Source organism: Pelomonas caseinilytica (assembly GCF_021353235.1).
Lineage (GTDB): Bacteria > Pseudomonadota > Gammaproteobacteria > Burkholderiales > Burkholderiaceae_C > Pelomonas > Pelomonas caseinilytica.
In genome coordinates, this window is record NZ_JAJTWT010000014.1 from 1 (window position 1) to 53,869 (window position 53,869).

Consider the following 53,869-nt stretch of genomic DNA (forward strand, 5'->3'; position numbering starts at 1 on the left):
ACGCTCCACGCTTCCTTCCCACACTCGGTCTCCCTCATGCAGTTGCGCTTCGCTTCGTTCGTCGTGATCAACTTACGACGGGACTTGCACCCGTAGGGGTGCGCCCATGCTGGGCGCACAACGAAGAAGGGAGCCGCGCGGGCTCCCTTCGGGCATGACGGCCGAAGCCGCGGTCAGAACCGGTAGCCGATGCCGAACTTGATGGACACCGGGTCCAGCGTCGTCTCGATGGTCTGGCCCGTGGACAGGGTGCCGGTCGTCTTGATGAAGGTCTTGGTGACCGACAGGCTGGCCGACCAGTCGTGGGTGATGTTGTAGGCGGCCCCCAGCTCCACGGTGGCACCCAGTCGGCTCTTCATCTTCAGCGTCGTGGGGTTGTTCACCGTGCCGCCGGTGATGCCCGAGAGCACGGCCGTGGCACGCGGCTTGTAGAAGTAGCCATAGGTCGGGCCGGCGCCGATGAAGGGGCGCAGCACGCTGTTCGCCTCGCCGAAGCGGTACTGGGCCAGCAGGGTCATGGGCAGCGACTTGACGGTGCCCAGCTTGCCCACGCCATCGATGGCGCCCGCGCCGACGATGTCGTGCTTGAAGGGCGCGGCGATGGGCAGGTCGATGCTGATGTTGTCAGACCAGTAGTAGGTGATGCCGCCGACGAAGGAGGTGGCCTTCTTCACATCGACCTTGGTGCCGGCCAGGCTGGGCGCGGTGAGGTCGCCGCTGTCGACCTGGGGCGTGATCTGGGCCGCGCCGCCGTAGACGACGATGCTGCCGGCCGACTGCGCGAAGGCACTGCCGCTGGCGAGGAGGACGGCCAGGCCGGATGCGACACCGAGGAGGAATTTGCTTTTCATGGGAGGTCTCCGAATGGGTGAGGCCGCGGCTTAGAGCCAGCCCTTGGTGGCCAGGGACTTGCCGATCAGTTGCTGCGTCAGCTGATGGCCGTAGGGCGTCGGATGGAAGCCGTCGGAGAAGCCATAGCTCTTCCACCAGTCGGCGCCGCCCGTGGCGCCTGCGGGCGGCGCGGCGGACAGGGCCGCGGCCGTGCAGGTCGGGAAGTCGTAGGTCGGCAGCCCGTCGCTGCCCACGCCCTTGATCGGGCAGGCCGGCGTCTTGATGTTGGTCAGCCCGAACTGGGCCGGCGTGGCGACCTGGTCCTGGAAGGCCTTGAAGAAGTCGATGACGATGACGCCGTCGTTGCCGGCCAGCTTGGCGGCCAGTTCGGTGTTGTAGGCCGTCATCCAGCCCTGGAACAGGGCCTGCGAATCGCTTCGTGCCTTGGCACCGGCGGCAGCGGCGTCCGCATCCGATGCCCCCTTGGCTTTGGCTCCAGCCACCGTCGCGGCCTGGACGCCGTCCAGCACCATCTGGAAGCGCGGCGTGAAGGTGATGTCGGGGATGTTCATGACGACCACGTGGGTCGCGCCCTTGTCGAGGACGTTGGTCTTGATCTGGCCGTAGAACTTGTCGGCCAGGGCCGTCATGTAGGTCGCGCCAATCTGGGCCGTGGTGGCAGCGCCGCCCTGCAGCGCCGTGCCGATCTGGGTGGGCGTCAGCAGCGTGCCGAGCAGGGCCGAGTAGCTGGCGGCCTGGTCCTTGGGGATGCTGAGGTAGGCCCCCACCAGGTCGGCCGAGTCGTTGCCGCCGCCGTCGATGATGACGAGGTCGCTGGCCGTGTAGCTGCCCGTCGCCGCATAGGCGGCCATCTGCACGCCCACGTTGAGCGGGTTGGTCGGCAGTACCTTGGGATGCGTGATGCGGCCCCCCCCGATCGCATAGCTCGTGCATCCGGCCTTGGGGCTGTTGACGAACGTGGTCTCGCTGGTCGCAGCGTAGTAGGAGCACAGCGTCTGGCCGTAGTTGGCCGCGACGCGCTCGGCGTAGATCAGGTTGTCGGAACTCTGGACGGTGAACTTGAAACCGAAGGTGCCACTGTCCTGGATGCTGTCGCCGAAGACCTTGACGGAGCTGATCTTGACGGCCGGGGTCGTGTCCGCCGAGGCGCCGCCGCCGCCGCAGCCGGCCACCAGCAGGCCGCCGAGGAGTGCCACCGACGCGGCGGCGATCCGGGTGAGTAAGGGTTTCATGTTGTCTCCTAGGCGACACCGCGGGCGCGGCGCTTGCAAATTGGGGAGCGCAACTCTAGCCGCAGCAATTTCGTACGGTCGTTCGTTTTTCCCCTTGGATCGCGTAAAGAAAGACAGCCGAAGGCTTCGGCGACGCGGGGCAAGTCTGTGGATGGCGCTGGGACAACCGGGCGGATATCCACAGGCGGGCGGCATCCGGCCGAGTTGTTCCCAATCGGCGGCCAAGTCGTCCGGGGGTCGGCACACAGGCTTTTGCCGCGGCCAAGCGCTTGGCACGCAAGGACTTTTGGGGTTTGTCCACAGCGCGCGGCGGGCACTACTACGACGACTACCTTCAAATCTTGAATACTGTCTTGAATACATAGCCCGCTACTTCCATGGACATCTCCGCCCTGCAGCAACGCCTGCGCCGCTTCGCCGAGGAGCGCGACTGGCAGCCCTACCAGACGCCCAAGAACCTCGCCATGGCGATGACGGTGGAGGCGGCCGAGCTGCTGGAGATCTTCCAGTGGCTGACGCCCGAGCAGTCGCTGAACCTCAGCGACGACCAACGCCGCCATCTCGGAGAGGAACTGTCCGACGTGCTGCTCTACCTGGTGCAGATCGCCGATCACGGCGGCGTGGACCTCGACGCTGCAGTCGAGCGCAAGCTGGCGATGAACGCCGTCAAGCACCCACCACTGAAGAGGTCTTGAGGGGGTTGCCGCAGCCATCGGCCCGCAACATGGCGGTCCCGTCGAGCGCAGGACCTGCCAGAAAAAAGTTCTGTCAAGTGGCCGTCTGACGGACTTGGGCAATGACAATCGCGCGCTTTCGTCCCCTGCCAAAGCTCCAAGAGTTCCATGTCCGTGATCCAGGTTCGCCCCGCCACCCTGCGCGATGCCAAGGCCATCGCCGAGATCCACGTCGCCGCCAGCCAGGATGCCTACAAGGCCCTGCTGCCCGCCGCGGCGCTGGATGCGATGTCGGTGCAGAAGCGCCAGGCCTTCTGGCGCGAAGCCATCGACCTGTGCGAGCCGCAGGTCCTGGTGGCCCATCTCGACAACAAGATCATGGGCTTCGTCGGTTTCGACCGTTCGCGCGACAAGGGCACGCCGGCCACGACCGGCGAGGTCTGGGCGATGTTCGCCGACCCCGTGCACTGGGACAAAGGCGTCGGCCTGGCCCTGTGGGATGCCGCGCGCGATGGTCTCCAGGAGGAAGGCTGCACCAAGGCCACGCTGTGGTGCTACCTGCGCAATGAGCGGGCGCTGCGCTTCTTCGAGCTGGCCGGCTTCAAGCGCGAACTCGGCAGTGCGCGGACCTCGGAAGTGGGCGGTGCCCGCGTCGAGGAGATCCGCCTGCATCGCTCGCTGGTCTGAACTGAAGCGGCCATGAAAGAAGCGCCCCGAGGGGCGCTTTGCTTTGGGTCCGATTGAGCGACGGCTGCGGTACCAGCCGTGGCGCCAAGGTACTCCTTGAACGAGGGGCTTCAGCCCTTGCGGCGGCGCGCGACGAAGCCGATGGCCAGCAGGCCGGACAGCATCAGCGCATAGGTCTGCGGCTCGGGCACCGCGGTGACCGTGAAGGCCGTCGTATTGGGCACCGTGGCAGCGTAGTTGCCGTTGGTGGTGTCCACGGTCCAGTTCGCCACGTCGCCGACCAGGGCCTTGTAGGCCGCGAAGTTCGGCTGGCCGCTGCGGGCGCCGTCGTACTGGCCGAAATCCGGCGTCGCGCTGGTCGTGTTCTTGTTCAGGCGGATGGCGTTCAGGCCTTCCGTCAGGCCGGTGCCGGCGATGCTGCCATCGACTGCGAAGCTGCCGTTGGTGATGGCGCTCAGGAAGGTCGTCGGTGCGGTGGCGCTGCCGAGGTAGGCGTACAGCGTCTCATTGCTGGCGGCGAGGCCGTAGTTGGTGCTGCCGCTGACGGCCTGGCGCGAGAGCGTGCCGACCGAGGACGACAGGCTGGTGGTGTCGATCTTGCTGAAGCGGATCACCGTGCCGGCGGCGACCGTGTCTGCACCGCTGACCCAGCGGTGATAGCTCTCGCCGGTGTTGAAGCCGGTGCTGCCGTTCCACTCGTTGTCGGTGAAGTAGACGGTGGTGTTGGGTGCGATGTCGGCGAAGGCGACCATCGCCCAGCCGTCCTCGTCGGCGTTGAAGGCGCTGAAGACGAGGTCGCCGGTGGTGAGGCCGGCGGCGGTGGCGGTGTGGGAGGCCAGGGCCGCGACGGCGGCGCTGGCGAGCAGGGCGAGGGATTTGTTCATGGTGGGCTCCGGAAACAGACCGGCGCACTGTCCAGCCCGGCGGTGAAGGCCACATGACAGGTTCCGGCCGACCCTCCCCTCGACTGCGGGGTCAGGCGGCGTAGCCGCCGGTGGCCAGGGCCCAGCCGTCGGTCGCGTCGTCGTGGCGCTGGATGTGCACGGGGCTGAGCTTCCTGGCGGCGGCGCGCTCGACGAGGTTCTCGGCCTGTTCGGGCGTCAGCTGCAGGGCGAAGCGCGTCCAGCGCTTCTGGACCAGGGGCTGCGCCCAGGCGTCTTCCAGGGCCCAGCGGATCTGGTGTGGCTGCTGCAGTTCAGCCGCGCCCAGCACGCGCGGGGCCAGGGCCAGCAGGAAGCGGTTGAAGTCGGTGCGCAGGGCGTCGGTGGGCAGCAGGGCCTCGAGGCGGGCGAGGCGGGCGCTCCAGCCCGGCGTGGCGAGCTGGCGGGTGACGAGGGCCTGGAGGGCCTGAACGGGGTTGAAGAGGCGCAGGCGGTTGGGCGGCAGCACGCGCAGCGGGATGCGGGCGGCCTCCTCATGGCTGAGCGGCGTCACGAAGCTGGTCAGGACGGCCAGGCGCTCCCAGTCGGCCTCGGCCAGGCCGCCGATGCGGGTGATGGGACCGGCCGCGCAGCTGGCGGCCATGTCGGCCAGGGCCTGGTAGCCGCGACTGCCCTTGGCGCGGTTGGCGCGGCGGCTCATGACGGCCAGGTTGCCGGCCGCGTAGCCGGCATCGTCGCGGACGCGGTCGATGCTGCGGCTGTCGTCGTCGAGCAGTTCGCGGGTGACGGGGCAGTGGTCGGTGTCGAGCTGGGCGAGATGGTGGGGCGTGAGCTGGATGTCCTCGAAGCTGCGGCCACGCGCCCAGGCATAGGTACGCAGGGCCAGCCAGCGCTCGACCTGGGAGCTGGCCGGCGTGCGCACGGCCCGGCCACGGGCGGCCTGCCAGCCGCGCTGCAGCGGCGACTGCGGGTAGAGGTGGGCGATGGGCGGCGTCAGGCCGTGCAGGGCGTAGTCGCGGCCCAGCGCGAGGCCGACGCGTTCATGGGCGCTGAGGCCGGCGGGGGCTTGGTCCATGTCGAGGTCGAACTGGACGAAGGCGGGGCGGGCGGCTTGGGCGGTGGCGTCGTGGGCGTGGAAGACGGCTTGCATGGTCGGGCTCCGTGAGAAGAGGAGAGGCACGCGACACAGTCTGCGAGCGCGGTAGCTCATGAGATGATCCACCCGCTAAACCACTGTGAATATTTTCAGCTGAACCATGGACCGCACCGAACGCTTCTACAAGATCGAGCACCTGATCCGTTCGCGCGGCTGCGTGTCCTTCGCCGAGCTGATCGAGGCGCTGGAGGTGTCGCCCGCCACGCTCAAGCGCGACCTGGCCTACCTGCGCGAACGGCTGGACGCGCCCATCGAGTACGACGCCGGCGCCAACGGCTACCGCTTCGGCCAGCAGTGGCGCGGCGGCAAGCACGAACTGCCGGGCGTGTGGTTCAACGAGGCGGAGCTGCATGCCCTGCTGACCATGCAGCAGATGCTGGCGGGCCTGGACGAGCAGGGCGTCGTCGGCCGCCACCTGCAGCCCATGTTCGACAAGATCACCGGCATGCTGGGCGTGGACGCCGCCGAGGCGGACGAACTGCGCCGCCGCGTCAGGCTCATCGGCACGGCGCGCCGCCGCGTGGCCAGCGACAGCTTCGAGACCGTGGGCAGTGCGGTCGTCAAACGCCGGCGCCTGGCCATCCGCTACCGCAAGAAGCGCGACGGCGCCGCCAGCGAGCGCGAGGTCTCGCCGCAGCGCCTCGTTCACCACCGCCATGCCTGGTACCTGGACGCCTGGTGCCATGCCAGCGACGCCTACCGCCGCTTTGCGCTGGACGGCATCGAGGCCGCGACGCTGCTGGACGCCGAGGCCAAGGCCGTGCCCCTGGCCGAGCTGGAAGCCGAGCTGGACCAGGGCTATGGCATCTTCGCTGGCGGCAGGCCACAGCAGGCTGAACTCGTCTTCAGTGCGGAGTCGGCGGCCTGGGTGTCGCGGGAGGAGTGGCATCCGGCCCAGCGCAGCGAGTTCCTGCCCGACGGCCGCTGGCGCCTGCACCTGCCCTACGTGGACGACACCGAGCTGCTGATGGACCTGCTGCGCCACGCCGGCCAGGTGGAGGTCGTCGCGCCGCCGGCGCTGCGCGAGGCCTACGCCCGGCGGCTGCGCCAGGCGGTCCAGGCCTTGTAGGACAAGGACGCGTCATTTGAGTTGGGTCATTTCGAAGCGCCGCCGATGGCGTTAGGCTCGGGCCGTGTTGATTCCCACCGAGGAGCTGGCAATGAGTGACACCACCCTGGCCAAGGAAAAGCTGGCCGCCGACTTCCGCGCCGTGATGGACGACATCGACGCGCTGATGACCGCCACGACGCAGAAGGCCGACGGCGAAGTCAAGGCTTTGCGGGCGCGCATCCAGGATCGTCTCGCCGGCGCCAAGGAGAAGATCGCCGACGCTCAGCACGAGGCCGTGCAGCGCGCCAAGGACGCCGCCGCCGCCACGGACGACTACGTGCACGCCAAGCCCTGGCAGGCCATCGGCGCCGCCGCCGCCATCGGCCTTGCCTTAGGCGTCCTGATCGGCCGCCGCTGAGCCGCCGATCTTGAGCGACACCAAGGAACCCGTCTCCGCGCCGCTGCGGCGCCTGGGCACGTCGCTGCTGACGCTCGGCCGCATCCGGCTCGAGCTGCTGGCCATCGAGGCCCAGGAGGAGAAGGAGCGCATCGCCAGCCTGCTGTTGTGGGCGGTTCTGGCCGCCCTGCTCGCCGGCTTCGGGCTGCTGATGGTGTTGGTGCTGGTGACCGTGGCGTTATGGGACAGCTACCGGCTGCTGGCCCTGGGCGGCGGTACCGTCGTCCTCGTCGCGGCGGCGATCGTGGCGGTGCTCAAGGTGAAGGCCTTGATCGCCCAGCCGGCCACCCTCTTCCAGTCCAGCATCGCGGAGCTGCGCGATGACGCCGACGCGCTGAGGCGGCGGGCCGGCCCATGATGCCGCGCATCCCGGCCGACCCCGGCCAGCGTGCCGAGCGCAAGGCCAACCTGCTGCTGGCCTCTGCCGTTCTGAGGGGCCAGGCCGTGCTGGCAGTTGACGACCTCGGCGACCGGGCCGACGGCCTGGCCCGCCGCGTGTTGACGCTGCGCGAGTGGCTCTCGCATCCGGCCGTGCTGGCCGCCCTCGGCGGCGGCGCGGCCTTCTTCGCGGGGGCGGGCCCCCGGCGCCGCGGCTTGCTTTGGCGCGGGCTGCGCTGGGCCTGGTTCGCCTGGCAGACCTGGGGCCGGCGGCGCTGAAGCCGCCTCAGGCGCCGGCGGCGTCCAGGCGCTTCATGCGCTCACTCTGCCAGTAGACGTCGTCGCCGCCCAGGCCGTCGAGGTTGGCGCGGTTGAGCACGCGGGCCAGCACGAAGAGCAGGTCAGACAGGCGGTTGAGGTACTGGCGCGGCGCGGCGCGCACCGTCTCGTGGGCGGCCAGGGTGACGACGGCGCGCTCGGCCCGCCGGGCGATGGTGCGGCAGACGTGGGCGATGGCCGCGCTGCGCGTGCCGGCCGGCAGGATGAATTCCTTGAGCCTCGGCAGGGCGGCGTTGTGGTGCTCCAGCGCCTCGTCCAGGCGCAGTACGGCCGCTTCCTTCAGCAACTCGCCGCCGGGCCAGGAGAGCTCGCCGCCGAGGTTGAAGAGTTCGTGCTGGATGACGATGACCAGCTCGCGGACGTCCTCTGGCAGGGGCTCGGCCAGCAGCAGGCCGAGGTGGGAGTTCAGTTCGTCGACGTCGCCCATGGCCTGCACGCGCAGGTGGTCCTTGGGGACGCGGCTGCCGTCGGAGAGGCCGGTGGTGCCGTCGTCGCCGGTGCGGGTGGCGATCTGGGAAAGGCGGTTGCCCATGATGGCGGTCTGCTCGGATGCAAAGCCGCCATTGTGCGCAGTTGCGCTCAGTGGCGGCGTCCGCTGCGGTGGAAGGCCGGACGATGGGGCGGCGGCGCGTCGTGCGGCTTGAAACCGGTACCCGCCGACCCGCGCGGTGGCGGCGGCATGCCGTCATCGGGCGGCGAGGCCCGGCGCAGCAGCTCGCGCCATCGCAGGGCCAGCCAGTCGAAACGCACCGCTCCGGCGAGGATGAGGACGGCGACGGCGATCAGCAGCAGCCAGCTCAAGGTGGGGTCCATGCAGGTCTCCCGGGTCAGCAAAGGGTGATGCTGTCACTTCGGCCGGGGCACTGCAAGACAATCCCGCGTCGCCCGTGGAGCTGTCCGTGAACGCGCCCTCATCCTTCGTCCCCGCGCCGGCCCTGCCGGCCGCCTTCCTCGACGAGCTGCGAGCCGGTTTTGCCGAGCGCTGCTCCACGGCCCAGGCCGTTCGCGAACAGCATGGCCGCGACGAATCCGTCTTCGACGTGCCGCCGCCGCAGGCGGTGGTGTTCGCCGAAAGCGAGGCCGAGGTCGCGCGCGTCGTCTCGCTGTGCGCCGCCCATCGCGTGCCTGTCATCCCCTATGGCGCGGGTTCCTCGCTGGAGGGGCACCTGCTGGCCGTGCGTGGCGGCGTCAGCCTCGACGTCTCGCGCATGGCCCGCATCCTGCGCATCGACGCCGAGGACCTGACGGCGACCGTTCAGCCCGGCGTCACGCGCAAGCAGCTCAACGAGGCGCTCAGGCACGAGGGCCTGTTCTTCCCCATCGACCCCGGCGCGGATGCGAGCCTGGGCGGCATGGCGGCCACGCGGGCCAGCGGCACGAACGCCGTGCGCTACGGCACCATGCGCGAGAACGTGCTGGGCCTGCGCTTCGTGAACGCGAACGGCGAGGTCGTGCGCACCGGCTCGCGGGCGAAGAAGAGCAGCGCCGGCTACGACCTGACGCGCCTGCTGGTGGGCAGCGAAGGCACGCTGGGCGTCATCACCGAGCTGACCGTCAAGGTCCATCCCCTGCCCGAGGCGGTGTCGGCGGCGGTCTGCTTCTTCCCGGGCATCGATGCTGCCGTGCGCACCGCCATGCAGGTCATCCAGCTCGGGGTGCCCATCGCCCGTTGCGAGCTGCTGGACGCCAACGCCATCAAGGCCGTCAATGCGCACGACAAGCTGGGGCTCAAGGAAGCGCCCATGCTGCTGATGGAATTCCACGGCAGCGAGGCCGGGGTGGCCGAGCAGGCCGCCGCCACCGTGCAGGCCGTGGCGGACGAGCATGGCGGCGAGGCCTTCGAATGGGCCACCACGCCCGAGGCCCGCACGCGGCTGTGGACGGCGCGCCACCATGCCTACCTGTCGGGCCTGCAGATGCGCCCCGGCTGCCGCGCGGTGACGACGGACACCTGCGTGCCCATCTCGCGCCTGGCCGAGAACATCAACGCCTCCATCGACGAGGTGGAGGCCGCCGGCCTGCCCTATTTCGTCGTCGGCCACGTGGGCGACGGCAACTTCCACATGGCCTACCTGCTCGACCCGGCGCGGCCCGATGAACTGGCCACCGCCGAGCGGCTGAGCGCGCAGATGGTGGCGCGGGCGATTCGCCTGGAAGGCACCTGCACCGGCGAGCACGGCATCGGGCTGCACAAGCAGGGCTTCCTGCGCGACGAGGCCGGCGACGAGGCGGTGGCCGTGATGCGGGCGCTGAAGGCGGCGATGGACCCGCTCGGCATCCTCAACCCCGGAAAAATCTTCACCGGCCCAGGCCCCGGCGATTGACCACAATCCGGCGCTTTCCACTGCTCACGAGGAGACGACACCCATGTTCAACCACATCATGGTCGGCAGCAACGACATCGAGCGCAGCAAGCGCTTCTACGACGCGGTGCTCGGCGTGCTCGGCGCCGCAGAAGGCTTCCGCAGCCCGGCGCCGACGGGCCACCAGCGCGTGTTCTACCGCCATGCGGGCAACAGCTTCGGCGTGACCCAGCCCATCAACGGCGAGGCGGCCTGCCATGCCAACGGCGGCACCATCGGCTTCAAGTGCGAGTCGGCCGAACAGGTCAAGGCCTTCCACGACGTGGCCGTGGCCCACGGTGGCCAGTCCATCGAAGAGCCGCCGGGCCTGCGCGACGGCGCCCTCGGCCCCATGCACCTGGCCTATGTGCGCGACCCCGACGGCAACAAGCTCTGCGCGGTGTACCGGCTGCCCAAGGCGGGATGAGATTCCCGGTACAGATTTCTGTACCATTTCTCCCATGAAGACCACGCTCGACCTCAACGACCAGCTGCTGGCCGACGCCAAGGCCCTGGCCGCGCAGCAGCGCACCAGCCTGACGCGGCTCATTGAGGAAGGCCTTCAATGGCGCCTGCGCGCCCAGCCGGCCAAGCCGGCGCGGCGGGGCCGCCTGCCCGTCTTCGACGGCCACACGGGTCTGGTGGAGGGTGTGGACCCCAAGAGCAACAAGGCGCTGCTGGAAGCCTTGGGCGATGACGCCTGACGTCAACGTGCTGGTGGCCGCCTTCCGTGCGGACCACCCCCATCACCGCATCGCGCGGGACTGGCTGGAAGGCGCTCTGGACGGTGCGCAGTCGGGTGCGGTCTTCACGGTGATGCCGATGGTGCTGGCAAGCCTGCTCCGCCTGGTGACCAGCCCGAAGATCTTCGTGACACCCACGCCGATGGCCGAGGCCGTGGCGTTCGTGGACGCCCTGCTGGCCCTGCCTGGCGTGCAGCTGGGCACCCTCGGCCCGGAGTGGCCGCGGCTGACGGCCCTGTGCACGGCCAAGGCGCTCAGCGGCAACGACGTGCCCGACGCCTGGCTGGCGGCGGCGGTGGAACAGGCAGGGGAACATCTCGTCAGCTTCGACCGGGATTTCCGCAAGCTCCTCCCGCGAGGGCGGTTCACGTTGCTGGAGGCGGGGCCGCGCTGAACACCCCGTTCTGCGGCGCACCATGAAAAACGCCGCCCGAAGGCGGCGTTTGCGAGCCGGGAGCGAGGGCCTCAGAACATCGCCTTGAGCTGCACGCCGTAGGTGCGCGGCTCGTTGATGAAGCCCGTGAGGTTGTTGAAGTCGATGGCGCCGGTCACGCGGATCTGGTTGGTCAGGTTGCGCACGAAGCCGGCGGCCTCGTACTTGCCGTTGCCCCAGATGTAGCCCACGCGCAGGCCGCCTTCGGTCACGGCCTTGCCGGTGAACTCGGTGGCCTCGTACAGGAAGAAGTTGACCTTGGAGCGGTAGGCCCAGTCGGTGTAGACGTAGACCTCGTCGCCGCTGGCCAGTGGGATGCTGTAGCGGGCGGTCAGGTTGGCCGTCCACTTGGGCGCGTTGGGCAGGGCGTTGCCGTCGACCATGGCGTTGCCGTTGACGATCGGGTCCAGCACCGTCGGGTAGACCTTGGGCTGTCCGAACGGCGCCGTGTTGAGCGAACCGCCCGGGGGCACGCCCAGGGCCGCGTCCTTGATCTTGGTGTTGTTCAGCGAGCCGCCGAAGGTGACCAGGAAGTCGGGCGTGATCAGGGCCTCGAGGTTGAGCTCGGCGCCGTTGCCGGTGGCCTTCTTGGCGTTGAGCAGGCGGGTGGCGTTGCTGCTGCCGCCCACGGCCGTGAGCTGCAGGTCCTTGACGGTGTAGGTGAACAGCGAGCCCGACAGGCGCAGCGTGCGCTTGAGCAGCTCGCTCTTGAAGCCGACCTCGTAGGAGTTGACGTTCTCGGGGCCGGCCTGCGACTGGCCGGCGAAGGCCGAGGCGTTCTGCATGGACGAGGCGCGGAAGCCGTTGGCGTAGCGGGCGTAGAGGTTGGTCGTCGCGTCGAGCTTGTAGGTGGCCGACAGGTCGCCGCTCCACTTGCCGTCGTCGGTGTGGGCGGTGGTGCCGGTGGAGGTGTTGAACCCGCCGCTGCCGGCGTGGGTGGTGGACAGGTCCTTCTTGTCCTTGGTGTAGCGCAGGCCGGCGCGCAGCTTGAGGTTGGGGCTGACGGCGTAGTTCAGCGAACCGAAGGCGGCCCAGGCCTTGTTGGTCTGCGCGGTGTAGATGTGGTCGACGTCGACGTGGGTGGTCGTGTCGTAGCTGATGTTGTCGATCGTGTACTTCTCGTCGAAGGCGTACACGCCGGCCTGCCAGCTGAGCGGCCCGGCGGTGTTGGACTCCAGGCGCACCTCCTGCGTGAGCTGGCGGTGGCCGTTCATGCCGCTGCCGGTCTCGGACTGGAAGGGGATGCCGGGCGCACCGGCGACGCCGCCGTCGATGTCGCCGCGCGACAGGGGCTTGACGTGCTCGTAGCCGGTGATGGAGTAGACGTTCACGCCGGGCAGGGACCACTTCAGGCGCAGGCTGCCGCCGGTCTGCTTGAGGGTCTGCTCGTTGACGCCGTTGAAGGCGACGGTGTCGGTGCTGAAGCCGTCGGCCAGGTCGTTGGTGCCGCGCTTGATGGCGTTGGCGCGGAAGAGGCGCGGGCTGCCGTTCAGGTCGCGGAAGTGCACGTTGGCCAGGGCGCTGAACTGCTGGTGCGGCTCGTACAGCACTTGGGCGCGCACGGCGCTGTCGCGGTAGCCCTCGGTCTTGGGCGTGGCGGCGTTCGCGGCGGTGTTGTCGACCCAGTCGCTGCGGCGCTGGCTCTGGGCCGAGATGCGGGCGGCCCAGTCGCCGCTCAACGGCAGGTTGGCCGCGCCTTCGACGTTGACGGTGCCGTAGTTGCCGACCGTGAGGCTCGCATAGCCGTCCTGCTTGTGGCTGGGCTTGACGGAGTCGAACTTGACGACGCCGGCCGGCGTGTTGCGGCCGAAGAGGGTGCCCTGCGGGCCGGCGACCACTTCGACGGCGGCGGTGTCGAAGATGGGGAAGCCCTTGAGGATGGGGTTCTCCTGGACCACGTCGTCGACGATGACGCTGACCGGCTGCGAGGCGTTGAGGCGGAAGTCGGTGTTGCCGTAGCCGCGCAGGTAGAAGCGCGGGAAGGCGCGACCGAAGCTCGATTCGATGTTCAGGCTGGGCACGCGGCCTGACAGGAAGCGCAGGTCCTGGCCGCCGGAGGCCAGCACGTCGAGCTTCTCGCCGCTGATCTTGGAGACGGCGTTGGGCACGTCCTGGATGTTCTCGGCACGGCGCTCGGCCGTGATGACGACGGTGTCGAGCTGGCTGCGGTCCTTGGGCGCTTCTTGGGCCAGGACGGGCAGGGCGGTGCTCAGGGCGAGGGCCAGGAGGCTGAGGCGCGGGGCGTTCATCAAACGACGACTCCAGAAATTGAAAACGGCCCCAACAGCAGGGCCGGCGGCGGGATTGTCCCGGCCGCGGCGGGGCGCGGCGACGGTCAGGGCCCCGGTTGTTGCGCGAGTCTGACGGGTTGGTAAGTTTGGCGACGGGCCAGTTCGGTGCCCCCGCACCAGCAGCGTGCTTCAGGGCGCACGAGAATCGGCCGCCATGAGACGTCGCACGCTGATCGGCCGGCTGGCCGCCCTCCCCGCGGTCACCACCTTGCCGGCGCAGGCCGCGCCGGATTTCGCGGCGCTGGAACGCCGCGTCGATGGACGCCTGGGCTTCTTCGCCCTGGACACCGGCCGTGGCCGCACGTTGGCGCACCGTGCCGACGAGCGCTTCGCCATGGCCTCGACCTTCAAGAGCCTGCTGGCCGCGCGCGTGGCGCATGGCGTGCAATCGGGGCGTTGGCGCTGGGAGGACGAAGTCATCCTGCAACCGGGCGACCGGGTGCCGCACGCGCCCGCCTTCGACCGCCTGCTCCCCCGGGGCCGGGCGACGCTGTCGCAGCTGGTTCAGGCCATCCTCGTGCTCAGCGACAACCCTTGCGCCAACGTCCTGCTGCGCCACTGCTGCGACGGCCCCGCGGGCCTGACCGCGTGGCTGCGCGCACAAGGCGACCGGGTCACCCGCCTGGACCGCTGGGAGACCGAGCTCAACGACAACGCCCCCGGCGACCCGCGGGACACCACCACGCCGCGCGCCTTCGCCGCGTCGCTGCGGCATCTGCTGCTGGGCGCCGGGCTGGATACCGCCGGGCAGGGGCGGTTGTGGTCGGACATGCAGGCCTCGCCCACCGGCTTGAAGCGGCTGCGCGCCGGTGTGCCCGCCGGGTGGCGCGTCGTCGCCAAGACGGGGACCGGCGGTCGCGGCGCGGTCAACGACGTGGGCCTGGTGTTCCTGCCGGACGGGCGTCAGCCCTGGGTGGTCGTCGCCCTGCAGTCGGACTCCACGGCCTCCACCGACGAACTCTCGGCCACGCTGGCCGACGCCATGCGCCTGCTGGTGGCCGCCTGGGGCTGAGCCGGCGCTTCGGCGCGCCAGACCCGCTCAGGTGTGGACCCAGCCGTGGGCGTCGGCCTCGCGCGGCGAAATGCCGGTGGCGGGCGGGCGGCGCGGGGTCGACGGCGCAGCCGGCCGGGCCGTCGCCACCGCCTGGCCCGGCGCCAGCTTGAAGACCGCCACTGCCTCCACCAGCTGCTGGGCCTGCAGGTTGAGGCTGGTGGCCGCCGCCGCCATCTCTTCGACGAGGGCGGCGTTCTGCTGCGTGGTCTGGTCCATCTGCGAGACCGCCTGGCCGATCTGGGCCACGCCGGAGTTCTGCTCGGTGCTGGCGGCGCTGATCTCGCCGACGATGTCGGTGACGCGGCGGATGGAGCCCACCACCTCGGTCATCGTGCTGCCGGCCCGGTCCACCAGGGCCGTGCCCTGCTCCACGCGCTCGACACTGGCGGTGATGAGGCTCTTGATCTCCCTGGCCGCCTCGGCGGCGCGGCCGGCGAGGTTGCGCACTTCGCCCGCCACCACCGCGAAGCCGCGGCCCTGTTCGCCTGCGCGTGCGGCCTCGACGGCGGCATTGAGGGCGAGGATGTTGGTCTGGAAGGCGATGCCGTCGATGACGCCGATGATGTCGGCGATGCGCCGCGAGGACTCGTGGATGCCCTTCATCGTGTCCACCACCTGGGAGACGACGCTGCCGCCGTCCGAGGCCACCTGGCTGGCGTTCTGCGCCAGTTGATTGGCCTGGCGGGCGTTGTCGGCGTTCTGCTGGACCGTCGAGCCCAGCTCCTCCATGGAGGCGGCCGTCCGCTGCAGCGCGCTGGCCTGCTCCTCGGTGCGCTGGCTGAGGTCGTGGTTGCCCTGGGCGATCTGCGAGCTGGCTGAGGCGACCGATTCCGCACCGGCCCGCACCACGCCCACGACCTGGGCCAGCCCCGACTGCATGGCGTGGATGGCGGCCATCAGGCTGGTGGTGTCGCCGTTCCTGACGACGATCTCGCTGTCCAGGTGGCCCTGGGCCACGGCCTGAGCCAGGCGGCGCGCTTCGGCCGGCTCGCCGCCGAGGGTGCCGAGCACGTCGCGCAGGAGCGCCAACGTCAGTGCCGCTGCCATCACCATGGCCACCAGCAGCAGGCCGACCATCGTCCAGCGGCTCGCGCCGTAGGACGAAGCGGCGGCCGAGGCGGCACCCACCGAGCCGCGGTCGTTGAGGTCGACCAGCTTGCCGAGCTGGTCGACCACGCCGTTGAAGGCCTGGCGCGATTCGCCGCGGAACAGGGCGCGGGACGCGGTGGCCTGTGCCTCGCCCGCCTGCGACGAGCGCAGCAGCCGATCCTGCACGGCCAGGTAGGCGTCGGCGGCCTTGCGGTAGTCCTCGTAGAGGGCCCGTTCCTGGGGTGAGGTGATGAGAGGCTGGTAGCTGGCTTCGAGCTTGGCCAGCGATGCCTTGGCGTTGGCGATGCGTGTCTCTGCGGCACCGCGCTCGGCATCGGTCGACGACATCAGGTGGTCGGCCTCACCGCGGCGCAGCTGGTTGGCCGTGGCCCGCATGTCGCCCAGCACCTTGACGCTGGGCAGCCAGCTGGTGGCGATCTCCTCCGTGTTGGCGTTGATGCGCGCCATGTTGTAGATGCCGACGCCGCCGACGATGAGGGTCAGCAGTACCAGGGACACGAAGGCGCCGGTCAGTTTCTGGGACAGCTTCATGGACGTTCCCCCTTGCGGTTGGTGGCGCGGCCGCCTCGTCCGGCCAGGACGGCCCGCGCAGTCGAGACCTAACTGAACAATCGGGCGACACATTGTCCCGACGCCGGACGGGACGGCGGGGCAATCCATGTTCCGGGCAGGGCCTTGGCGAGGCTTCGCCGCGCGGCGAAGCGTCGGGTGGCGGCGTCGACCCACACTGGACCTCCACCGCACACGAGAGGACCGCCATGCCCCGCATCACCTGTTTCATCCGCTACGAGACCGACCCTCGGCAGCGCGAGGCCTTTCGGGCCTATGCCGCGAACTGGGGCCGCATCATTCCCCGCCTGGGCGGCCGGCTGCTGGGCTACTGGCTGCCCTGGGAGGGCACGAGCCACGAGGCCTGGGGCCTGGTGGGTTTCGATTCGCTGGCCGACTACGAGGCCTACCGCGCCCGGCTGAAGGCCGACCCCGAGGCGCGGGCCAACTTCGAGTTCGCGCAGCGGGAACGCTTCATCCTGCGCGAATGGCGGACTTTCTGTGAGGATGTGCAGCCATGATCGCCGTCATCTTCGAAGTCCAGCCCACCGCCGAGGGACGTGCCGCCTACCTCGACCATGCCGCGGCATTGAGGCCGCTGCTGGAGGGCATGGACGGCTTCCTGTCGGTCGAGCGCTTCCAGAGCCTGTCCGACCCGCAGCGGCTGCTGTCGCTGTCCTACTGGCGCGACGAGGCGGCGGTGCGGGCCTGGCGCGAGGTGGAGAGGCACCGGCAGGCCCAGGCCGCCGGTCGCGGCGGCCTGTTCGCCGACTACCGGCTGCGCGTGGCCCATGTCGTGCGCGACTACGGCCTCGACGACCGCGAGCAGGTGCCCCGGTGACCCAGGCCGAGCCGCGCCTGGCCCGCGTCGCGGCGGCCATCGCCGATCCGACCCGCGCACGGGTGCTGGCGCGGCTGCTCGATGGCCGGCTGCACACGGCCGGGGAGTTGGCGGCGCATGCCGGCGTCGGCGCGGCGACGATGTCGGCCCACCTGAAGCTGCTGGTCGACGAGGGCCTGGCCCGGGTGAGGCCGCAGGGGCGGCATCGCTATTTCGGCCTGGCCGACGGCGACGTGGCGCATGCGCTGGAAGCCTTGCTGCGCCTGGCCGACAGCCGCGATGCCGCCGAACCGGCCGCGGACCTGCGCCGCTGGCGGCAGCCCGCCATGCAGGGCCTGCGGCACGCGCGCAGCTGCTACGGCCACCTGGCGGGCGAGCTGGGCGTGCGCTGGCGCGAGACCCTGCTGGCCCGCGGCTGGGTCGTGGCGTCGCCCGAGGGGCGCTACGCGCTCGGCGACGCGGGCCGGGAGGCACTGGCGGACCTGCTGCCGGCAGCATTTGCCGCCGGATCTGCCGGTGGCGCCCGCCTGCTCTACGACTGCGTGGACTGGTCCGAGCGCCGCGACCATTTCGCCGGGCCGCTGGCGGTGGCCTGGCTGGAGGCGATGGTGGACAAGGGCTGGCTGCGCCGCGTCGAGGCGTCCCGGGAACTGCAGCTGACGCCGCCGGGCCGGCTGGCGCTGGTCTCGCGCGGCTTGTGCTGACGACTCGTTCGAGGTGACCCTGGCGGGGCCGCTTCGCCAGCGGTCTTGGGGTGTACGGCGGCGGCGCTCGGGCCGAAGATGGGCCCGCAGGCAGCCAAGCCTGCGCCAGACGTGTGTTCTTGCATGGTGATGGGAGCTTTGGTGTCCCTGACGGCGGGCTGGCGGCCGATAGTTGAAGGTCGCCTTCACCGAGCCATGCCTGTCCGCCCCTTCGTCCGCTGGTTTCGCCTCCTCTTCTCGGCCTGGTGGTTGGTCGCGGGGCTTGCCGCCGCCGCACCGGCGCCGGGCGGCGGCGTGGCTTTCCAGAACACCGTGTCCACCCTGGTGGGTGGCAGCATGTCGCTGGCGGAGGATGCGGCCGGGTTCATCTGGGTCGGCACGCAGTCGGGCCTGGTCCGCTGGGACGGATTCCTCGGGCGGTCCTATCCCGTCGACCCCGCGCGCCCCGACGCCCTGCCGGACTCCTTCATCCGGACGCTTTACGTCGACACGGCCGGCCGGCTGTGGGTGGGTACCAACGTCGGCGGCCTGGCCCGCTACGAACCGCGCACCGAGACCTTCGTGCGCATCGCCGACCCGCAAGGGCTGGTGGGCAACGAGGTCCGCACCCTGGCCGAGCGCGCACCTGGCAGCCTGTGGGTGGGTGGCAATCGCGGCCTGGCCTGGCTGGACGTGCGCAGCGGCCGGCTGCAGGGCGAGGCCGTGCCGGCCGGGCTGGGTTCGGTCCGGGCCGTGCATGCGGGCCGCGATGGCGCGCTCTGGCTGGCGGGCGACGGCGGCCTGTGGCGGCGCGGCGCCGGCCAGGCGGAATTCACCCCCATCTCGCTGCCGACGCGCGAGGGCGCGGCACCGCGGGTCACCAAGCTGCTCGAGGACAGCCAGGGCCGGCTGTGGGTGGGCACGCGGCTGAGCGGGGTCTATGCGGTCGAGGCCGGCGGCGCCGTGGGCCGGCCCGTGCGCGAGAGCGGCGGCAGCGACGCCTCCAGCGACACGGTGCGGGAGATCGTCGAGGCCCGGCCGGGCGAGATCTGGATCGGCACCTATGGCGATGGCGTCCTGGTGCTGGACGTCGCCAGCGGCCAGACCCGGCGGGAGCGTCACGAGGCGGCCCGCGCGTCCAGCCTGGTGGACGACAGCGTCGGCGCGATGCTGAGGGCGCGCAATGGCCTGATCTGGGTGGTCACCAACTTCGCGCTGTCCCGCCACGACCCGCGCCAGGACCTGACCGAGGCCTTGTACGGCGGCCCCGGCCACGCGGTGCGCTCGGCCAACGTGCCGGCCGTGCTGGGGCTGCGCGACGGGCGCATCTGGATGGCCACCGGCGAATACGGCGCGCAGATCCTCGACCGTGAGCGCGACAAGGTCACCGAGCTTCTGGCCGACCCCGCCCGTCCCGACACCGCCCTGCCCAAGGCCCGCGTCATCGCCCTGGCCCAGGGGCGTGGCGACGAGGTCTGGATCGGCACCCAGGGCGGGCTGTACCGCGCCCGCTCCGACGGCAGCCGCCTGGCCCGGGTGCGCCTGCCCGGCATGCCGCCGTCGTCAGAGATCTGGGCGCTTGTGCTGCGGCAGGACAGGCTCTGGGTGGGCGGGCAGGACGGCGTGTGGGAGGTGGACCTGTCGCGTCCGGACGCGCCGCGGGCGCTGCGCCACCTGGAGGTGCCGGGCCACGTGCAGGTCACGGCCCTGGCCTGGGCCGCCGGCGTGCTGTGGGTGGGCACGAACGAAGGGCTGGCGCGGCTGGCCGAGGATGCGTCCGAGGTGGCCATGCTGCCGGTGGAGCCGGGCGACCCATCGGCGCTGCCGGGCGGCATGGTGGCCGGCCTCGCCGTCGACCGCCAGGGCCGGCTGTGGGTGGGGACCTTCGGGCGCGGCCTGCAGGTGGCGAGCGGCCAGCGGCCGGACGGCACGCCGGCCTTTCGCCGCATCACCACCGCCGAAGGGCTGCCGCACAACGGCGTCGACGCCGTGGTCGTCGACGGCGAAGGCATGCTCTGGGCGAGCACCGACGACGGCCTGGCGCGCATCGATCCGGCGACGCTGGAGGTGCGCAGCTTCCGGGCCGCGCAGAACGTCGGAATCACGATGTTCTGGACCGGGGCCGGTTCGGCCCTGCCCAATGGCGAGCTGTTGTTCGGCGGGCAGGGCGGCCTGCTCATCGTCCATCCCGAGCGGGTCCGCGAGGCCCTGCCGCCGCCGCGGCCGGTGGTCACCGAGGCGCGCCTGGGCGGGCGCACGGTGCCGGCGGCCATGCTGCTGGAGGAGGGGGGCGCCGTCATCCCGGCGGCGTCGCGCAGCCTGATGGTGGAGTTCACCTCCCTGGCCTTCACCGACGCTGACACGCTGCGTTATGCCTACCGCCTCGCCGGTTTCGATGCCGACTGGGTGGAGACGCCGGCGCAGCGCCAGCTGGCCAGCTACACCAACCTGCCGCCGGGGCGCTATGTGCTGGAGCTGCGCGTCGCGCCGCAGCGTGGCGCCTGGTCGGCACCGCTGGCCATCCCGGTCCAGGTGGAGGCGCTGTGGTACCAGCGGCGCGGCGTGCAGGCGCTGGGCGGCCTGCTGCTGCTGTTGCTGCTCGTCGGCGCGGAGCGGCTGCGCAGCCTGATGCTGCGGCGCCGCCAGGCCAGGCTGGAGGCCCTGGTGGCGCAGCGCACCGAGGAGCTTCGCGAGAGCCAGGCGCAGCTGGAGAAGATGGCCTATTTCGACGGCTTGACGGGCCTGGCCAACCGGCGGCTGTTCAACGAGGAACTGCGCGGCCGTATCGCCGAGGTCCGGCGCGGGGGCGGCGGCTTCGCGCTGGCGCTGATCGACCTGGACCGGTTCAAGCAGATCAACGACGAATACGGCCATGCCGCCGGCGACGCCATGCTGGTGGCGGCGGCCCAGCGGCTGCGCGACGTGGTGCGCGCCGGCGACCGCGTCGCGCGGCTGGGCGGCGACGAGTTCGTGGCGCTGCTGCGCCCGATGGGCGACAGCCTGGAGGCGCTGGACGCCGTGTGCAGCCGCATCGTCGAGGAACTGGGACGGCCGCTGTCCCTGCCGGGCGGCCAGGTCGTGCAGGCCGGGGCCAGCGTCGGCGTGGCGCGCTGCCCGCAGGCGGCCGAGGATGCCGACGCCCTGCTCAAGGCGGCGGACGTCGCCCTCTACGAAGCCAAGCACGCGGGCCGCGGGCAGTGGCGGCTGTGGCAGCCGCCGACGGCGCCGGCCAGCCTCATCCCGGCCGGCTGAGCCCGCCGGGCCGCTTCAGCCCACCTGGGCCGGCACGTTCCAGCGCCGCGTCACGTCGCCGCGCGTGTTGACGCTTTCCAGGTTGACCGCGAAGCCCCACAGCCGGCCCACGTGCTTGAGCACCTCCTGGGCGCTGTCGTGCAGCGGGCGGTTGAGGTGCTGCACGTGGCGCAGCGTGAGCGAGCGGTCGCCGCGCAGGTTGACGTTCCAGACCTGGATGTTGGGCTCGCGGGTGGAGAGGTCGTACTGGCGGGACAGGGCCTGGCGCAGGTGGCGGTAGCCACCTTCGTCGTGGATGGCCGAAATCTCGTACTCGCTCTTGGTCTCGTCGTCGAGGATGGAGAAGAGGCGGAAATCGCGCATCACCTTGGGCGAGAGGTACTGGCCGATGAAGCTCTCGTCCTTGAAGTTGCGCATCGCATGGTCGAGCGTGGGCAGCCAGTCGCTGCCGGCGATGTCGGGGAACCAATCGCGGTCCTCGGCGGTCGGGGCCTCGCAGATGCGCTTGATGTCGGTGTACATCGCGAAGCCCAGCGCGTAGGGGTTGAGGTTGGAGCCGGGGTGCTGGTAGACGACGTTGGTGTGCGACTTCAGCCACTCGATCATCATGCCGTCGGAGAGATACCCGTCGTCGTACATCTGGTTGAGCAGGCGGTGGTGCCAGAAGGTGGCCCAGCCCTCGTTCATCACCTGGGTCTGGCGCTGAGGGTAGAAGTACTGGGCGATCTTGCGCACGATGCGCACGATCTCGCGCTGCCAGGGCTCCAGCAGCGGCGCGTTCTTCTCGATGAAGTACAGCAGGTTCTCCTGCGGCTCGTCGGGGAAGCGGCGGCTCTCGGCGGCCTCGTCGGGCCGGTCGGGCTTGCGCGGCAGCGTGCGCCAGAGGTCGTTGATCTGCATCTGCGCGTGATGCTCGCGGTCCTTCTGGCGCGCGCGCTCCTCGGCCAGCGACAGCTTGGCGGGCCGGCGGTAACGGTCCACGCCGTGGTTCATCAGCGCATGGCAGCTGTCGAGCAGGGCCTCGACGGCGTCCAGGCCATAACGCTCCTCGCAGTCGGCGACGTAGTTCTTGGCGTAGACGAGGTAGTCGATGATGGAGGACGCGTCCGTCCACATGCGGAACAGGTAGTTGCCCTTGAAGAAGCTGTTGTGCCCATAGCAGGCGTGGGCGATCACCAGGGCCTGCATGGCCAGGGTGTTCTCCTCCATCAGGTAGGCGATGCAGGGGTCGGAGTTGATGACGATCTCGTAGGCCAGGCCCATCTGGCCGCGCTTGTAGCTGCGCTCGGTGGCGATGAATTCCTTGCCGTAGCTCCAGTGGCGGTAGTTCACCGGCATGCCCACGCTGGCGTAGGCGTCCATCATCTGCTCGGCGGTGATGACCTCGAGCTGGTTGGCGTAGGTGTCCAAGCCGAAGCGCTCGGCCGTCTGCCGGATGACGGCGTGGTATTCCTCGATCAGCTCGAAGGTCCAGTCATTGGGCGAGGGCAGGGGCTGGCTGGGTCGCTGGGCCAGGGGCTTCATGCGCTGCAGCGGCAGGCGCTGGCGGCGGTCGGGCGTGCCCGCCGGCGGCGTGGCGGGATGGTCGTGGTGGCGGCGGTCTTCGCGTGTGCTCATGCTGGGGCCCCCTCCTTCTTGAACAGCTCGCGGAAGACCGGGTAGATCTGCGAGGCCTCCACCGCCTTGCGCATGGCGAAGTGGGGCACGTCGTCGGCGAGCTTCTGGTATTCCTCCCAGAGGTTCTGCTCGGGTTCGGCCACCTGCACGTAGGCGAAGTAGCGGCACAGGGGCAGGATCTTGTCGGCCAGCAGCTCGCGGCAGCGGCCGCTGTCGTGGTGCCAGTTGTCGCCGTCGCTGGCCTGGGCGCCGTAGATGTTCCACTCGGTCGGCGAGTAACGCTCCTTGATGATCTGCTCCATCAGGACGAGGGCGCTGGACACGACGGTGCCGCCGGTCTCGGTGGCGTGGAAGAAGTTCTGCTCGTCCACCTCCTGCGCCTGGGTGTGGTGGCGGATGAAGACGACGTCGATCTTCTCGTAGTGCCGCGTGAGGAAGAGGTAGAGCAGGATGAAGAAGCGCTTGGCCAGGTCCTTGCGCGCCTCGTCCATGGAGCCGGAGACGTCCATCAGGCAGAACATCACGGCCCGCGTCGTCGGCACCGGGATGCGCACGCGGGCGCGGAAGCGCAGGTCGATGGGATCGAGGAAGGGGATGGCCGCGAGACGCTCGCGCAGGTGCTGGATGCGCTCGCGGGTCTCCAGCAGCAGCCGCGGCGTTTCCGGGCGGTCTTCCTTCAGCAGCTCCTGCTCGCGGGCCTCGAGCTCGTGCAGCTCGCGGCGCTTGTCCATGCCCAGGGCGATGCGACGGCCCAAAGCGCCGCGCATGGAGCGCACGACGTGCAGGTTGGTGGGCGTGCCGTCGGACATGAAGCCGGCGCGCTGGCTTTTCCACTCCGGCGTGTCGGCCAGCGTCGTGCGGGCGAGGTTGGGCAGGGCCAGGTCGTCGAAGAAGACCTGCATGAACTCTTCCTTGGTGAGGTGGAAGACGAAGTCGTCCTCGCCCTCGCCCTGGTCGCTCGCCTGGCCACCGCCGCTGCCGCCACCGCCCTGCCCGCCCTTGGGCTTGGCGATGCGGTCGCCCTTGACGTACTCCTGGTTGCCCGGCCGCACGACTTCGCGGATGCCGCCGTCGCCATGGCCGAAGACGGGCTCGTTGAGGTCCTTCTTGGGGATGTGCACGTCCTCGCCGCGCTCCATGTCGCGGATGCCGCGGCCGTCCACGGCGCGCTTCACGGCCTCGCGGATCTGCTCCTTGTGCCGGCGCAGGAAGCGCTCGCGGTTGCCGATGGACTTGTTCTTGCCCGACAGCCGTCTATCGATGATTTGCTGGAGGGACATGAATGGCGTCGCTCAAGAAATGCAACCACTGAGGCACAGAGGCACAGAGAAAACTGAAAGAAGCATTTGCATTTCCTCCGTGTCTCTGTGCCTCTGTGGTTGCCTTTTGACTCAGGAACTCTTGCGCACCCGCAGGTACCACTCGCACAACAGCCGCACCTGCTTGGCCGTGTAGCCCTTGTCCACCATGCGCTGCACGAAGTTCTCGTGCTTCTTGGCGTCCTCGGCGCTGGCCTTGGCGTTGAAGCTGATGACGGGCAGCAGCTCCTCGGTGTTGGAGAACATCTTCTTCTCGATGACGGTGCGCAGCTTCTCGTAGCTGGTCCACAGCGGGTTCTTGCCCGCGTTGTTGGCGCGCGCGCGCAGCACGAAGTTGACGATCTCGTTGCGGAAGTCCTTGGGGTTGGAGATGCCCGCCGGCTTCTCGATCTTCTCCAGCTCGGCATTCAGCGCCGCGCGGTCGAAGACCTCGCCGGTGTCGGTGTCGCGGTACTCCTGGTCCTGGATCCAGTAGTCGGCATAGGTCACGTAGCGGTCGAAGATGTTCTGGCCGTACTCGGAATAACTTTCCAGGTAGGCGGTCTGGATCTCCTTGCCGATGAACTCGGCATAGCGCGGCGACAGCTGCTCCTTGATGAAGCCGACGTACTTCTCCTCCAGCTCCTTGGGAAACTGCTCGCGCTCGATCTGCTGCTCCAGCACGTACATCAGGTGCACGGGGTTGGCGGCGACCTCGGTGCTGTCGAAGTTGAAGACCTTGGACAGGATCTTGTAGGCGAAGCGCGTGCTGATGCCGCTCATGCCCTCGTCGACGCCGGCGTAGTCGCGGTACTCCTGGTAGCTCTTGGCGCGCGGGTCGGTGTCCTTGAGGTTCTCGCCGTCGTAGATCTGCATCTTGCTGAAGAGCGACGAGTTCTCGGGCTCCTTCAGGCGCGTGAGCACGGCGAACTGGCTCATCATCTTCAGCGTGCCCGGCGCGCACTTGGCCTCGGCCAGCGACGAGCTGCGGATGAGCTTCTCGTAGATCTTGATCTCCTCGCTGACGCGCAGGCAGTAGGGCACCTTGACGATGTAGACGCGGTCGAGGAAGGCCTCGTTGTTCTTGTTGTTGCGGAAGGTCTTCCACTCGCTCTCGTTGCTGTGCGCCAGCACGATGCCGTCGAAGGGGATGGCCCCGAAGCCCTCGGTGCCCTTGTAGTTGCCTTCCTGCGTGGCCGTCAGCAGCGGGTGCAGCACCTTGATGGGCGCCTTGAACATCTCGACGAACTCCAGCAGGCCCTGGTTGGCCAGGCACAGGCCGCCGCTGTAGCTGTAGGCGTCGGGGTCGTCCTGGGCATAGGTTTCGAGCTTGCGGATGTCGACCTTGCCGACCAGGCTGGAGATGTCCTGGTTGTTCTCGTCGCCCGGCTCGGTCTTGGCCACGCCCAGCTGCTTGAGCACGCTCGGGTAGCGCTTGACGACCTTGAACTTGCGGATGTCGCCGCCGAACTCGTCCAGCCGCTTGACGGCCCAGGGCGAGAGGATGCGGTTGAGGTAGCGGCGCGGGATGCCGTAGTCGCGCTCGAGCAGCGGACCGTCCTCGGTGGGGTCGAACAGGCCGAGGGGCGACTCGTTCACCGGCGAGCCGGCGATGGCGTAGAAGGGCACGTGCTCCATCAGCTGCTTGAGCCGCTCGGCGATGGAGCTCTTGCCGCCGCCCACGGGGCCGAGCAGGTAGAGGATCTGCTTCTTCTCTTCCAGGCCTTGAGCGGCATGGCGGAAGTAGCTGACGACCTGTTCGATCGCCTCCTCGAGCCCGTAGAACTCGGCGAAGGCCGGATAGATCTTGATGGTCTTGTTGGCGAAGATGCGTGACAGCCGCGGGTCGTTGCGGGTGTCGAGCATCTGTGGCTCGCCGATGGCCTGGAGCATGCGCTCGGCAGCCGTGGCGTAGGCCAGGGGGTTTCTCTTGCATTCGGCGAGGTAGTCCTCCAGGGAGAGCTCCTCGACCTTGGTGCGCTCGTAGCGCGCTGCGAAATGGCTGATGACGTCCATGCCGATCTCCTGCGGTTTGAACTCCACAGGGCACAGGCACGATCCGTGCCCGAGCTGGCTGGGGGGTTCTGATCGCGCCTCAACTGCAAGGCGTCATCAGAACTCTCCACTCGTCATGCCCGGCAGCTTGTCGCTGCGGGCCGCTCCTCGATCTCAAGAATAAGCCGCCACACGCCCACCAACAAACCAGCTCGGCTTTGCGTTGACAGGGTTTGTCGACAGGGTGCCGGTCCAGCATACGCCCGCCGCCCAGGCAAGACCCGGCACTTTTCGGGCAAACCACACGAACGCGGGGGCCTTGTCGACCGCCGCTGCCGCATGAGCGCCGACGTAGTGTTGGACGCCTCGGCGGCGCGGCTTGTCGGACGCCGCCGCATTGCGTCGGCGCGCGGCCTCAGCTGCCGCGCAGCTTGTCCAGCAGGCCCGAGAGCGCGTCCAGCGAATCGAAGTGGATGGCGAGCTCGCCGCTCTGGCCGCCGCGCTTGCCACGTTTCTTCACACGCACCTCGACGGTGGCGCCGAGGGCGTCGGCGAGTTCCTCCTCGAGGCGCAGCACGTCGCGGCTCTTGTCGCCCTTGACGCGCAGCAGCGGCGCCTGGCGCGCGGCGCCCTGGGCCTTGGCGACGAGCTTCTCGGCCTCGCGCACGCTGAGCTTCCTGGCCGCGATCTCGTTCGCGGTGGTGATCTGGGCGGCGCCGTCCAGCGGCAGCAGGGCGCGGGCGTGGCCCATGTCGAGGTCGCCGGCCATGAGCATGTTCTGCACGGGCGCGGCGAGGTTCAGCAGGCGCAGCAGGTTGCTCGCCGCGCTGCGCGAGCGGCCGACGGCCTGGGCCGCCTGCTCATGGGTCAGGCCGAACTCGTCGGTCAGGCGCTTGAGGCCTTGCGCTTCTTCCAGCGGATTGAGGTCCTCGCGCTGGATGTTCTCGATCAGGGCCATGGCCGCGGCCGACTCGTCGGGCACGGCCTTGACCAGCACCGGCACCTCGCGCAGCCCCGCCAGCTTCGCCGCACGATAGCGGCGTTCGCCGGCGATGATCTCGTAGGCCGCGCCGCCCTCGGGAGCGATGGGGCGAACAAGGATCGGCTGCATGATGCCTTGGGCCTTGATGCTCTCGGCCAGCTCGTACAGCGAGCCCTCGTCCATGCGCGTGCGCGGCTGGTACTTGCCGGCCTGCATCTGCTCGAGCTTCAGCGTGCTGGGCGTGCCGTCGCGCTCGGCCGCGGGGGCGTCGCTGACCTTGGGTCCGAGCAGGGCTTCGAGGCCGAGGCCGAGGCCTTTGGGTTTCTTGGTTGCCATGGCGTGGAATTGTCCTTCAGGCCCCGGCCAGGCCCTTGACGAGCTCGCGCCCCTCGGGCCAGTCGCCCAGGCCGGACTCGGCATTGAGGTGGCCGCGCGGGCCCGCCATGACGACGCTGCTGCCCCAGTCCTGGGCCATCTGCAGGCTGCGCTCGGCGGCGCCGTAAGGGTCGTCGCTGCTGATGACGGCCACGCTCGGGAAGGGCAGGCGGCCGCGGCGGATCGGGCGCCAGCCGTGCAGCTGCGGCGGCATGTCCTCGCGCTCGGTGTCGGGCGGCGCGACGAGCAGGGCACCCTTCACGCGGCCGGTGTGCTGCGAATGCGCCGCCCAGGCCGCCACCAGCTGGCAGCCGAGCGAATGCGCCGCCAGCACGGCGGGGGCGTCGTCCTGCAGCAGCACCTCGTCCAGCCGTGCCATCCAGTCGCCGCGTTTGGGCCAGTGCCAGTCGTGCTGCCGCACCCGCTCGTCGCCGTGCAGCCGCTCCCAGCGGCTTTGCCAATGCTCCGGCCCCGAGTCTTGCCAGCCGGGAAGAAGCAGTACGCGTGTTGGATTCATGGTTTGCCCTTATCCTGACGGGCCGATTTTCAGTGAGTGGAGCGACGGCGATGACGTACACCGTGTTTGTGGATGGCCAGGAAGGCACGACCGGCCTGCGGATTCACGAGTACCTCGCGGCGCGCGGCGACATCGAGGTGCTGAAGATCGACCCCGACAAGCGCAAGGACCCGGCCGAGCGCTCGCGCCTGCTCAACGCGGCGGACGTGGCCTTCCTGTGCCTGCCGGACGCCGCCTCGCGCGAGGCGGCCTTCATGGTCAACAACCCCAACACCTGCCTGATCGACGCGAGCACGGCCCACCGCACGGCGCCGGGCTGGGTCTTCGGCCTGCCGGAACTGGCGCGCGGCCAGCGCGGCGCCATCCAGGCCAGCAAGCGCATCGCCAACCCGGGCTGCCACGCCAGCGCCTTCATCCTCGCCGTTCGGCCGCTGGTGGACGCCGGACTGCTGCCGCACGATGCCGCCGTCAGCGCCACCTCCATCACCGGCTACTCGGGCGGCGGCAAGAGCATGATCGCCGAGTACCAGCAGCAGCCCCTGCCGGCCCACCTGGGCGCACCCCGGCCCTACGGCCTCGGCCTCAAGCACAAGCACCTGCCGGAGATGATGGCCCACACCGGCCTCACGTCGCCGCCGGTCTTCATGCCCATCGTCAGCAACTTCTACAAGGGCCTGGCGGTGAGCGTGCCGCTGCAGCTGCGCCAGCTCAAGCCTGGCACCACGCCCGAGGCGGTGCATGCGGCCCTGGCGGCCCACTACGAGGGCGAGCGCTTCATCCGCGTGATGCCGCTGCGCGACGCCGCCACGCTGGAGTCGGGATTCTTCGACGTGCAGGCCTGCAACGACACCAACCGCGTGGACCTCTTCGTCTTCGCCAGCCCCGACGACAAGGACGGCCAGGTGCTGCTGATGAGCCGCCTGGACAACCTCGGCAAGGGCGCCAGCGGCGCGGCCGTGCAGGCGATGAACGTGCATCTGGGCGTGGACGAGGCCCTGGGGCTCGCCTGACCCCAAACTTGACGTTGCGTGAGAACGCAGCGTCGCCATACTCCGGGCGTTAGTACGGAGGATGGCCTTGGGGAAGAACGGATCTCGGCCCGAGCATGAGCTGCTGCTGGAGGCGGTGCGCATTGCCTGCCCCGGCGACGCCCTGGGCATGCCGCTGGCCAGCGTGGACCTGCGCTCGCGCCAGAGCATGGCCCAGCAGGCGCTGCGCTGGACTTATGTGCTGCGCTCGCGCCAGCGCTGGGTGCGCGACGCCAAGGTGCGCGAGCAGCACCAGGCCGATGCACGCGACACGCTGAAGCTGCTGGGCCTGTCGGCCGCCCAGCTGCAGGCCCTCGGCGAGGCGTCGACGCTGGTCGTGCGCGTGCCTTACCAGCACGAGGCCCTGTGCTGGGAGGGGCGCATCTTCCCGTGGGAGTACGTGCTGGCCGCCGCCACGCGCGAGCAGCGCCGGGCCGCCGCCGAGGGCCCGCTGCCGATGACGGTCATCCGCGAGCTGCAGGTGCAGCACGAGGTGGAAGGGCGCTGGCAGCCGCAGCCCCGCGAGGCCGTCGTCTTGCCGCCGTGGCCGCAACTGCGCGTGCTCTTCGTCAATGCGCTGCCGACGGAACTCGGCGAGCGCTGGACGGTCGAGGCCGAGCTGCGGAACCTCGCGGCGGCCCTGCCGCCCGAGGTGCCGGCGCCGCGGGTACTGAACTACCCGAGCCTGGAGGAGCTGACGGCCGAGTTGCGCGCCAGGCCGCCCCACCTGCTGCACTTCGCCGGCATGGACAGCCACCAGGGCCTGCGCGAGCTGGGCACGCTGCTGGGCAAGGCGGCCCTCGTCGAGGCACCCGAGTCCGAGCAGGCCGGCGCCGCGTCGCGGGTGCAGCTCATCGACGAGCTGCTCGCCGATTCGCGCCGGCTGCTCGACGGGCTGCTGCTGCGCGGCGCGTCCGGCCGCCCGCGCCTCGTGTCGGCCCAGGCCCTGGCCTGCGCCGTGGCCGCTGCCGTGGGCGATGCGCCGGCCTACCTCACGACCCTCAACGTCTGGAACAGTGCGGCGCGCCTGGCCCCCATGCTGATCGCCGAGGGCGCGACGCGGGCGGCCCTGGGCTTCCAGGACGCCTTCGACGATTCGCTGGCCGAATACGCCCTCGTGCAGCTGCTGCGCCAGCTATTCGCCACCGGCTTCGACCTGCCGGCCGCCTTCTCGAGCGTCTGGGAGGAGGTGCGCGCCCTGCCGGAGTCGGTGGATGCCACCGGCGTGACCTTGTGGCTGGACGGGCCGGTCTTCGTCGACCCGGCCACGCGTGCGGCCCACGCGGCGCGTGGCCACGAGCTGGCGCGCGCGGCGGCCGAGCCGGCGGCGCCCGCGCCGGCACCGGCCTCGGGCGAGGTGCGCTGCGCCATCGAGCCCTTCCCCGAGCTGAACTACGCCGTGCTGCACAACGCGCAGCCGCTGTTCCGCCGCTTCGTGCTGAGCTGCGAGGCGCCCGAACGGGCCGATCCGGTGGACGTCGAGGTCGCCGTGCACCTCGGCGACGAGGAGGCGCGCTTCGAGCGGCGTGTGGTGATGGCGCACGAGCGCGAGAACCTCACCCGGGACATCCACGTGCCGCTGACGGCCGACGTCGCCCGCAGCGTGCACGAGGCCATCAACACCAGCCTGCAGGTGCGGGTGCGCCAGGGCGGGCGGCTGCTCTACCACGACAGCCACCGGCTGCGCCTGCTGCCGGTGGACCAGTGGCGCGACAACCGCCGCGACGGCCAGTGGCTGCCGTCCTTCGTGCTGCCGCGGGACCCGGCCGTCGTGCGCGCCGTGTCGCAGTCACAGCGCTACAACCGCGTGCTGCGCGACGACCCGACGGCCGGCTTCGAGGGCTACCAGTGCGTGCCCGACGCCGCCCTGGCCGTCGACGGCCGCATCGACGAGGAGCTGCTGCGCGGCGTGGACCGCCAGGTCGAGTCCATCTGGGCCACGCTGCTGCACGACTGGCAGCTCGGCTACATCAACCCGCCGCCCAGCTACAGCCGCCAGCTCGATTCCCAGCGCCTGCGCATGCCGTCGACGGTGCTGGCCGAGCGCGCCGGCACCTGCATCGACCTGGCCCTGCTCTTCGCCGCCTGCCTGGAGCTGGTGGACATCTATCCCGTCGTCTTCCTGCTCGAGGGCCACGCCTTGCCGGGCTGGTGGAGGCACCCGTCCTTCCGCGAGGCCTACATGCAGATGACGGGCAACTACAGCGGCGCGGTGCGCGCCGACGCGAGCGGCAGCTCCGCCGCCAACGCCCAGACGGTGCCCTGGCACGCCGGCCGCGCGAGCTGGGACGAGGTGCGCCAGCTCATCGCAGAGCGCAAGCTGGTGCCCATCGAGACGGTGCGCCTGACCGAGCATTGCGGCTTCGTCGAGGCCATCGAATCCGGCATCGAGGCGCTCGGCGACCGCGCCGACTACGACTCCATGCTGGACATCATCACCGCCCGGCAGCGCCAGATCACGCCGCTGCCCCTGCTGCAGGACCTGCGCGACGTGGGAGGCGTGGCATGAACGCCGCCAGCCAGCTGCTGTGGGCCGGGGTGGGCGAGCAGCTCGACGTGCCGGCGCCCGAAGGCGAGGCCGGGCGCGCGCCCATCCAGCAGCGCCGCCGCCGCGGTTTCGACCCCAAGGCCGCCGACGGCCGCGCCGCCGTGCGCCTGCTGCGCGACGACGGCCTGCTGCGCTGGGTCTACGAGCCGCCGACGCGCCAGCTCGGCAGCCAGGGCCGGCGCAGCTGGCGGGCCTTCGGCCCGCAGTCGCGCGAGACGGTGCAGCGCATCGCCTTCCCCGAGCTGGGCGAGAACGCCGTGACGGCGGGGCTCGTCAGGCTCGACGTCCGCCTCAACCCCGTGCTCGGCACGCTGGACACGCCGGCCGGCGGCCTGCGCCGCTGGGACGGCCGGGCCTGGGCGCCGCTGCCCGCCGGCTTCCTCTCCGGGCTGCGGGGCCGTGTGCTGGTGCTGGTGCACGGCACCTTCAGCGCCAGCGCCATGTATGCCAAGGAGTTCGCCGCCACGGCCGACGGCGAGGCCCTGTTCGAGCGCCTGAACGACGCGAGCGGCGCCTATGCCGCCGTGCTGGCCTTCGACCACCCGACCCTGTCCGTGGCGCCCTGGCTGAACGCCCTGGCCCTGCGCGACGCGCTCGACGGCTGTGCGGCGGAGCTGGACTTCGTCGGCCACAGCCGCGGCGGCCTGGTCATCGCCTGGCTGCTGCGGCTGGCGCCGCGCCTGCGGGCGCGCCAGGCCTTGCTGGTGGGCTCGCCGCTGGGCGGCACCTCGCTGGCCGCGCCGGACAAGCTGCGCCAGGCCCTGGACACGCTGGCCAGCTTCGCCGACGCCGTGGCCGAGGCGGCCGCCCAGGCTGGCAAGATCGCGCCGCCGGGCCTGCAGCCGCTTGCCCTCGGCGTGGGCGGCCTGGCCTGCGTGCTCGGCAAGGTGCTGCAGCTCGGCGCGCACACACCGCTGGCCGATGCCGCCGTGGGCCTGGTGCCCGGGCTGCTCGCGCAGGGGCGGGTGCTCAACAACCTGGAGCTGGCCCAGCTGTGGCCCTTGTCCACCGCGACCGAGGTCCGCGCCATCGGCGGCAGCTTCGTGCCGGCCGAGGTGAACGAGCCGCTGTGGAAGTTCTGGAAGCACGTCACCCACGTCAAGGGGCAGGCGATGTACTACGGCGCCGACCTGGTCTTCGACCAGCCCAACGACCTCGTCGTCGACACCGCGGCTATGAACCACCTCGGCGACCTGGTGCTGGCCGCGCCGGCGTGGGAAGACCTCGGGCCCAGCGCCGAGACCCATCACTGCAGCTACTTCCAGGACCTGCGGGTGCTGAACTGGCTGGACCGGCGCCTGCGCTGATTCGAGGAGACCGCATGTTCGACCACGTCAAGTTCGGCGTCAGCGACTACGAGGCGAGCAAGGCCTTCTACCTGAAGGCCCTGGCGCCGCTGGGTGTCGTCGTGGGCGGAGAGGGCGAGCCCGGCTACGGCATCGAGCTCTGCGTGCCGGGGCAGGTGGCGTCGCTGTGCCTGTTCCAGACCGCCGAGAAGCCGGCCCACCTCCATCTGGCCTTCGTGGCGGCGACCCGCGCCCAGGTCGACGCCTTCCACGAGGCGGCGCTGGCGGCCGGCGCGCGGGACAATGGCGCGCCGGGCCTGCGCCCGAACTACCACCCCAACTACTACGCCGCCTTCGTCATCGGCCCGGACGGGCACAACATCGAGGCGGTCTGCCACGCCCCCGGGCCGTGAGCGCGGCAGCGCGGGCACCGCGTTTGCCGCGAACGGGCGAGCCCGGCTCCAGGAGGTCCCGATGAACCGCCCCGCACCTTATTCCAGCGACGAGCCGGCCCGCGCCGAGGTCGATGCCATGGCCGGCGACACGGTGCTGGAGTTCGGCGCCAACTGGTGCGGCATCTGCCAGGCCGCGCAGCCCGCGATCGGCGAAGCCCTGGCGGCGCATGCAGCCCGCTCGGCCCTGCGCCACCTGAAGATCGAGGATGGCCGCGGCCGTCCGCTCGGCCGCTCCTTCGGCATCAAGCTGTGGCCGACGCTGGTGATGCTCAAGGACGGGCGCGAGGTCGCGCGCGTGGTGCGGCCGGGCGGCGCGGACGAGATCGCGCAGGCGCTGTCGCGGCTCGCACCCTGACCGGAACCCACCATGAATTCCAAGACCTCCACGCCGTCGTCGGTCCTCGCCGTCGAGCCCCTGAGCTTCCCCTGGGAGACCCTCGACCCCTTCCTCTTCTGCGTCCATCACGACGACGCCTACCCGCCCGGCAACGGCCGCTACGGGCCGCCGGCGCCCTTGCTGGCGGGCCGCAACCTGGGCTCGGACTTCTCGCGCCAGGACGGCTGGAGCATGTACCACGGCCAGCAGGTGCCGGGCTTTCCGGCCCACCCGCACCGCGGCTTCGAGACGGTGACCATCGTGCGCCGCGGACGCATCGACCACGCCGACTCGCTGGGCGCCGGCGCGCGCTTCGGGGACGGCGACGTGCAGTGGCTGACGGCCGGCCAGGGCATCGTGCATGCGGAGATGTTCCCGCTGCTGCACACCGACCGGCCCAACCCGCTGGAGCTGTTCCAGATCTGGCTCAACCTGCCGGCCGAGGCCAAGATGGTCGCGCCCCATTTCACGATGTTCTGGGCCGAGGACATTCCGCTGCAGCGCTTCGTGGACGAGGCCGGCCATGCCACCGAGGTGGCCTGCATCGCCGGCCGCCTGCCGGGCTCAGCGGCCGAGCCCCTGCCGCCGCCGCCGGACTCCTGGGCCTCGCAGGCGCAGGCCGACGTGGCGATCTGGACCCTGCGGCTGGAGCCCGGCGCGCAGTGGGTGCTGCCACCGGCCGCGGGCGAGGGCACGCGGCGCAAGCTCTACTTTTTCGCCGGTGCGGAGCTGGCGGTCGACGGCCATGCGGTGCCCGCCGGCTCGGCCATCGAAGTCAGGGCGGGCTCGGCCGTCGCCCTGGCCAATGGCGATGCGGCGGCCGAGCTGCTGATGCTGCAGGGCCGCCCCATCGGCCAGCCGGTGGCGCAGTACGGGCCCTTCGTGATGAACACCGAGCAGGAGCTGCGGCAGGCCTTCGAGGACTACCGGCGCACCGGCTTCGGCGGCTGGCCCTGGAGCGACGAGGCGCCGGTGCACGGCGACGGCGATGGCCGCTTCGCCCGGCATGCCGACGGGCGCGTGGAGCGCCCGGCCACCCCGGCCGGGGAGTGAGCGAATGCCTTACTGAGCCACCAGCTCCACGCGCCGGTTCCTGGCCCGGCCCGCCTCATCGGCGTTGCCCGCCACCGGCGCCAGCGACGCCAGGCCGCGGGGCGCCAGGCGTTTGGCATCGACCTTGTAGGGCGCCGCGGTCAGCGCCGCGACGACGGCCTGGGCGCGTGCGAGGCTGAGTTTCTCGTTGGCCTCGAAGCTGCCGACGTTGTCGGTGTGGCCGACGACCCAGGCCTTGAGGGCGGGCTGGGCCTTGAGCAGCTCGGCCATGGCGTCGAGCTGGGCCTTGGACTCGGGCTTGAGTTCGGTCTTGCCGGTGTCGAAGAAGAGACCCGTGAGCGTGACGCGGCCCTCCGCCGCGAGGCCGGCCTGCAGGGCTGCGGGGTCGACCGTGACCTGGCCGGTGGCCATGGCCTTGGGTTCGACGATCTGGAGATAGGTCGCCACGAGGCCCGTCGTGGCATTGGCGGCCAGGGAGCTGTAGAGCAGCACGGTCGCTTCCTGGCCGGGCTTGCCCAGCGTCCCGACCAGCATGCGGCCCTGGTCGAAGGTCAGCGCCGAGGTCAGGCTGTAGCGGCTGCCGCTGGGCGTGTCGATGTCGCCCTTGGCCCAGGTGAAGCCTTTGGTGGGATCGAGCTGGCGGGTCCAGGCGAAGTAGAGGTCGCTGCAGTCGCGCTCGCAGGAGAAGCGCTTCTTGAAGCCGGCCTGGTTGAGGGCCTGCTCGTAGTTGCGCCAGACCTCCAGCGCCGACTTGCCGCGCGGCGCGATGTAGACCAGCCGCGTGACCTTGCCCTCCAGCTCGACGAGGTCCTTGAACTTGTACTTGTCGGCCTTCTGGAACTCGGGCGTGGCCGGCACGGCGGCGGCGTCCCAGTCGGAGACGCGCTGGCCTGCGAGCCAGGAGCCGGCGAAGCGCCGGATCATGGGATGGTCGGCAGCGCCGGGCACGTCGGCCGGCTGGGCCTGGGCGCCGAGGGCGGCGAGCAGCGCGAGCGCGGCGAAGGTGGTGTGGAGCGCCCTCACTGCAGCACCATCTCGACGCGGCGGTTCTTGGCGCGGCCGTCCTCGCTGGCGTTGGAGGCGACGGGCGAATAGTTCGCGCTGCCGTGGGCCTGCAGGCGGTTGGCGGCGATGCCGCGCTGCGTCAGCGCGGCGACCACGGCCTGGGCGCGGCCCTGGCTGAGCTTGAGGTTGGCGTCCAGGCTGCCGGCGTTGTCGGTGTGGCCGACGATGAAGACCTTGGCCGTCGGCTGGGCCTTAAGCACGGCGGCCATCTGGTCGAGCTGGGCCGCGCTCTCGGGCTTGAGCTCGGTCTTGCCGGTGTCGAACCGAACGCCGTCCAGCGCGATCTTGCCCTCGGCCTGCAGGCCCTGGCCGATGGCCTTGGCGTCCACGGTGACCTGGCCGCTGGGCATGGCCTTGGGCTCGACGATCTCGATGTAGCTGGCTGCGCGGTCGGTGTACTCGTTCTCGGCCTCGGCGGTGTAGACCATGACCTGCACCGGCGTGCCGCCGCGGTTGAGGGTGCCGGCCAGGATGCGCGCCTCGTCGGTGCCCAGGGCCATGGGCAGGCCCCAGCGCGCGCCCTTGAAGTTGTTGCCCTTGACGCCGACGAGAGCGCCCTTGGCCCAGTTCATGGTCTTGCCGCGGTCGCTGGTCTCGAGCGCGAAATAGGCGTCGGCACAGGGCTTGAGTTCGCAGCTGAAGCGCGGCTTGAAGCCGGCCGCCATCAACGCCTGCTGCTGGTTGCGGAAGATCTCCAGCGGCGTCTTGCCCAGCGGGCCGAGGTAGTACAGCCGCGTGACCTTGCCTTCGGCCTGCACGGGGTCGGCGAACTTGTGCGGGTCGGCCTTGGACATGCCGGCTGCGCCGGGCAATTCCGTCGTGGCCCAGTCCTGCTGGCCGTAGCCGACGAGCAGGCTGCCGGGGAAGCGGCTGATGAGGGGGTGGTCGGCGCTGCCGCGCACGTCGGCGGTGGGGGTGTCGTCGGCGGCCCGGGCGGCCGAGCCGGCCAGCGCCAGGGCACACAGGAGGGTCAGGGCTGGGATGCGCATTGTTGTCAGTCGGATCAGGAAGTTATTGAGCGGCCCCCCGGCCCTGGGGGCGTCGGTCGGGGCGGTGGCGCGGAGTGGCTTCATCGGGGGACGGCTGCGGAGGGAGTGGCGATGTTGCCGCAGTCAACGCGCGGGGCCGTCAGGCCGGTGGCCTGCAAACTGGGGACACGGCGCTGCCGTGCCGGACCGATTTGTGCCCAGTCGTAACGGCCGGCTGCAAGACCTGACGTCGGCCGGTCAGCGGTGGCGACGCGCCAGCTCGTAGCGCCATTCGATGCAGGGCTCGCCGCGGAATTCGGTCACGATGCGTTGGACGCAGCGGGCGCCGAGGCGCTCCAGCAGGCGGATGCAGGCCGTGTTACGGGCGTCGGTCTGCGCGTGGATGCGTTCGGCCGGCGTCTGCCCGAAGACCATGTCGATGGCGGCGAGGATCGCGGCGCTGGCGATGCCGCGGCCCTGGGCCCCACGCGCCAGGGTGAAGCCGAACTCGGCGTCTCGCCCGTCGGCGGCGAGGTTGATGCCGATGTCGCCGAGCAGGCGCCCGGTGGCTTCGTCGGCGATGCCGAGCTGGGTCCACTGGCCGGGCTGGAAGAGGGGGATGGCGGCCATCTCCTCCAGGAAGGCGAGGGCCTCGGCATCGGGCCGTGGCGTCCAGCCCTGCCAGCGCCCGACCTCGGGATCGTGGCGGTAGGCCTGGAAGTCGGCCAGGTCGGCGGCGGTCAGGCGCCTGAGCTTCACGTCAACTCGCGCTCGGGGCTGCGGTAGTGGTAGCGGTAGGCGAAGACGAAGCCCAGCCGTGCGTAGAGGCGCTGGGCGACGGCGTTGTCGCTGCCGACCTGCAGGTAGGCCTGGCGGGCGCCCTGGGCGTGGGCCGCGCTCAGCAGGGCGCGGCACAGCCGCTCGCCGTGGCCCTGGCGCGGGGCGGCGGAGACGATGTCGTAGAGGCCGACGAGGTCGCCGTCGACGACCATCTGGCCGCAGGCCAGCAGGCCGCCGTCCGGGCCGTCCAGCGCAAAGCCCTGGTAGCGCACGGGCGCGTGGGCGATGCGCTCGGCATGGGCGGCGATGGCGGTAGGGGACGAACCCCGCAATGCGCCGACGGTGGCGGCGTAGGCCGCGGCGTCCAGGAGGCGCAGGGTGGCCGGCGCGGGGTCGGGGCGCAGGCTCTCCATCACCATGACGTCGGCGGCGTCGAAGGCGCCCCAGCCCTTGGCCGCCAGGCGGGCATCGAGGTCGACGGGCTGGCTCCAGGGCGTCACGCGCACGGCCAGCGGCAGCCCGGCCGCGTCGTAGGCCTGCCGGCAGCGCGCCAGCAGCTCGTCCAGCGGCAGGCTGCCGGCGCGCAGGGCATTGATGCAGCGCGAGCGCTTGGCTTTGCCCGGCGAGAGGCGGATGAGCCAGCCGTCGATGTCGGCCTGCTGGGGCGGGGCGGAGGCGTCCAGCCCCGCCTGTTCGGCGCGCAGGGCGAGGGTGGGGTCAGGCATGGCTGGCCAAGATGGCGGGGGAGCGCCAGACGCAGCGCCACACCGGGTGCTGCTGGCCAGCGAGGGGCTCGCTCAGTTGCAGGTCGGTCACCTCGGCGCCGAGGCGTTCGTAGAAGGCGCGGGCGGCGGTGTTGGCGTCCAGCACCCAGAGGTAGAGGGAGCGGTCGGAGCCGCTGCGCTGCAGGCCTTGCGCCACGCCCTGCATCAGCCGCCGGCCGACGCCGCCACCCTTGAAGTCGGGCGCGACGTGCAGGGCGTCGACGTAGTCGCCCCAGACGGGGTCGTGGGCCGGCATGACGTAGGCGAAGCCGAGCAGCCGGCCGGCTTCACCCTCGGCCACCAGGCCCCAGTCGGCGCCGGCTGCGGAAGATTGCAGCCGGTCCCGCCAGGCCTGGCGCCGCTCGGTGTCGGCTTCCTGGTCGAGGTAGGCGTCGGTGAAGACGCCGCGGTAGGCGCTGCGCCAGCTGGCCGCGTGCAGGGCCGCGACGGCATCGGCGTCGGCGGCGGCCATGGGGCGTAGCAGGATCGGCGTCATCGCATCGTCTCGATGCGCCTGACCATCTCGCGGGCGAACTCGACGAAGGCCTGGGCGCCCTTGGACGCCGGGTCGAAGACGACGCCCGGCAGGCCGTAGCTGGGCGCCTCGGCCAGGCGCACGTTGCGCGGGATGACAGTGTCGAAGACCTTGTCGCCGAAGTGGGCCTTGAGCTGGTCGCTGACCTGCTGCTGCAGCGTGATGCGCGGATCGAACATGACGCGCAGCAGGCCGATGATCTGCAGGTCCGGGTTGAGATTGGCGTGGATCTGCTTGATGGTGTTGACCAGGTCGGTCAGGCCCTCCAGCGCGAAGTACTCGCACTGCATCGGCACGATGACGCCATGGGCGCTGCACAGGCCGTTGAGCGTCAGCATGGACAGCGACGGCGGGCAGTCGATGAGGATGAAGTCGTAGTCGGCCGACGCCGCGGCGAGGGCGCCCTTGAGGCGGGCCTCGCGCCGCTCCAACTCCACCAGCTCGACTTCGGCACCGGCCAGTTCGCGGTTGGCGCCGAGTACGTCATAGCCGGCTTTTTCGGCGTGCGACTTGGCTTCGGCGATGGTGGCCGACTCCAGCAGCACGTCGTAGACCGTGGTCTCCAGCTTGCGCTTGTCGATGCCGGAGCCCATCGTGGCGTTGCCCTGCGGGTCCAGGTCGACGACGAGGACGCGTTGGCCGATCTGCGCCAGACCGGCGGCGAGATTGACGGTGGTGGTGGTCTTGCCGACGCCGCCCTTCTGGTTGGCGATACAGAAAATCTTGGCCATCGATTATTCGTAGGGACAGCGGGGCGACGCGGGAGGATAAGGGACGCAGCCACAGAGTCACAGAGACACAGAGGGAATGGCACCGAATTTCTCTGTGTCTCCGTGCCTCTGTGGCTTTGTTTCTACTTCGGCCGCATCCAGACGAGGCAGCGTTGGGCATCCAGGCCGGGGACGGTCAGTTGTTCCACGTGAAACACGTCGACGTCGGAGGGCAGGGCGGCGATCTCGTCGGCCGGGTTCTGCCCCTTCATCGCCATCCACACGGCGCCTTCGGCGAGGTGTTGGCGGGTCAGGCTGGTGAAGTCGGCCAGCGAGGCGAAGGCACGGGAGGTGATGACGCCGAAAGCTTGGGCCTGCAAAGTCTCGACCCGGCTATGCACGCCATGCAGGTTGGGCAGTTTCAGTTCGGCGGCCACCTGCTGGATGAAGGTCGCCTTCTTGGCGACGGCGTCCACACAGGTCACGTCGGTGCCGGGGCAGCAGATGGCGATCACCACACCCGGCAGGCCGCCGCCGGCGCCCACGTCCATCAAGCGCTGCGGCGCCCCGTGGCGCAGCAGCGGCGGAATGGCCGCGAGGCTGTCCACGAGGTGGTGGCTCAGCATCTGCGCCGGGTCTCGGACGGCCGTCAGGTTGTAGACCCTGTTCCACTTCTGCAGCAGGGCGAGGTAGGCCAACAGCTGGTCGATCTGGGTCGCTGAAAGATCCAGGCCAAGTTGCTGGGTGGCTTGTTCCAGGGCGGCTCTCATCGGCGAGCCCCGAACACAGCCACAGAGACACCGAGGCACCGAGAAGGTCGTGCCGGTGCGTGGATATTTCTCTGTGCCTCTATGCCTCTGTGGCTATGTATTTGCCTCATGGGCACGCTCATGCCGCCTCCGCTTCGCTGAAGCCCTTGAACTTGCCCTTCTTCAGGTGCACCAGCAGCAGCGAGATGGCCGCCGGCGTGATGCCGGAGATACGCGACGCCTGGCCCAGGGTTTCCGGCCGGTGGGCGTTGAGCTTCTGGCGGGCCTCGAAGGAGAGGGCGTGGACCAGGCTGTAGTCCAGGTCCTCCGGCAGCCTGAGGTGCTCGAAGTGAGCCGCACGAGCGACGTCATCGACCTGCTTGTCGATGTAGCCCGCGTACTTCACGCTGATCTCCACCTGTTCGGTCACGAGGCCGGCCAAGTCCGCGCCGAGTTCGGCCGCCAGCGTTTCACGTGAAACACCCGCCTCGGGTTTGGCGATCGCGGCCACTTCGGCGATGGTGTCGAATCCGACGCCCGGCCGGCGCAGCAGGTCCGCAAGGTTGTATTCGCGCTCCAGTGCTTTTCCGAACAGCCTTTCAGCGTCGGCAGCCGGAAGGATGCCGGGGTGAACCCAGGTGCTCTTCAGCTTCTCGGTTTCACGTGAAACGGCGTCGCGCTTGCGGTTGAAGGCCGCCCAGCGCTCGTCGTCCACGAGGCCCAGGCGACGGCCGACTTCCGTCAAGCGCAGGTCCGCGTTGTCCTCGCGCAGCTGCAGCCGGTACTCCGCCCGGCTGGTGAACATGCGGTAGGGCTCGGTGACGCCCTTGGTGATGAGGTCGTCCACCAGCACGCCCAGGTAGGCCTGGTCGCGAGCGGGCGTCCAGGGGTCGTCGCCGCGAACCTGCAGCGCCGCATTCAGCCCGGCGAACAGGCCCTGCGCGGCGGCCTCCTCGTAGCCTGTCGTGCCGTTGATCTGGCCGGCGAAGAACAGGCCCTGGATGACCTTGGTCTCGAACGAGGCCTTGAGCCCGCGCGGGTCGAAGTAGTCGTACTCGATGGCGTAGCCGGGGCGCAGGATGTCGGCGTTCTCCAGCCCCGGAATGCTGCGCACGGCCGCCAGCTGGATGTCGAAGGGCAGGGAAGTGGAGATGCCGTTGGGATAGAACTCGTGCGTCGTCAGGCCCTCGGGTTCCAGGAAGATCTGGTGCGAGTCCTTGTCGGCGAAACGGTTGACCTTGTCTTCGATGCTCGGGCAGTAGCGCGGGCCGACGCCCTCGATCACGCCGGTGAACATCGGGCTGCGGTCGAAACCGCTGCGGATGATGTCGTGGGTGCGGGTGTTGGTGTGGGTGATCCAGCAGGGCACCTGCTGCGGGTGCATGGCCGTGTTCCCCATGAAGCTGAAGACCGGCACCGGATCGAGGTCGCCAGGCTGGGCCTCGCACTTCGAGAAGTCGATCGTGCGGCCGTCGATGCGCGGCGGCGTGCCGGTCTTCAGGCGCCCCTGCGGCAGCTTCAGTTCCTTCAGCCGGGCGGACAGCGACACGGCAGGCGGATCCCCGGCGCGGCCGGCGCTGTAGTTCTCCAGGCCCACGTGGATGCGGCCGTCCAGGAAGGTGCCGGCCGTCAGCACGACCGCGCGGGCGCGAAACCGGATGCCGGCCTGAGTCACGGCGCCCACCACCCGGTCGCCTTCCACCATCAGGTCGTCCACGGCCTGCTGGAAGAGCATGAGATTGGGCTGGTTCTCCAGGCGCCGGCGAATGGCCGCCTTGTAGAGGATGCGGTCGGCCTGCGCGCGCGTCGCCCGCACGGCCGGGCCCTTGGAGCCGTTCAGGATGCGGAACTGGATGCCGCCTTCGTCGGTGGCCAGGGCCATCGCGCCCCCCAGGGCATCCACCTCCTTGACGAGGTGGCCCTTGCCGATGCCGCCGATGCTGGGATTGCAGCTCATCTGGCCGAGGGTCTCGATGTTGTGGGTCAGCAGCAGGGTCTGCGCGCCCATGCGGGCGGCGGCCAGGGCCGCCTCGGTGCCGGCATGGCCGCCGCCGACGACGATGACGTCGAATTCCTTGGGATAGAGCATGTGGGGAGCCGGTGTTGCGCCACCCCGGAGTCGTGGCACGGGCAAACCTTGAATTTTACGAACCGGCTGTGGATAAGTCACCCGCCAGGGCATGGGCTGGGTCGCGTCATTTCGGTGCGTCCCGGCGGCGATTCATTCCGCCTTCGCCGCCCTTCGTTCCCTTTAGGGACGCGCCGTGACATGGGCCCCTAGCATCACCTCCGGCTCGGTAGAGCCCCTGCTTGGTACCCCTTGGCAGGCTCTCGTTGGATAGGCTGACGTGGAGTTGGGACCCCGATTCATTTCGGGGTCCTTTTTTTCGACCGGACCCGCCCTCGCGTCGCCCGGCCCCCCCGTGATGAGACACACCGAGGACGCCCTGACGGCCTTTGCCGAAGCGATCGCCCTCCTGCTCGGAGCGCCGGCTGAGGCCGTCTGGATCATCGACAACGACCACGGCACCCTGCTGCTGTCCTACAACGGCAGCCACGCCGCCGGCAGCTTCGACGAACTCTGGGCCTGGGCCAAGGCGGTGAAGCGCGCCCTCACGCCCGCGCCCACCGCTGGCAGCCTCTGAGGCCTTCGGCTGGCGACAATGTCCGGATGGACTGCCGCCCCGACTGCGGCGCATGTTGCATCGCGCCCTCCATCACCAGCCCCATCCCCGGCATGCCCCAGGGCAAGCCCGCCGGCGTGCCTTGCGTCCAGCTCTCGCCCGACCGCCGCTGCCTGATCTTCGGCCGGCCGGAGCGGCCGTCGTGCTGCTCGGGCCTGGGCCCCTCGCTGGAGATGTGCGGCGCCTCGCGTACCGAAGCCTTGTTGTGGCTGACCCGGCTGGAGGCCGCGACGGCGCCTTGAGGGCCGCGCCAGCTGAGGCAGACTGCCACGCCATGCCCGCTCCACACCTCGTCGTCACCGCCGTCCCGGTTCCACCGGCCAGCCTGCTCGGCCGCCTCGCCGCCGAGCGCAGCGCCTTCGCGGACGCCTATGCCCTCAGCCTGCCCCGGCGCATCGCGCTGGCGGATTTCGTCGAGGCCTTCTACACGACGCGGCTCTTCAAGCTGGAGCGCTGGCTGCTCGCCCGCATCGGCCGCCCTTCCACCGATGCCGACGCGCATGCCCTGGCGCAAGGCCGAGGCCAGCGCATGGCGGCCTGGACCGTGCAGGCCCGCACGGAGGACGAGCTGCTCATGCACGAGGACAGCGGCGCGACGCGGTCATGGTTCCGGCTCGAGGCGGACGAAGGCGGCGGCAGCCGGCTCTACTTCGGCTCGGCCGTGGTCCCGCGCAGCCGCGGACCCGACGGCGAGCCGCGCTTCGGGATCCTCTTCCACTCCCTGCTGGGCTTTCACCGCGCCTACTCGCGGGCCCTGCTGCGGGCGGCCGCTCGAAGACTGGGCTAGGGTCCGGTGCCCTTGCCGGAGACGGCCTCGGTCACGGGGCGCCCCGTGGCGGCGTCCTCGATCCAGGCCGCACATTCGGCCGCGGCGATGCGGCCCGCCACGCGGTAGCGGTGGCCGGCCTCCGGGGTGAAGGCCACGTCGCCCTGCACCTGGCAGGTTGGGTGGGTCATGGCGAGCAGGGGCGCGGCGTACTGCGTCACCGCCTGCAGCCGCACGCGGGCCGGGCGGGGCGGCACCTCGTTGCTCATGGCCACTGGCGTCTCCGCGAAGCCGCGGCCCCGGTTGGCGTTCAGCGTGGCCACGCTGGTGCTCAGCAGGCGCCGGCCGTCGATCTGCGTCATCTCGAACACGTGCACCAGGCCGGCGTCTATCTGCACCACCTCGTCGGCGACGTTGACGGTGGGGCCGTCGTAGCCGTCCGGCGTGGCCGGCTCGAAGCCCCTGAAGCCGGCACAGCCCGCCAGCAGCAGCAGGCCCGCGGCGGCAGCGGCCCTCATCGCGCCACCGCCGCCCGCATCGAGCGGGCGACGTAGAAGAGGGCCACCGCCGTCAGCGCGAAGCCCACGAGCATGCCGGGCAGCACCTGCGCCCAGCGCAGCGTCTCGCCCTTGAGCACCTGCAGCATCAGCGTGTTCTGGGCAAGACCTGGCACCCACAGGTACCAGGGCGCGTCGCCGCCGGGGTTGAAGAGGCTGACCATGGGCATCAGGCTCACGGCGGTGATGACGAGGGCGCTGCCGGCCTGGGCCTCCTTGAAGGTCTTGGAGCGGATGGCCAGGGCCATCAGCAGCGCCGACAGGCCGGCGGCCAGCGGGATCTGCAGCAGCCAGAAGGCCAGCATCTCGACCGGGCCGAACTGGAACATCGCCTGCAGGCTGTCGCTCTTGAGCAGCCATTGCGCCGGCACGAAGCTCGCCGACGAGAGCAGCGCCACGGCCATGCCCAGCAGCGCGACGGCACCCCATTTGCCCACGACCAGGGCTCCGTGGGGCACCGGGTTCATCACCAGCGGCTCCAGCGAGCCGCGTTCGCGCTCGCCGGCCGTGCTGTCCAGGGCCGCCGTGAGGGCGCCGTAGAGCACTGCCATGATGACGAACATCGGAATGATGCTGGTCAGCCGCGCGGCGCGGGCCTGGACGCTGGCAAGGTCGCGCTCCTCGACGTCGATGGGCTCCAGCAGCTCGGTGGACATGCCGCGCAGCGCCAGGTTGAGCATGGCGCGCTCGCGGTTGAAGCCCAGCAGCAGGCCGCGGATGGGCCCGACGCCCGCGGCGGCCCGCTGGTTGGCGCTGTCGCTGACGATCTCCACCGTCGGCGCCTCGCCGGCGAGCAGCTTGGCCTCGAAATCCTTGGGCACCACCAGCACCGGCTCCAGCAGCTTGGTGGTGCGCAGCCTGGCCTCGTAGTCGGGCGGTGCGGGCTTGATGGTGAAGGTCTGGCGCTCGATGAAGTTCTTGAGCGTGGGCGCGGCATCCAGGCCGACGACGAGGATCTCGCGCTTGTCGGCGCGCTCCTCCAGCGAGGCGATGAGGCCGGACAGCGCACTCAGCAGCAGCGGGCCCATCAGCACGGCCGGCACCAGGATGCGCAGCAGCGTGCGGCGGTCGCGCAGGGCGTCGGTCAGCTCCTTGGCGAAGACGATGAAGGCCTGTCTCATGCCGCCACCTCCTGAGGGAACGCGAGCTTGACGAAGGCGTCCTCGAAGCGGGCCTCGCCGGCCAGCTCGAGCAGCTCGGGCACGCTGCCGCAGGCGACGCTGCGGCCGTGCGAGACGATGACGACCTCGTCGCAGAGCTGCTCCACCTCTTGCATGATGTGCGTCGAGAAGACGATGCACTTGGCCCCGCCCTCGGGGCTGCGCAGCCAGCGCAGGGCCTCGCGCAGGGCGCGCGTGGCCAGCACGTCCAGGCCGTTGGTGGGCTCGTCGAGCACGATGTTGGCGGGGTCGTGCACCAGGGCCCGGGCCAGGGCCGTCTTCATGCGCTCGCCCTGGCTGAATCCGTCGGCGCGGCGGTCGAGGATGGCCTGCATGTCCAGCAGCCGCGCCAGCGTCTCGGCCCGGGCGTTGGCGGTGTCCGCGTCCATGCCTTGCAGCCGGCCGTAGTAGGCGATGTTCTCGCGCGCCGACAGCCGCGGGTAGAGGCCGTGGGCGTCGCCGAGGATGCCCATGCGGGCCAGCGCCTTCAGCGGTGCGTCCCGCACGACGATGCCGTCGCAGGCGATGTGGCCGGCGTCTGGCGGGAACAGGCCGGCCAGCATGCGCAGCGTCGTCGTCTTGCCGGCGCCGTTGGCACCCAGCAGGCCGGTGATGCGGCCGTCGGCGGCCTGCAGGCTCAGGCCCTGCACCGCATGGACGACGCGTTTGGCCCCGCGCTTGAAAAGGCCGCCGCCCGTGTGGGCGACGAACTGCTTGTGGACGTCTCGGATCTCGATCATGGCGCCGTCCCTCCCTGGACGGGCTGGAAGGCTGGCGGGCGCGGGATGCGCGTCGCGCAGGCGGCGTCCTTGAGCAGGCTTTCGGGCAGGGCCTCGGCCTCGGTCGGGGCGTCGATGAAGCGGAACAGCAGGTCGCGCACGCAGCCCACCGCCATCACGCCGTGGCCGGACTCGGGCACGACCAGGTGGCGCACCCGCCCGGGATGCCCCACCGCCAGCGCCTGGGCGACGCGCTCGCCGTGGCGCGGCGGCGTGGCGGGGTCGGCCCCGCCGCTGAGCACCAGCACGGGGCTGGGTGCGGGCGGGATCTTGTAGAAGTCGGCCGGCACCTCGCCGCGTGGCCACTTGCGGCAGGCGCGGCTGTAGAGCTCGGCGTCGACGCGGCCGTAGTCGGCGCCCGGCGCGTCGGTGGACGTGGCCAGGCGCGGTACGTCCTCGGCGCACATCACCGAGAAATGCATGCCCATGGCCAGGCGCAGCCCCGGCGCGCTGCCGAAGGCGGTGCTCAGGCCGAACAGGCCCTCGAAGCGGCCTTCGGCCGCGGCGGCGTGGATGGCCGCGGGCAGGGCGGCGGCCAGGGCGGGTTGGTACAGGGGCGGGCGCACGGCGCGCAGCAGCAGCTCGCGGTCCACCGTGAAGCGCTCGGGCACGCCGGTGAGCGGCTGGGCCACGGTCACGGTGCGAGGCGTGGAGGCCAGCAGCTTCTCCCATTCGGCGCGCAACTGCGGGTGCGTGGCGGCATGCGCGGCGAAGAGCTTGTCCAGGGCCGCCTGGGTGTCGGGCGAGAAGCTGGCCGGCAACACCATGTCGGGCGGTGCGACGCCGTCGATGACGGTGCGCCTCACCTGGCCCGGGAACTGGCGCAGGTATTCGAGGGCCGCCCGCGTGCCGTAGCTCGCGCCGATGAGGTTCCACTGCGGCACGCCCAGCGCCTGGCGCACGGCCTCCATGTCCTGCATGGCGATGGTCGTCGTGAAGAAGCGCAGGCCGCCGTCGCGGCCGTAGGGCAGGGCCTCGAGCTTGGCCCGGCACTCGTCGAGGCGGCGCATCTGGGCGTCGCCGTCGAGTTGTTCGGTCAGCGGCAGCTTGCTGTCGTCGGGGCATTCCAGCGGCGCGGAACGGCCGGTGCCGCGCTGGTCCACGAAGACGAGGTCGCGCCGGTTGTTCAGCCGCGACAGCCGCGGCAGCACCCGCGAGGCCACCTTGATGGCGCTCTGGCCGGGGCCGCCGGCCAGCAGCAGCACGGCGTCGGGCTGCTTGTTGCGGGCCATGGCCGGCACGACGAGGAAGCCGATGTCGATGGCCACGCCGTCGGGCCGGGCGGGGTCGAGCGGGCGGCGCAGGCTGCCGCATTTCAGCTCGTTGGGAATGCCGTCGATGCGGCAGGGCTTGAGCAGGCCGTCCGTCGGCGCCGCCCACGCCGGTCCGCCGAGGCCCGCCACCATCAGGAGCGCCAGCAGGCGCCCACGCCAATCACGCATGCCGAACTCGTCTCGTCGTTGCGAAGGCGCGCAGTATCCGGCGCCTCAGCTGCCTTGCCGCCTGGAACGGGACGAGTGGTCAGGAGCGCTGCATGAGTGGCAGCCGGCGCGGGCGTCTGGCGTCAGGCCTTCTTCATCAGCCCCTGGCAGGCCGACTTGGCCTTGGTGTCGCTGCCGTCCAGCTTGCCGCAGACGCCGTCGAGCTGGGCCTTGAGCCGGCCCACGGCGGCGGCCTGGGCGGGGCCGTGGTTCCAGTTGCCCAGCAGGGTCGCCACCTTCTTCAGCGAGCGTTCGCTGCGCTCGTAGAAGGCGCCGGGGTCCTTCTCGGCCTCGGCGAAGAGCTGGGCCGCCACCTTCTCGATGCGGGCCGTGTCCTCGGGCGCGAGCTCGATCAGCGCGGCGAAGTAGTTCGAGCCCCACTGCAGCCGCGTGGCCGGGCCCTCGCTCTTGTTGAAGGCTTCTTCATACCAGCGCAGCGCGTCCGCCTTCTTGCCCTGCTTCTTGGCGTTGCCGCCGAGCTGGCTCATCAGGTAGTAGGGCGAGTGGCTGCGCGCCAGGGCCGACTTCAGCAGCTCGTCGCTCTCCTTCCAGAGGCCGGCGCGGCCGAGCAGGAAGGCGGCCTCGGTGACCACGGCCTGGCGCTCGTAGCCGTCGGTGATTTCGCGGTTGGCGCGGCCGGCCTGGTCGCGCGCCTCGGCCAGCAGGGCGGGTGGGATGCCTTGCGGATGCGGGTCGTCCTTGGGGGTGTCGAGGCGGGCCAGCTCGATGCGGCCCTGCAGCGCGTTCAGGCGGTCGGCCCGGGACAGGGTGGCGTCCTCGTTGAGCCGCTTGAGTGCGGCATCGAAGGCCGCCACCAGGGCGTTACGGGCCTCGCCCGGTGCGGGGGCGAAGGCCTTGACGAGGTCGGGCGACTCGTTGGTCAGCACGTCCATCTGGGCATGGGCCTGGACCGGGTCGGCGAGGACGGCGCGCAGGCGCGGCAGCTGGGCGGCGTCGGCCGACTTGCCTTCGGCCATGGCGCCGACCGACTTCAGCCACAGCCGCGTCGTCGTCTCGGCATCCACGCCTTCGCTGGCCTTGGCGAGCTGGGCGAGGGTCGCGGCGCGCTGCTCGGCTGGCAGCAGTTGCTGCTCGTCGGTCTCCCAGCCGTAGAAGCCCAGCAGCCGCCATTCGTTGGCGGAGAGCTTCTTGCCGGCCTTGGCGTCGGCCAGCACCGCCTTGACCGGCCGGCCGCTGGACAGGCCCAGCTGCAGCACCTTCATCACCTGGGCCGCGTCGGCCCCGCCCGGCAGCCGGGTGATCTCGCTGCCGCCGGGGTTGAAGAGGATGAGCGTCGGGTAGCCGCGCACCTTGAAGCGCGTGCCGAGCTTCTGGGCGCCGGGCGCGTCGCCATCGATGCCCACGGCCACGAAGGCCTTGCTCTGCTCGATGAAATCGGCGCGATTGAAGAGGGTGGCCTTCAGCTGGTTGCAGGGCGGGCACCACTTGGCGCCCCAGTACAGCAGCACCGGCTTCTTCTCGGCCTTGGCCTGGGTGAAGTAGCGGTCGACGTCGGCATCGGCCGCGGCGGCCTGCCAGGCCACGCCCGTACCGGAGCTGGCGTGGGCGGCCGGGGTGGCGGCCAGGAGGAGGGCGGTGGCGAGGGCGGCGAAACAGGGGTTGAGCTTCATCGGGCCAGGGGTCGATCGTGTCGAAGCGGTCGATTGTCCGCCGCGCCGGGGCCGCAGAATCTGCGCATGCCGAATAAGCTTGATCGCCGCCTGGATGAAGCCCTGGCCGCCCTGCGGGAACGCGCCCGGCCGGAGCAGCTCGAGGGCATGGCCCGCTTCGGCCTCACCAGCTCGGGGCGCCTGGGCCTGGCCGTGCCGGACCTGCGCGCGCTGGCGCGCCGGTTCGGTCGCGATCACGAGCTGGCCCTGGCCCTGTGGGATACCGGCATCCCCGACGCCCAGCTGCTCGCCGGCATGGTGGCCGAACCCGCCCGGCTGACCGTGGCCGAGATGGACCGCTGGGTCGCCGGCATGCGGGCCTGGGACGTCTGCGACCAGGCCTGCCTGAACGCCTTCGTCAAAAGCCCGCTGTCCTGGGACCGCATCCCGGCCTGGGCGGCGCGCGAGGCGGAGTTCGAGAAGCGCGCCGCCTTCGCCCTGCTGGCCGTGGCGGCCGTGCACCAGAAGCAGCGGCCGGACGCGGATTTCCTGGCCCGGCTGCCGCTCATCGAAGCCGCCGCCGCGGACGACCGCAATTTCGTCAAGAAGGCAGTGAACTGGGCGCTGCGCCAGATCGGCAAGCGCAATCCCGCCTTGCGTGAGCAGGCGCTCACTGTGGCGAAAAGGTTGTGCGAGCGTAGCGAGAGGTCGGCGCGCTGGATTGGCAGCGACGCCCGGCGGGAGCTGGGCCGGGCGCCTCGCTGACCGCGCCAGGCGCGCGGCGCCGCCCGAAGAAAATCGACTCCGACCCCATTTTGTGGGTCCCTCTTTGGGGGGAGGTGGGGTTGGCCCTCCGGGGGGAGGCCCCCCGCCGAGCCGCCCTCCAGGTGATGGTCGTGGCGGGCGGTGGCGCCGATGCTGACGGTGTCGCGTCGTTCATGGCGCTGGAACCTTCAAAAGCCCCCGGAGATCGCCATGCAAACCTTCAGCGCCTCGCAGCAGCCCTGGTCGAATTCCAAGTTCAACCTCGCGGCGCAAGCCCGGCCGCGCACGGCCCCCCGCCCGGGCGCCAAGCCCGAGACCTGCGGCTGGTACGACTCCAGCTTCGACCTCGCGACCGGCCTGGAGGTCGACGAGCAGGCCGACGACACCCTCTACCAGCTCTGGCAGCTCTCCCAGCGCTGATCAGAGCCGGCAGGCCAGCGTCGTGCCCTGCAGGATGGCGCGCTTGGCATCCAGCTCCCCCGCTTCCAGCGCGCCGCCGATGAGGTGCACGCTCACGCCCGCGGCCGCCAGCGGCGCCTGCAGCTCCCGCAGCGGCTCCTGGCCCGCGCACAGCACGATGGTGTCCGCCTCGATCAACTGGGCGTCGGCCCGCTTCTCGCCATAGCTCACCCACAGGCCTTCGGGCGTGATCCGCTCGTAATTGACGCCCGACAGCATCTCCACCTGCTTCATCTTCAGCGCCGCACGGTGGATCCAGCCGGTGGTCTTGCCCAGGCCCGCGCCGGGCTTGCCGGCCTTGCGCTGCAGCAGCGTGATCTGCCGCGACGGGGCCTCGGGCGCGGGCCGCAGCAGCCCCGCACGCACCTGCTCCGGGTCGCCCACGCCCCAGTGCCGGCGCCATGCGGCCGGGTCCAGCGTCAGCGAGTGGCCGGCTTCCAGCAGGTACTCGGCCATGTCGAAGCCGATGCCGCCGGCGCCGACGATGGCGACGCGCCCGCCCACCGGCTTGCCGTCCCTCAGCACGTCGACATAGCTCAGCACCTGGCCGCGGGCCATGCCTTCGGCCTGGCCGGGAATCTTCGGGTCGCGCGCACTCACGCCGGTGGCCAGCAGCACGTCGTCGTAGCCCTTCAGATCGTCCGCCGAGACGCGGTGGCCGAGCCGCAGCTCCACGCCCGTGACCTCGATGCGCCGGCCGAAGTAGCGCAGCGTCTCGTGGAACTCCTCCTTGCCCGGGATCCGCTTGGCCATGTTGAACTGGCCGCCGATCTCCGCCGCCGCGTCGAACAGGGTCACCGCATGGCCGCGTTCGGCCAGCGTCGTGGCCGCCGCCAGGCCCGCCGGGCCGGCGCCCACGACGGCGATGCGCTTGCGGGCGTCGCCGACGGGCCGCAGCACGATCTCCTGCTCGTAGGCCGCCCGCGGGTTGACGAGGCAGGTCGAGATCTTCTGCTGGAAGGTGTGGTCCAGGCAGGCCTGGTTGCAGGCGATGCAGGTGTTGATCTCGTCGGCCCGGCCCTGCCGCGCCTTGCGCACGAACTCGGGGTCGGCGAGGAAGGGTCGGGCCATGGACACCATGTCGGCGCTGCCGTCGGCCAGCACGCTCTCGGCCACGTCGGGCATGTTGATGCGGTTGCTGGTGATCAGCGGCGTCGTGATGCCCTCGGCGCGCAGCTGCGCCCGCAGCTTGGCGGTGACCCAGGCGAAGCCCGCCCGGGGCACGCTGGTGGCGATGGTCGGGATGCGCGCCTCGTGCCAGCCGATGCCGGTGTTGATGAGGGTCGCGCCGCCACGGGCCACCCGCCGGGCCAGCTCCACCACCTCCTCCCAGCTGCTGCCGTCGGGCACCAGGTCCAGCATGGACAGGCGGTAGATGATGATGAAGTCCGGCCCCACGGCCTCGCGCATGCGCGCCAGGATTTCCAGCGGCAGGCGCATCCGGTTTTCGTAGCTGCCGCCCCAGCCGTCGGTGCGGTGGTTGGTGTGGGCGACGAGGAACTGGTTGATGAAATAACCCTCGGAGCCCATGACCTCCACGCCGTCGTAGCCGGCCTCGCGGGCGAGCTTGGCGCAGCGGATGAAGGCGCGGATCTGGCGCTCGATGCCGCGCTCGCTCAGCTCCCGCGGCGTGAACGGCGTGATCGGGCTCTGGATGCGCGACGGCGCCACGCAAAGCGGCGAATAGCCATAACGCCCGGTGTGCAGGATCTGCAGGGCGATCTTGCCGCCCTCGGCGTGCACGGCGTCGGTGATGATCTTGTGACGCCGCGCCGCGCCCGAGGTCGCCAGCGTGCCGGCGAAGGGCTTGGCCCAGCCTTCGATGTTGGGCGCGAAGCCGCCGGTGACGATGAGGCCCACCTCGCCCCGGGCCCGCTCGGCGAAGAACACCGCCATGCGCTCGAAGTGCTTGCGTCCGTCCTCCAGGCCGGTGTGCATGCTGCCCATGAGCACGCGGTTCTTCAGCGTCGTGAAGCCGAGGTCCAGCGGGGCGAGGAGGTGGGGGTAGTTCATCGGGCGATGCTAACCAGGGGCCGGCCGCGGGAATTGGAGAGTTCTCCTCAGTCGGCGGCGGCGCGCGGACGGCTGGCAGCAACAGTTCTTCACCCGCTGCTAGACGGCGGAAATCGCGACACCCCCGGCTTGGGTTCTAATCGCAAGTCCGCGAATTTGGGATTCGGCCCGGCGGTTTGGTTTTTTCGGAGAGTTCTCGATGCGATTCACCCCTTGGGCCACCCGGCTGGCCCTGACGCTGAGCCTGTCGGCGACCGCCTTCCTGACCGCCTGCGGCAGCGGTGGCGGCAGCGGCAGCAACACGCAAGTCCGTCTGCTCAACGCGACCCGCTCCTACGCTGCGCTGGACCTGACGGTCAACGACAAGACCATCAACAGCAAGATCGCCTACGCGGCGGTCGGCGACTATGGCACCGTCGACACCAACAACACGGCCACCAAGGTGCTGACCAGCGACGTCGGCACCAGCATCGCCGCCACCACGCCCACCCTGACCGGCGGCAGCAACTACACCTACATCACCTACGGCTTCGCCGGTGCTATCCGCACCACGCTGCTGCAGGAGAACCAGGACGCGCCCGACGCCAACAAGGCCAAGCTGCTGGTCCTGAACCTGGCTCCCGACGCCGGCGCGATGGACGTCTACGTGACGACCGCCGCCGACTGCTCGCTCGCCTCGGAAACCGCGCTGACGACCAACCTGCAGGGCGGCGCCGGCAGCGGCTACATCCAGATCAACTCCGGCACCTTCCGCGTCTGCGCGACGGGCTACAACCAGCGCGGCGACCTGCGGCTGGAGATCCCGGCCATCACGCTGGACTCGGCGAGCGTCAACACGCTGATCCTGACCGCCACCGACGGCGGCGTGCTGGTCAACGGCATCACCCTGGTCCAGAAGGGCGCCGTCAAGAACTTCGCCAACACGCAGGCCCGCGTGCGCACCGTCGCCGCCCTGACCAACGGCAGCACCGTGACCTCGTCGATCAACAACAAGACGATGTTCTCCGCCGCCGCGATCAGCCCGCTGATCAGCAACTACGTCACCACCACCTCCGGTGCCAGCACGCTGAGCGTCAACGTCAACGGCCTGGGCATCAGCTTCACGCCCCCGACGCTGACGGCCGGCGGCGACTACACCCTGCTGATCTGGGGCGATGCCTCCGCGCCCAAGATGTCGGTGCTGAGCGACGACAACCGCCTGCCCACCGTCAGCGGCAACGTCAAGATCCGCCTGGTGAACGCCCTGCCGACGCTGAGCTCCTCGTTGAACGTCGACTTCAGCACCATCGCTTCCAACGTCGCCCCGGGCACGGCCTCGACGCCGACCAGCATCTCGTCGACGACCAGCTCGCAGGTCGACGTGACGGTGCCGACTTCGGCCGCGTCCATCTACACCAAGTCCGACCTGGCCTTCCCGGCCAACAGCGTCTGGACCTTCTTCGCCGTGCCGACGACCTCGACGGCGTCGACGGTCACGTCGACGATGCCT

At 70.5% G+C, this 53,869-nt stretch carries 54 protein-coding genes (1 of these 54 cut by a window edge); 27 read left to right on the forward strand and 27 right to left on the reverse strand.

The window, feature by feature from the left end; all coding sequences use genetic code 11:
- Positions 1-173: 173 nt before the first annotated feature.
- Together LXT12_RS23145 and LXT12_RS23150 are read right to left on the reverse strand one after the other, a co-directional pair.
- On the reverse strand, positions 174-851 hold the full coding sequence (locus LXT12_RS23145; RefSeq protein WP_233394670.1) for an OmpW/AlkL family protein: 678 nt from the start codon (positions 849-851) through the stop codon (positions 174-176).
- Between the two features lie 30 nt (positions 852-881).
- On the reverse strand, positions 882-2,084 hold the full coding sequence (locus LXT12_RS23150; RefSeq protein WP_233394671.1) for an SGNH/GDSL hydrolase family protein: 1,203 nt from the start codon (positions 2,082-2,084) through the stop codon (positions 882-884).
- Between the two features lie 377 nt (positions 2,085-2,461).
- On the opposite strand from LXT12_RS23150, the gene LXT12_RS23155 reads away from it, so the two are divergent.
- Positions 2,462-2,779, forward strand: a complete 318-nt coding sequence (locus tag LXT12_RS23155) for a nucleotide pyrophosphohydrolase (RefSeq protein ID WP_233394672.1) — start codon at positions 2,462-2,464, stop codon at positions 2,777-2,779.
- 147 nt (positions 2,780-2,926) lie between these two features.
- Entirely contained in the window at positions 2,927-3,445 is a 519-nt protein-coding gene (locus tag LXT12_RS23160; protein WP_233394673.1) for a GNAT family N-acetyltransferase, read from the forward strand.
- A gap of 110 nt (positions 3,446-3,555) precedes the next feature.
- On the opposite strand, the gene LXT12_RS23165 is transcribed toward LXT12_RS23160, so the two are convergent.
- Together LXT12_RS23165 and LXT12_RS23170 are read right to left on the reverse strand one after the other, a co-directional pair.
- Positions 3,556-4,329: a PEP-CTERM sorting domain-containing protein gene (locus LXT12_RS23165; protein ID WP_233394674.1), complete on the reverse strand. Its 774-nt coding sequence runs from the start codon at positions 4,327-4,329 to the stop codon at positions 3,556-3,558.
- A 91-nt stretch (positions 4,330-4,420) separates the two neighbouring features.
- Positions 4,421-5,476, reverse strand: coding sequence for a hypothetical protein (locus LXT12_RS23170; RefSeq protein ID WP_233394675.1), 1,056 nt, complete (start codon positions 5,474-5,476; stop codon positions 4,421-4,423).
- 106 nt (positions 5,477-5,582) lie between these two features.
- Here LXT12_RS23170 and LXT12_RS23175 point away from each other — a divergent pair, with 106 nt between their 5' ends.
- From LXT12_RS23175 to LXT12_RS23190, 4 genes are all read left to right on the forward strand, one after another.
- Complete coding sequence (locus LXT12_RS23175) at positions 5,583-6,551, forward strand: helix-turn-helix transcriptional regulator (RefSeq protein ID WP_233394676.1); 969 nt, start codon at positions 5,583-5,585, stop codon at positions 6,549-6,551.
- A gap of 91 nt (positions 6,552-6,642) precedes the next feature.
- Positions 6,643-6,951, forward strand: coding sequence for an ElaB/YgaM/YqjD family protein (locus LXT12_RS23180; protein ID WP_233394677.1), 309 nt, complete (start codon positions 6,643-6,645; stop codon positions 6,949-6,951).
- Positions 6,952-6,961: 10 nt separating this feature from the next.
- The gene (locus LXT12_RS23185) at positions 6,962-7,348 is read left to right on the forward strand and encodes a phage holin family protein (RefSeq protein WP_233394678.1); all 387 of its coding nucleotides are present in this window, start codon (positions 6,962-6,964) and stop codon (positions 7,346-7,348) included.
- On the forward strand, positions 7,345-7,647 hold the full coding sequence (locus tag LXT12_RS23190; RefSeq protein WP_233394679.1) for a hypothetical protein: 303 nt from the start codon (positions 7,345-7,347) through the stop codon (positions 7,645-7,647). The genes LXT12_RS23185 and LXT12_RS23190 overlap by 4 nt, the downstream gene beginning before the upstream one ends.
- Before the next feature lie 7 nt (positions 7,648-7,654).
- Here the strand turns inward: LXT12_RS23190 and LXT12_RS23195 are convergent, their stop codons facing one another.
- Positions 7,655-8,239: a cob(I)yrinic acid a,c-diamide adenosyltransferase gene (locus LXT12_RS23195; protein WP_233394680.1), complete on the reverse strand. Its 585-nt coding sequence runs from the start codon at positions 8,237-8,239 to the stop codon at positions 7,655-7,657.
- Positions 8,240-8,286: 47 nt separating this feature from the next.
- Positions 8,287-8,520 (reverse strand): hypothetical protein, encoded by a 234-nt coding sequence (locus tag LXT12_RS23200; RefSeq protein ID WP_233394681.1) that lies wholly within the window; start codon positions 8,518-8,520, stop codon positions 8,287-8,289.
- Positions 8,521-8,606: 86 nt separating this feature from the next.
- On the opposite strand from LXT12_RS23200, the gene LXT12_RS23205 reads away from it, so the two are divergent.
- From LXT12_RS23205 to LXT12_RS23220, 4 genes are read left to right on the forward strand one after another with little or no spacing between them, the layout of a single operon-like run.
- Complete coding sequence (locus LXT12_RS23205) at positions 8,607-10,031, forward strand: FAD-binding oxidoreductase (protein WP_233394682.1); 1,425 nt, start codon at positions 8,607-8,609, stop codon at positions 10,029-10,031.
- Positions 10,032-10,074: 43 nt separating this feature from the next.
- Positions 10,075-10,476 carry a VOC family protein gene (locus LXT12_RS23210; RefSeq protein ID WP_233394683.1) on the forward strand — a complete coding sequence of 134 codons (402 nt, stop codon included), beginning with the start codon at positions 10,075-10,077 and terminating at the stop codon, positions 10,474-10,476.
- A gap of 34 nt (positions 10,477-10,510) precedes the next feature.
- On the forward strand, positions 10,511-10,753 hold the full coding sequence (locus LXT12_RS23215; protein ID WP_233394684.1) for a DUF6364 family protein: 243 nt from the start codon (positions 10,511-10,513) through the stop codon (positions 10,751-10,753).
- Positions 10,743-11,186, forward strand: coding sequence for a TA system VapC family ribonuclease toxin (locus LXT12_RS23220; protein ID WP_233394685.1), 444 nt, complete (start codon positions 10,743-10,745; stop codon positions 11,184-11,186). Before LXT12_RS23215 ends, LXT12_RS23220 begins: the two co-directional genes overlap by 11 nt.
- 71 nt (positions 11,187-11,257) lie before the next feature.
- On the opposite strand, the gene LXT12_RS23225 is transcribed toward LXT12_RS23220, so the two are convergent.
- Positions 11,258-13,474 carry a TonB-dependent receptor gene (locus tag LXT12_RS23225; RefSeq protein ID WP_233394686.1) on the reverse strand — a complete coding sequence of 739 codons (2,217 nt, stop codon included), beginning with the start codon at positions 13,472-13,474 and terminating at the stop codon, positions 11,258-11,260.
- 196 nt (positions 13,475-13,670) lie between these two features.
- Here LXT12_RS23225 and bla point away from each other — a divergent pair, with 196 nt between their 5' ends.
- Positions 13,671-14,528 (forward strand): class A beta-lactamase, encoded by an 858-nt coding sequence (gene bla, locus LXT12_RS23230; RefSeq protein WP_233394687.1) that lies wholly within the window; start codon positions 13,671-13,673, stop codon positions 14,526-14,528.
- A 27-nt stretch (positions 14,529-14,555) separates the two neighbouring features.
- Here the strand turns inward: bla and LXT12_RS26980 are convergent, their stop codons facing one another.
- Positions 14,556-16,211, reverse strand: a complete 1,656-nt coding sequence (locus LXT12_RS26980) for a methyl-accepting chemotaxis protein (protein ID WP_304622784.1) — start codon at positions 16,209-16,211, stop codon at positions 14,556-14,558.
- A gap of 227 nt (positions 16,212-16,438) precedes the next feature.
- Between LXT12_RS26980 and LXT12_RS23245 the strand changes: the two genes are divergently transcribed.
- The 4 genes from LXT12_RS23245 to LXT12_RS23260 all read left to right on the forward strand — a co-directional run bounded on the left by LXT12_RS23245 (position 16,439) and on the right by LXT12_RS23260 (position 21,005).
- Positions 16,439-16,750 (forward strand): NIPSNAP family protein, encoded by a 312-nt coding sequence (locus LXT12_RS23245; RefSeq protein WP_233394688.1) that lies wholly within the window; start codon positions 16,439-16,441, stop codon positions 16,748-16,750.
- A complete protein-coding gene (locus LXT12_RS23250) occupies positions 16,747-17,070 on the forward strand; it encodes an antibiotic biosynthesis monooxygenase family protein (RefSeq protein WP_233394689.1) in 324 nt (107 codons plus the stop codon). Before LXT12_RS23245 ends, LXT12_RS23250 begins: the two co-directional genes overlap by 4 nt.
- Positions 17,067-17,774 (forward strand): ArsR/SmtB family transcription factor, encoded by a 708-nt coding sequence (locus LXT12_RS23255; RefSeq protein WP_233394690.1) that lies wholly within the window; start codon positions 17,067-17,069, stop codon positions 17,772-17,774. Before LXT12_RS23250 ends, LXT12_RS23255 begins: the two co-directional genes overlap by 4 nt.
- A gap of 195 nt (positions 17,775-17,969) precedes the next feature.
- Complete coding sequence (locus tag LXT12_RS23260; protein WP_233394691.1) at positions 17,970-21,005, forward strand: ligand-binding sensor domain-containing diguanylate cyclase; 3,036 nt, start codon at positions 17,970-17,972, stop codon at positions 21,003-21,005.
- A 15-nt stretch (positions 21,006-21,020) separates the two neighbouring features.
- On the opposite strand, the gene LXT12_RS23265 is transcribed toward LXT12_RS23260, so the two are convergent.
- The 5 genes from LXT12_RS23265 to LXT12_RS23285 all read right to left on the reverse strand — a co-directional run bounded on the left by LXT12_RS23265 (position 21,021) and on the right by LXT12_RS23285 (position 27,789).
- Positions 21,021-22,529, reverse strand: a complete 1,509-nt coding sequence (locus tag LXT12_RS23265; RefSeq protein WP_233394772.1) for a SpoVR family protein — start codon at positions 22,527-22,529, stop codon at positions 21,021-21,023.
- Positions 22,530-22,618: 89 nt separating this feature from the next.
- Complete coding sequence (locus tag LXT12_RS23270) at positions 22,619-23,902, reverse strand: YeaH/YhbH family protein (protein WP_233394692.1); 1,284 nt, start codon at positions 23,900-23,902, stop codon at positions 22,619-22,621.
- 111 nt (positions 23,903-24,013) lie between these two features.
- On the reverse strand, positions 24,014-25,936 hold the full coding sequence (locus tag LXT12_RS23275; RefSeq protein ID WP_233394693.1) for a PrkA family serine protein kinase: 1,923 nt from the start codon (positions 25,934-25,936) through the stop codon (positions 24,014-24,016).
- A 394-nt stretch (positions 25,937-26,330) separates the two neighbouring features.
- Entirely contained in the window at positions 26,331-27,233 is a 903-nt protein-coding gene (locus LXT12_RS23280; protein ID WP_233394694.1) for a ParB/RepB/Spo0J family partition protein, read from the reverse strand.
- Positions 27,234-27,249: 16 nt separating this feature from the next.
- The gene (locus LXT12_RS23285; RefSeq protein WP_233394695.1) at positions 27,250-27,789 is read right to left on the reverse strand and encodes an RBBP9/YdeN family alpha/beta hydrolase; all 540 of its coding nucleotides are present in this window, start codon (positions 27,787-27,789) and stop codon (positions 27,250-27,252) included.
- A 50-nt stretch (positions 27,790-27,839) separates the two neighbouring features.
- On the opposite strand from LXT12_RS23285, the gene argC reads away from it, so the two are divergent.
- The 6 genes from argC to LXT12_RS23315 all read left to right on the forward strand — a co-directional run bounded on the left by argC (position 27,840) and on the right by LXT12_RS23315 (position 34,535).
- A complete protein-coding gene (gene argC, locus LXT12_RS23290) occupies positions 27,840-28,799 on the forward strand; it encodes an N-acetyl-gamma-glutamyl-phosphate reductase (RefSeq protein WP_233394696.1) in 960 nt (319 codons plus the stop codon).
- Positions 28,800-28,866: 67 nt separating this feature from the next.
- A complete protein-coding gene (locus LXT12_RS23295) occupies positions 28,867-31,326 on the forward strand; it encodes a hypothetical protein (protein ID WP_233394697.1) in 2,460 nt (819 codons plus the stop codon).
- Complete coding sequence (locus tag LXT12_RS23300; RefSeq protein ID WP_233394698.1) at positions 31,323-32,672, forward strand: esterase/lipase family protein; 1,350 nt, start codon at positions 31,323-31,325, stop codon at positions 32,670-32,672. The genes LXT12_RS23295 and LXT12_RS23300 overlap by 4 nt, the downstream gene beginning before the upstream one ends.
- Positions 32,673-32,686: 14 nt before the next feature.
- Positions 32,687-33,064 carry a VOC family protein gene (locus LXT12_RS23305; protein WP_233394699.1) on the forward strand — a complete coding sequence of 126 codons (378 nt, stop codon included), beginning with the start codon at positions 32,687-32,689 and terminating at the stop codon, positions 33,062-33,064.
- A 61-nt stretch (positions 33,065-33,125) separates the two neighbouring features.
- Positions 33,126-33,461, forward strand: coding sequence for a thioredoxin family protein (locus LXT12_RS23310; RefSeq protein ID WP_233394700.1), 336 nt, complete (start codon positions 33,126-33,128; stop codon positions 33,459-33,461).
- A 12-nt stretch (positions 33,462-33,473) separates the two neighbouring features.
- Complete coding sequence (locus LXT12_RS23315) at positions 33,474-34,535, forward strand: pirin family protein (protein WP_233394701.1); 1,062 nt, start codon at positions 33,474-33,476, stop codon at positions 34,533-34,535.
- 9 nt (positions 34,536-34,544) lie between these two features.
- Here the strand turns inward: LXT12_RS23315 and LXT12_RS27075 are convergent, their stop codons facing one another.
- From LXT12_RS27075 to mnmG, 8 genes are all read right to left on the reverse strand, one after another.
- Positions 34,545-35,558 carry an OmpA family protein gene (locus LXT12_RS27075; RefSeq protein WP_233394702.1) on the reverse strand — a complete coding sequence of 338 codons (1,014 nt, stop codon included), beginning with the start codon at positions 35,556-35,558 and terminating at the stop codon, positions 34,545-34,547.
- Positions 35,555-36,589: an OmpA family protein gene (locus LXT12_RS23325; RefSeq protein WP_233394703.1), complete on the reverse strand. Its 1,035-nt coding sequence runs from the start codon at positions 36,587-36,589 to the stop codon at positions 35,555-35,557. Before LXT12_RS23325 ends, LXT12_RS27075 begins: the two co-directional genes overlap by 4 nt.
- Positions 36,590-36,826: 237 nt before the next feature.
- The gene (locus LXT12_RS23330; protein WP_233394704.1) at positions 36,827-37,327 is read right to left on the reverse strand and encodes a GNAT family N-acetyltransferase; all 501 of its coding nucleotides are present in this window, start codon (positions 37,325-37,327) and stop codon (positions 36,827-36,829) included.
- Positions 37,324-38,073 carry a GNAT family N-acetyltransferase gene (locus LXT12_RS23335; protein ID WP_233394705.1) on the reverse strand — a complete coding sequence of 250 codons (750 nt, stop codon included), beginning with the start codon at positions 38,071-38,073 and terminating at the stop codon, positions 37,324-37,326. Before LXT12_RS23335 ends, LXT12_RS23330 begins: the two co-directional genes overlap by 4 nt.
- Positions 38,066-38,608 carry a GNAT family N-acetyltransferase gene (locus LXT12_RS23340; RefSeq protein WP_233394706.1) on the reverse strand — a complete coding sequence of 181 codons (543 nt, stop codon included), beginning with the start codon at positions 38,606-38,608 and terminating at the stop codon, positions 38,066-38,068. Before LXT12_RS23340 ends, LXT12_RS23335 begins: the two co-directional genes overlap by 8 nt.
- Positions 38,605-39,378, reverse strand: a complete 774-nt coding sequence (locus tag LXT12_RS23345) for a ParA family protein (RefSeq protein ID WP_233394707.1) — start codon at positions 39,376-39,378, stop codon at positions 38,605-38,607. The genes LXT12_RS23340 and LXT12_RS23345 overlap by 4 nt, the downstream gene beginning before the upstream one ends.
- Positions 39,379-39,500: 122 nt before the next feature.
- Complete coding sequence (gene rsmG, locus LXT12_RS23350; protein WP_233394708.1) at positions 39,501-40,127, reverse strand: 16S rRNA (guanine(527)-N(7))-methyltransferase RsmG; 627 nt, start codon at positions 40,125-40,127, stop codon at positions 39,501-39,503.
- 118 nt (positions 40,128-40,245) lie between these two features.
- A complete protein-coding gene (gene mnmG, locus LXT12_RS23355) occupies positions 40,246-42,195 on the reverse strand; it encodes a tRNA uridine-5-carboxymethylaminomethyl(34) synthesis enzyme MnmG (RefSeq protein WP_233394709.1) in 1,950 nt (649 codons plus the stop codon).
- Between the two features lie 337 nt (positions 42,196-42,532).
- Between mnmG and LXT12_RS23360 the strand changes: the two genes are divergently transcribed.
- From LXT12_RS23360 to LXT12_RS23370, 3 genes are read left to right on the forward strand one after another with little or no spacing between them, the layout of a single operon-like run.
- The gene (locus LXT12_RS23360) at positions 42,533-42,751 is read left to right on the forward strand and encodes a hypothetical protein (protein WP_233394710.1); all 219 of its coding nucleotides are present in this window, start codon (positions 42,533-42,535) and stop codon (positions 42,749-42,751) included.
- Positions 42,752-42,777: 26 nt separating this feature from the next.
- On the forward strand, positions 42,778-43,032 hold the full coding sequence (locus tag LXT12_RS23365) for a YkgJ family cysteine cluster protein (RefSeq protein WP_233394711.1): 255 nt from the start codon (positions 42,778-42,780) through the stop codon (positions 43,030-43,032).
- 32 nt (positions 43,033-43,064) lie between these two features.
- On the forward strand, positions 43,065-43,577 hold the full coding sequence (locus LXT12_RS23370; RefSeq protein WP_233394712.1) for a DUF2867 domain-containing protein: 513 nt from the start codon (positions 43,065-43,067) through the stop codon (positions 43,575-43,577).
- Here LXT12_RS23370 and LXT12_RS23375 read toward each other — a convergent pair.
- From LXT12_RS23375 to LXT12_RS23395, 5 genes are all read right to left on the reverse strand, one after another.
- Entirely contained in the window at positions 43,574-44,074 is a 501-nt protein-coding gene (locus LXT12_RS23375) for a hypothetical protein (protein WP_233394713.1), read from the reverse strand. The two genes, LXT12_RS23370 and LXT12_RS23375, sit on opposite strands and share 4 nt — an antisense overlap.
- Positions 44,071-45,234 (reverse strand): ABC transporter permease, encoded by a 1,164-nt coding sequence (locus tag LXT12_RS23380; RefSeq protein WP_233394714.1) that lies wholly within the window; start codon positions 45,232-45,234, stop codon positions 44,071-44,073. The genes LXT12_RS23375 and LXT12_RS23380 overlap by 4 nt, the downstream gene beginning before the upstream one ends.
- Positions 45,231-46,013, reverse strand: coding sequence for an ABC transporter ATP-binding protein (locus LXT12_RS23385; RefSeq protein ID WP_233394715.1), 783 nt, complete (start codon positions 46,011-46,013; stop codon positions 45,231-45,233). The genes LXT12_RS23380 and LXT12_RS23385 overlap by 4 nt, the downstream gene beginning before the upstream one ends.
- Positions 46,010-47,494, reverse strand: a complete 1,485-nt coding sequence (locus LXT12_RS23390) for an alpha/beta hydrolase (protein ID WP_233394716.1) — start codon at positions 47,492-47,494, stop codon at positions 46,010-46,012. Before LXT12_RS23390 ends, LXT12_RS23385 begins: the two co-directional genes overlap by 4 nt.
- Before the next feature lie 122 nt (positions 47,495-47,616).
- The gene (locus tag LXT12_RS23395) at positions 47,617-49,164 is read right to left on the reverse strand and encodes a thioredoxin family protein (protein ID WP_233394717.1); all 1,548 of its coding nucleotides are present in this window, start codon (positions 49,162-49,164) and stop codon (positions 47,617-47,619) included.
- A 66-nt stretch (positions 49,165-49,230) separates the two neighbouring features.
- Between LXT12_RS23395 and LXT12_RS23400 the strand changes: the two genes are divergently transcribed.
- Positions 49,231-49,908, forward strand: coding sequence for a DNA alkylation repair protein (locus LXT12_RS23400; protein ID WP_233394718.1), 678 nt, complete (start codon positions 49,231-49,233; stop codon positions 49,906-49,908).
- 210 nt (positions 49,909-50,118) lie between these two features.
- Positions 50,119-50,328, forward strand: a complete 210-nt coding sequence (locus LXT12_RS23405) for a hypothetical protein (RefSeq protein ID WP_233394719.1) — start codon at positions 50,119-50,121, stop codon at positions 50,326-50,328.
- Here LXT12_RS23405 and LXT12_RS23410 read toward each other — a convergent pair whose 3' ends face one another.
- Positions 50,329-52,380: an NADPH-dependent 2,4-dienoyl-CoA reductase gene (locus LXT12_RS23410; RefSeq protein ID WP_233394720.1), complete on the reverse strand. Its 2,052-nt coding sequence runs from the start codon at positions 52,378-52,380 to the stop codon at positions 50,329-50,331.
- A gap of 199 nt (positions 52,381-52,579) precedes the next feature.
- Between LXT12_RS23410 and LXT12_RS23415 the strand changes: the two genes are divergently transcribed.
- Positions 52,580-53,869: the 5' portion of a DUF4397 domain-containing protein gene (locus LXT12_RS23415; protein ID WP_233394721.1), read on the forward strand. The gene runs 42 nt beyond the window's last position; the window shows 1,290 of its 1,332 coding nt (coding positions 1-1,290); its start codon is at positions 52,580-52,582; its stop codon lies beyond the right edge, outside the window.

Excerpts from the sequence above, each read along its gene's own strand:
- LXT12_RS23145 (WP_233394670.1), bottom strand. The coding sequence starts at position 851 with ATGAAAAGCAAATTCCTCCTCGGTGTCGCATCCGGCCTGGCCGTCCTC.
- LXT12_RS23150 (WP_233394671.1), bottom strand. The coding sequence starts at position 2,084 with ATGAAACCCTTACTCACCCGGATCGCCGCCGCGTCGGTGGCACTCCTC.
- LXT12_RS23155 (WP_233394672.1), top strand. The coding sequence starts at position 2,462 with ATGGACATCTCCGCCCTGCAGCAACGCCTGCGCCGCTTCGCCGAGGAG.
- LXT12_RS23160 (WP_233394673.1), top strand. The coding sequence starts at position 2,927 with ATGTCCGTGATCCAGGTTCGCCCCGCCACCCTGCGCGATGCCAAGGCC.
- LXT12_RS23165 (WP_233394674.1), bottom strand. The coding sequence starts at position 4,329 with ATGAACAAATCCCTCGCCCTGCTCGCCAGCGCCGCCGTCGCGGCCCTG.
- LXT12_RS23170 (WP_233394675.1), bottom strand. The coding sequence starts at position 5,476 with ATGCAAGCCGTCTTCCACGCCCACGACGCCACCGCCCAAGCCGCCCGC.
- LXT12_RS23175 (WP_233394676.1), top strand. The coding sequence starts at position 5,583 with ATGGACCGCACCGAACGCTTCTACAAGATCGAGCACCTGATCCGTTCG.
- LXT12_RS23180 (WP_233394677.1), top strand. The coding sequence starts at position 6,643 with ATGAGTGACACCACCCTGGCCAAGGAAAAGCTGGCCGCCGACTTCCGC.
- LXT12_RS23190 (WP_233394679.1), top strand. The coding sequence starts at position 7,345 with ATGATGCCGCGCATCCCGGCCGACCCCGGCCAGCGTGCCGAGCGCAAG.
- LXT12_RS23195 (WP_233394680.1), bottom strand. The coding sequence starts at position 8,239 with ATGGGCAACCGCCTTTCCCAGATCGCCACCCGCACCGGCGACGACGGC.
- LXT12_RS23200 (WP_233394681.1), bottom strand. The coding sequence starts at position 8,520 with ATGGACCCCACCTTGAGCTGGCTGCTGCTGATCGCCGTCGCCGTCCTC.
- LXT12_RS23210 (WP_233394683.1), top strand. The coding sequence starts at position 10,075 with ATGTTCAACCACATCATGGTCGGCAGCAACGACATCGAGCGCAGCAAG.
- LXT12_RS23215 (WP_233394684.1), top strand. The coding sequence starts at position 10,511 with ATGAAGACCACGCTCGACCTCAACGACCAGCTGCTGGCCGACGCCAAG.
- LXT12_RS23220 (WP_233394685.1), top strand. The coding sequence starts at position 10,743 with ATGACGCCTGACGTCAACGTGCTGGTGGCCGCCTTCCGTGCGGACCAC.
- LXT12_RS23225 (WP_233394686.1), bottom strand. The coding sequence starts at position 13,474 with ATGAACGCCCCGCGCCTCAGCCTCCTGGCCCTCGCCCTGAGCACCGCC.
- bla (WP_233394687.1), top strand. The coding sequence starts at position 13,671 with ATGAGACGTCGCACGCTGATCGGCCGGCTGGCCGCCCTCCCCGCGGTC.
- LXT12_RS26980 (WP_304622784.1), bottom strand. The coding sequence starts at position 16,211 with ATGAAGCTGTCCCAGAAACTGACCGGCGCCTTCGTGTCCCTGGTACTG.
- LXT12_RS23245 (WP_233394688.1), top strand. The coding sequence starts at position 16,439 with ATGCCCCGCATCACCTGTTTCATCCGCTACGAGACCGACCCTCGGCAG.
- LXT12_RS23250 (WP_233394689.1), top strand. The coding sequence starts at position 16,747 with ATGATCGCCGTCATCTTCGAAGTCCAGCCCACCGCCGAGGGACGTGCC.
- LXT12_RS23260 (WP_233394691.1), top strand. The coding sequence starts at position 17,970 with ATGCCTGTCCGCCCCTTCGTCCGCTGGTTTCGCCTCCTCTTCTCGGCC.
- LXT12_RS23265 (WP_233394772.1), bottom strand. The coding sequence starts at position 22,529 with ATGAAGCCCCTGGCCCAGCGACCCAGCCAGCCCCTGCCCTCGCCCAAT.
- LXT12_RS23270 (WP_233394692.1), bottom strand. The coding sequence starts at position 23,902 with ATGTCCCTCCAGCAAATCATCGATAGACGGCTGTCGGGCAAGAACAAG.
- LXT12_RS23275 (WP_233394693.1), bottom strand. The coding sequence starts at position 25,936 with ATGGACGTCATCAGCCATTTCGCAGCGCGCTACGAGCGCACCAAGGTC.
- LXT12_RS23280 (WP_233394694.1), bottom strand. The coding sequence starts at position 27,233 with ATGGCAACCAAGAAACCCAAAGGCCTCGGCCTCGGCCTCGAAGCCCTG.
- LXT12_RS23285 (WP_233394695.1), bottom strand. The coding sequence starts at position 27,789 with ATGAATCCAACACGCGTACTGCTTCTTCCCGGCTGGCAAGACTCGGGG.
- argC (WP_233394696.1), top strand. The coding sequence starts at position 27,840 with ATGACGTACACCGTGTTTGTGGATGGCCAGGAAGGCACGACCGGCCTG.
- LXT12_RS23300 (WP_233394698.1), top strand. The coding sequence starts at position 31,323 with ATGAACGCCGCCAGCCAGCTGCTGTGGGCCGGGGTGGGCGAGCAGCTC.
- LXT12_RS23305 (WP_233394699.1), top strand. The coding sequence starts at position 32,687 with ATGTTCGACCACGTCAAGTTCGGCGTCAGCGACTACGAGGCGAGCAAG.
- LXT12_RS23310 (WP_233394700.1), top strand. The coding sequence starts at position 33,126 with ATGAACCGCCCCGCACCTTATTCCAGCGACGAGCCGGCCCGCGCCGAG.
- LXT12_RS23315 (WP_233394701.1), top strand. The coding sequence starts at position 33,474 with ATGAATTCCAAGACCTCCACGCCGTCGTCGGTCCTCGCCGTCGAGCCC.
- LXT12_RS23325 (WP_233394703.1), bottom strand. The coding sequence starts at position 36,589 with ATGCGCATCCCAGCCCTGACCCTCCTGTGTGCCCTGGCGCTGGCCGGC.
- LXT12_RS23335 (WP_233394705.1), bottom strand. The coding sequence starts at position 38,073 with ATGCCTGACCCCACCCTCGCCCTGCGCGCCGAACAGGCGGGGCTGGAC.
- LXT12_RS23340 (WP_233394706.1), bottom strand. The coding sequence starts at position 38,608 with ATGACGCCGATCCTGCTACGCCCCATGGCCGCCGCCGACGCCGATGCC.
- LXT12_RS23345 (WP_233394707.1), bottom strand. The coding sequence starts at position 39,378 with ATGGCCAAGATTTTCTGTATCGCCAACCAGAAGGGCGGCGTCGGCAAG.
- rsmG (WP_233394708.1), bottom strand. The coding sequence starts at position 40,127 with ATGAGAGCCGCCCTGGAACAAGCCACCCAGCAACTTGGCCTGGATCTT.
- mnmG (WP_233394709.1), bottom strand. The coding sequence starts at position 42,195 with ATGCTCTATCCCAAGGAATTCGACGTCATCGTCGTCGGCGGCGGCCAT.
- LXT12_RS23360 (WP_233394710.1), top strand. The coding sequence starts at position 42,533 with ATGAGACACACCGAGGACGCCCTGACGGCCTTTGCCGAAGCGATCGCC.
- LXT12_RS23365 (WP_233394711.1), top strand. The coding sequence starts at position 42,778 with ATGGACTGCCGCCCCGACTGCGGCGCATGTTGCATCGCGCCCTCCATC.
- LXT12_RS23370 (WP_233394712.1), top strand. The coding sequence starts at position 43,065 with ATGCCCGCTCCACACCTCGTCGTCACCGCCGTCCCGGTTCCACCGGCC.
- LXT12_RS23375 (WP_233394713.1), bottom strand. The coding sequence starts at position 44,074 with ATGAGGGCCGCTGCCGCCGCGGGCCTGCTGCTGCTGGCGGGCTGTGCC.
- LXT12_RS23380 (WP_233394714.1), bottom strand. The coding sequence starts at position 45,234 with ATGAGACAGGCCTTCATCGTCTTCGCCAAGGAGCTGACCGACGCCCTG.
- LXT12_RS23385 (WP_233394715.1), bottom strand. The coding sequence starts at position 46,013 with ATGATCGAGATCCGAGACGTCCACAAGCAGTTCGTCGCCCACACGGGC.
- LXT12_RS23390 (WP_233394716.1), bottom strand. The coding sequence starts at position 47,494 with ATGCGTGATTGGCGTGGGCGCCTGCTGGCGCTCCTGATGGTGGCGGGC.
- LXT12_RS23395 (WP_233394717.1), bottom strand. The coding sequence starts at position 49,164 with ATGAAGCTCAACCCCTGTTTCGCCGCCCTCGCCACCGCCCTCCTCCTG.
- LXT12_RS23400 (WP_233394718.1), top strand. The coding sequence starts at position 49,231 with ATGCCGAATAAGCTTGATCGCCGCCTGGATGAAGCCCTGGCCGCCCTG.
- LXT12_RS23405 (WP_233394719.1), top strand. The coding sequence starts at position 50,119 with ATGCAAACCTTCAGCGCCTCGCAGCAGCCCTGGTCGAATTCCAAGTTC.
- LXT12_RS23410 (WP_233394720.1), bottom strand. The coding sequence starts at position 52,380 with ATGAACTACCCCCACCTCCTCGCCCCGCTGGACCTCGGCTTCACGACG.